Genomic DNA, 56310 nt, shown 5'->3' on the forward strand with positions numbered 1-56310 from the left:
CGGCGGAGCGCGCGGCGGTCAGTAACGCCGCAGCACCCGCTTGTCCGCGTCCAGGTCGTGGTCCAACTTGATCACGATGAACTCGTTGTTGTCGGACTGCCCCGGGGTCCGGCCGGCCGACGACGGGAAGTTGTTGTCGTTGAGCACGGCCAGGGTGCGGTCGTCGAGGATGACAACGTCCTCGATCGTCTGGAACGGGAAGGTGAACCGGGGACCGAAGCCGCCCACCCGCTTCGGGTTGGCGATGTCCATCAGGTCGGCGACCAGCGTCTTGTCGAGCTGGCCGTCCCGGTTCCGGTCCCGCCGGTCGGCGAGGTAGATCTTCTTCGTCTTCGCCGTCGCGCCCTCGCCGTTGTCCCGCTCGATGACCAGGAAACGGTCCTTGTCGACCGCGATCGCGTCGCCGATCGCGTTCGCCGGGGCGTCGAGCAGGTACGTCCAGCGCCGACCGGTGTACGCGTTCGCGGCGATGTCGAACTCGTTGAACCGCAGCGCGCCGGCCGGGTCACCGGCGACCGTCCCCTCCAGCAGCGGGTAGAGCGTGCGGCCGTCGGGGGACTGCGCCATGCCCTCGAAACCCTTGCTGCTGTTCAGGTTGGCCGGGGTGTCGCCCCGCCCCGGGTTCTCCGGTGCGAAGACCCCGGGCAGCGGTACCGGTGCCTGCAACAGCCGACCGGCCCGGTCGAAGTGCAGCAGGAACGGGCCGAACTCGTCACCGATCCAGTAGGTCCCGTCGGCGGTCCGGGTGATCGACTCGACGTCGAAGTCGGCGCCGGTCAGCACCCGGTCCGGGCGGGTGAGCGGGAACGGCACCTTGCCGTCCGGGTCGGTGAGGTTGATCCCGCCGAGCAGGTCCACGGTGCCGGGGCCGAAGTTCGGTCCGACCCGCTGGATCCGGAGCAGGAAGTCGGCGCTGTTGGCCTTGTTACCGAAACCGTTGTCGGACAGCACGTCGAAGGTGCCGTCGCTGTTGCGCAGCACGCCGCTGAAGCCCTGGACGGGCTGGTCGGCGAAGGGCGGAGTGATCCCGTTGACCGGCGCCGTACCCAGCAGGGAACCGGCCGGCTCGCTGCCCGGGACGTACGTCCGCGCGGGCAGCGCGGCGAACTTCAGCAACTCGGCGCGGTCCCAGGTGCCCCGGTCGGCGGCGGACGCCACCCCCGGCATGGTCATCGCCAGGGCCGCCACCGCGACCCCCACGCCGACCCGCTTGATTACTCCCATCGGTCCTCATTTCTTAGCCGTGACTCGGTGGGAGGCTAGGGGCGGCCGGTGAACTGGGTCTGTCCACGAGGCAGTGATCGTCGGAACCTTCCGGCCGGCCCGCCAGGTCGGCGCGCGGGGCCAGGGGCGAATCAGCGGAGAATCTCCCACAGGAACAGCGAGTTGCCGACCGCGCCGGCCAGGATCGTGCCGTCCGGGTTGAACGCCACGCCGGCGACCTCCGAGGTCCCGTCGGTGAGCGGCGTACCGATCATCTCGCGGCTGGCCATGTCCCACAGCCGGACGTGCCGTCCACCGGTGGCCAGGACCGAGCCGTCCGGGCTGAACGCGACGGATTCGGCCGGAAGCAGCAGGTCGATCGGCTCGCCGACCTGTTGCCGGCTCGCCAGGTCCCACACCCGCACGGTGGCGTCCCTGCCGTTGCTGGCCAGAAAGCGTCCGTCCGGGCTGAACTTCACGTCGTTGACGGTCTCGTCGTGGGCGCTCAGCGACGCGCCGAGCTGTCGGCGGGTGCGCAGGTCCCACAGCCGCACCGTCCGGTCGGCACTTCCCGAGGCCACGACATTCCCGTCGTGGGGGTGGAACGCCATCGCGTACACGTTGTCGGTGTGGCCGAGAAGCGGGGCACCGAGCGCCTGCCGCCGGAGCACGTCCCACAGCCGGATGGTGTGGTCACCGCTGGAACTGGCCAGGGTCCGCCCGTCCGGACTGAAGTCCACGACGTAGTTCACCGAGGTGTGCCCGATCATCGGATAACCGAGTCGACCCCGGGTGACCACGTCCCACAGCCCGATCCCGAAGTTGTTGCCGCAGGCGGCGAGGACGCTGCCGTCCGGGCTGAACCGGACCCCCCGGACGTAGTCGGGGACGGCGTCGTCGGCCTCGAACGGGATCGGCTTGTCGATCGGTCCGCGACTCGTGGTGCTCCACAGTCGGATGGTGCCGTCGCCCCCACCGGTGGCGATCAGATCGCCACCGTGCACGTCGAAGGCCACATCGAAACCGTGTTGGTGTGCCCGGTCAGTTCGGCGGCGAAGCGGGCGCCGGTGACGGGGCTGGGAGTGGGACTCGGTGAACCCTTGGGCGGATCGCGGCGAAGCACCGCGGCGGCACTGGCCGTGGTGCCCAGGGCGGTGACGGTCGCGGCGCCGACGATCACCGTACGCCGGCTGAGACGCCGCCGCCACGCGCTGCCGGAGGCGCCGGTCGCGATGGTCGGTACGGGCACCGGCCCGACGCCCGGCCCCGACGAGGGCGCCGGTTGGATCGTACGACGGATCAGCAGGCTCCCCTCGGCCACCACGAGTTCGGGCTGCTCGATCGCGACCGGTGCGATTCCCAGCGCCCGGTGCAGCAACGTGGCGGCCAGCGGGATCCGGGACGAGCCGCCGACGAGGAACACGCCGCCGATCGACTCACGGGGGATGGCGGCATCGCGCAACAGTTCGAGTGTGGTGTTGGTGGTGCGGTCCAGGTGCGGCCGTGCCGCCTTCTCGAACTCGCCCCGGGTGAGGTGTATGTCGGTGCCGACCACCGGCAGCCGCAGGTCGGACGTCGGGTGCCGGGACAACTGCTCCTTGGCCGACCGGGCGCCCCACCACAACGTGTGCCTGGCAAACCCGTCATCGACCGTCTGCGGCCAGTCCAGCCGCTTCCAGGCGTCGCTCGCGGTCGCGGTCAGCGCCCGTACGTGCGCGACGACGGCGGCGTCGAACTCCAGACCGCCGACGTCGTCCAGCCCGGCGGAGGCGACCACCTCGAATCCCGTCGCCGACACGCGCACCGCGCTCACGTCGAACGTGCCCGCACCCAGGTCGTAGACGATGACACAGCGTCCCGGTGCGATCCGCCGGCCCAGGGCGGTGCAGAAGTACGCCGCCGCGGCGACCGGTTCGGCGACGAACTCGACGTTCGCGAACCCGACCTGGGCGGCGGCCTCGGCGAGAATGCCGAGTCGAACCCGACTCCAGTTCGCCGGATGGGTCAGCACCACCACCGCCGGTCGCTGACCGGCGACCCGGTACGCCTCGGCCGCGACCCGGGCCAGTACCGCCGCGATCAGGTCGACGACCCGGAGTTCCCGATCGCCCAACCACACGGTCCCGTCGTCGACGCGCCGTTTCGGGTTCGCCTCGAAACCGGCGGGATGACCCAGCGCGGCACGTTCGGCGTCGGCGCCGGTGAGCATCCCGGGCGATCCCGGTCCGACGAACACCGCCGAGGCCAGGAGGGGAGAGGCGTCGAACAGCAGCGGCTTGATCCGACCGTCCGGCCAGGCCAGGGCGGCGACGGTGGTGGACGTGCCGAAGTCGATGCCCAACCAGTACTCGCCCATGGCCACCCGTCAACTCTATGAGCCTGGCCGACCCTCCCGCTCGTCACGTTTCGGCGGCGGGGGTCGGTACCCTTCTACGCAGCTCAACCACCAGGAGACCGATCACTTGTCCGGGAATTCCAACACCGTGGCACCGCCGACCGGCGGGCCGGCCAGCCTACGCGCGAATTGTGAACGCTGCTTCGGGCTGTGCTGCGTGGTGCCGGCCTTCTCCGCCTCGTCGGACTTCGCGCTCGACAAGCCCGCCGGGCAGGCCTGCCGGAACCTGCAACCGGACTTCCGCTGCGGCATCCACCGCAACCTCCGGGAACGGGGCTTTCCGGGTTGTACGGTCTTCGACTGCTTCGGCGCCGGGCAGCAGGTGTCCCAGGTCACCTTCGGCGGGCGCGACTGGCGGACCAGCCCGGAGATCGCGGCCCGGATGTTCGAGGTGTTCCCGGTCATGCGGCAGCTGCACGAGCTGCTCTGGTATCTGACCGAGGCGCTGGCGCTGCGACCGGGGGACCCGCTGCGGGCCGAACTCGGCGCCGCCCGCGACGAGACCGAACGGCTCGGCGGCAGCGATCCGGAGACCCTCGTCGGGCTGGACGTCGCGGCACACCGGCAGAACGTCAACGCCCTCCTGCTGCGTACCAGCGAACTGGTGCGCGGCCGGGCCGGCCGGAGCGGACGCGATCACCGGGGTGCGGACCTCGTCGGCGCCGATCTGCGCGGGGCCGACCTGACCGGCGCCAACCTCCGGGGGGCGTACCTGATCGGGGCCGACCTGCGTGGCGCCGACCTGACGATGGCGGACCTCACCGGGGCCGACCTGCGGGGTGCGAACCTGCGCGGGGCCGACCTGCGCGCCAGCCTCTTCCTCACCCAGGCCCAGGTCGACGCGGCCAAGGGGGACGTCACCACCGGCCTGGCGCCGGCGCTGCGACACCCCGCGCACTGGCAGCTCTCGATCACCCCGAACCGGCCCCCGGCGGGCAAGCCCCACCGCAGGCCCCGGCGCCGGTGACGCCGCGCCACCGACGCCCCTCGTGCGATCAGTGCGCGGCGACCGGTGCCGCCTCCGGGGTGATCCCGGATAGCCGGGCGGGCCGGACGACCAGGAACAGGACGACCAGCGCCGCCACCATCCCGCCGAAGACCACAGTGCCCATCGCCACGCTGCCGTTGCCCAGCACTCCGACCATCGGCGCCGTTACGGCACCGATGCCGAACTGGATCGCACCGAGCAACGCGGCGGCGGTACCGGCCGCCTCCCCGTGCCGGCTCAGCGCCAGGGCGGGGGCGTTCGGCATGGCGAGGCCGGACGCCGCGAGGACCACCCAGAGCGACACGAGGATGGTCGGCAGTCCGCCGAGACCGGTGGCGGCGAAGCCGAGCAGCGCGAACCCGGCTACGGCGCCGATTGCCAGCGCGGTGACCAGGATCCGCTGCGGCGAATACCGGCGGAGCAGTCGGACGTTCAGTTGGGAGGCCGCGATCAGGCCGATCGCGCCCGTGCCGAAGACGATCCCGAACTGCTGCTCGTCGAGGCCGTACTGCTCCTGGAAGACGAAGGAGGAGCCGGAGACGTACGCGAACAGTGCGGCCATCGGCAGCCCGGCGACCAGGACCAGGCCCATGAAGGTACGGTCCCGCAGCAACGAGCGGTAGATCCGGCCGGTGCCGAGGATGCCTCCACTGCGGCGCCGGTGCACCGGCAGCGTCTCGGGAAGCTTGACCGCCGCGAGGACGACCAGCACGATCCCGAACGCGCCCAGCGCGATGAAGACGCCACGCCAGTCCGTCCAGCCCAGCACCGCGCTGCCCAGCGTCGGGGCCAGCACCGGTGCCGCGCCCATCACGAGCATCAGCCGGGAGAAGATCCGGGCGAAGGCGGTGCCGCTGAACAGGTCGCGTACCACCGCCATCGCCACCACCGAGGCGGCGGCGGCCCCCAGCCCCTGGAGCACCCGCAGCACACCGAGGGTCGCGATGTTGGGCGCGACGACGCACAGCGCCGACGCGGCCACGTGCAGCACGAGGCCGGCCAGGAGCGGCGTGCGCCGGCCGACCGCGTCGGAGAACGGCCCGATCAGCAGTTGGCCGAGGGCGAGTCCGGCGAGGGTTCCGGTCAGGGTCAACTGGACCGCCGCCGACCCGGTCTGGAAGTCGGCCGCGATGGCGGGAAGCGCCGGCAGGTACATGTCGATCGTCAAGGGCCCGATCGCGATCAGCGAGCCGAGCACGAGGACGAGCCGTAGCCGCTGCCGGCCATCCATCAGATCGCCCGGCGTCTGTGCTGGCGCGAGCGTCTCGACGGGCTCAGCCGTGACGGTCATGGGGTCCTTCCGGAGGGTCGGTCGTGCGTCTGGGCGGGAACAGCGAAGATCACACCTGCCAGCAACCACTGGCGCCCCGGCACATTCCCTGTGGATCAAGAGGTAACCGACCTCACATCCGCTGAGCCCGTACCGGCCGGGTCGGTTCGGACATCGCGCCCCGTGACCTCAGCCGGCGACCCGGGGCTAGCGGCGGCGGGCCGTGGCGCGGTGCCGGCGGACCGCGTCGCGATTGGCGCAGCGGGGCGAGCAGTAGCGCTGTCTGCCGCCGCGCGAGGTGTCGACATAGACGATCTCGCAGTCGTTTCCGGCGCAGCGGCCGAGCCGGTCCATTCCGCGTCCCGCGAGGTGCAGGGCGGTGCCGACACTCACCAGGGCCCGCAGCACCGAGCCCAGCGGGACGCCCTCGTCGCGGTAGTGCAGGTGCCAGCCGGTGCCGCCATGATCGGTGAGCCGGGGGTACGCGGAGGCCGCCGCCAACAGTCGGTTGACCAGGGCGGCCCGCCGTGCCGGCTCGGTGGCGTCGGCGACCTCGCACCACTGGTCGACGAGTTCGAGCGCCACGGCCAGGTCCTGGTCCCCGACCGGCATGTCGATGACCAGCCCGGCGGCGGCGCAGCGGCGTACCAGTTCGGGCAGGGACCGGGGGCGGTCGTTGGCCAGATCCGCGATCAGCCGGACCGCGTCCTGGCCGTAAGGGTTGAGATGCACAATGCCATTACAGCAGGCTTGGGCCATGACCTACGAGAACGGGCACGACTGGCAGACCCGATCGCGCCACTGGACCAGTGACGGAATCGTGAGCTACCAGTCGTGCCACTGCGGGGGGTGGCGCCTGCTGACCGGTCCGGGACCGCTGGCGCCGTTGGCAACCGCGTCTACTCGTGATGCAGCACCCCGGCGATCGGAAGACGCGCGGCGGAACGGGCCGGAACCAACGCGCCGAGGACGGCTATGACGACGCCGGCCACGGCCAGAAAGGCCAACTGCGGCGGGTGCCAGACGTCCTTCATGGACTTCGGAAACGCGATCACCGTGACGTTGTCGACGATCAGGCGGTGCGCGACGATCCCGAGCGGGATTCCCAGCAGCCCGCCGACCGCGCCCAGCGCCGCCACCGACGTCACCGTCATCCCCACGACCTGTCGCGGCGTCATCCCGATCGACTTCAACATGCCGAGGTCACGGCGGCGCTCCCGGACGGTCAGCAGCACCGTGTTGAACACGCCGAGCGCGGCGACGATGGTCAGCAGCACCGTGAACACCGACGCGAAACCGACGACCGTCGTGGTGACGGTGTTTCCCGAGCCCAGCAGCGTCGGGTAGAGGCCCGGGGCGGCCGCCCTGACCGCGTCGACGTACGCCGGACCGTCGGCCCCGGGAGCGAGCGTGACCGTGTAGTCGACGGCCTCCGTGTCCGGGGCGAGCAGTCGCAGCGTCGGCCAGTTGGAGTCGACCGCCCGGGGATTGCCGGTCATCGTCTCGCCGACGACCGTCGCGGGCAACTGCCGGCCGTTGCGGTCCAGCGTGATCCGGTCGCCGACCGCCAGCCCGTGCTGACGCAGGAACGACGGCCCCGCCACGACCTCGCCAGGTCCCTCCGGCAGGCGCCCCGCGACGAGCTGCGCGGCGGCGACCGACGTGTCCCCACGGTAGAAGTTGACGAACCGGGCCTGCGGGTGACCGACGAGACGTACCTGGAGCAGCGCGCGGGCCGTCACCCGGTTCCCGCCCGGAAGGCTCCGCAGCAGCTCGTCGATCTGGCGGTCGGTCAGCTCCGGCGCGATGCGGTGGTTGGCCGGACTTCCCACCTCCACCTGGACCCGAGCGGCCCCGTCGCTCCGACCGGCCGCGCCGAGAGCGACCATGGTGCTGCTCAGCCCGGTCGTCAGGGTCACCGTCGTCACCCCCAGGACGATCGCCGCCGTGGTCAGGACGGCGCGACCGGGCCGGGTGAACGGTTGGGCCAGGCCGAGGCTGACGGGGCGGGGTAGCCGGGTAGCACTGAGCCGGCGCTGCACCCGCAGCCCGCGTCCGGCCCGTGGCGCGCTGCCCGCGCTGATCGCCCGCGCCGCGGAGACCCGGTGCGCGCGCAGCGCGGGAATCAGCGCGGTGACCACGACGAGGACGGGCATACCCAGCAGACAGGCGACCGGCACCCAGGGGCGCAGGCCGATCGCCGCGCTGCCGGTCTCGACCCCGGAGAACGCGATCTGGAGTACGGGCGACGCCAGCAGGAAGCCGAGCAGGGTGCCGAGGAGACAGCCGACGATCCCGGGTACGGAGACCATCGCGAGATAGACCGCGACCACCTGGTTCGGGGTGAAGCCGATGGCCTTGAGCACGCCGATGTGCCGGTACCCGGAGACGACCGCCCCGCTGACCACGTTCCCGACGATCAGGACCGATACCACGAGGCCGAGGACGCCGAACACCATCATCAGTGGAAGATAGGAATCCGCCTGTGCCGAGAACGCCTGCCTGAGGGTGAGGTACGACTGCGTGTTGGTCAGTGCGCCCTCGGGCAGTCCGGCGGTGGCCTCGGCCAGCCCGGCGTTCACCTGCGCGTCGGTGCCGGACGCCGTGAAGCGGTAGAGCATCTGGACGGCCGTCGGACGTAGCGCGGCCATCTGCTCCGGTGCGACCCAGGCGTCGGCGGATCTGCTCATGCTCGACGCGAAGCCGACGAGGCGCAGCGGTGGGCCGCCGTCCACCTCGACCCCCGAGCCCAGCAGCTTCGGGTCGGGTGTGCCGGCGTGACCCAGGTTGACGACGATCTCACCGGGGGCGGTGGCCCATCGCCCCAGCCGGAGTTCGAGCCGGTCCACCGGCCCGGCGGGGTCGGACCGGCCCACCACGGTACGGGCACCGGCCGGCTGCCCGTACCAGTCCTTGGAGATCTCGACGATGGCCTGGTCGAAGGGCCCGGCGACGGCCTCGACCCCCGGCCGCCGGCCGGTCTGCGCCAGCGCCGCGTCGGAGGTCTTCGTCGGGTCGAAGCTCGCCACCGCATGTGCGCCGTGCTGGGCGGCGAAGGCCCGGTCGAAGGGCGCCGCCGCGGAGCCGAGCAGGGCCAGCGCGAGCAGGGCCGTCGTGCTGGAACAGAGGACGACGAGCCCGATGACGACCGTCTGGAGCCGACGGCGTTTCACCGCCGCCCGCGAGGCCCGCCACACCGCACCCGGGCCCGCCGATCGCCCCTCCCGCCCGGTCACGCGACCGGCTCCGGCGTGCGCTCCCGAACCACCCGGCCGTCGGCCATCTCGACCAGGCGGCTGGCGCAGCGGGTGGCCAGTCGCGGATCGTGGGTGACGATCAGCAGGGTCTGGCCGGTGCGGTTGAGCCCGACCAGCAGGTCCATCACCTGCTCGCCGGAGCGGCTGTCCAGCGCGCCCGTCGGCTCGTCGGCCAGCAGCAGCGCCGGACGGTTCATCAGGGCCCGGGCCACCGCGACCCGCTGGCGCTCGCCACCACTGAGCTCACCCGGATAGCTGTCCTTCCGGTGGGCGACGCCGAGTTCGTCGAGGAGTTCGAGCGCGCGGGTACGGGCCCGCCGGGACGGAACGCCGGTCAACTGCGCGGCCAGCGCGACGTTGTCCAACGCCGGAAGGTCGTCGAGCAGGTTGAAGAACTGGAAGATCATGCCGATCCGCCGACGCCGGAACAGCGCCAGACCGGTCTCGCCCAGCCTCCCCAGATCCTCGTCGTGTACGGCGACCGTTCCGCCCGTGGGCCGGTCGAGGCCGGCGATCATGTTGAGCAGAGTGGACTTGCCGCAGCCGGACGGCCCCATCACCGCGACCGCCTCCCCGGCGTGGATCCGCATCGACACCCCGGCCAACGCCCTGGTGTCGCCGTACTCCCTGCGCACGTCGTCGAGCCGCACGACGACCTGCCCTCTGCTGTTGTCGCTGGTCATGGCACGAAGTTAGGCGCGGCACCCGGACGGGGCATCGTGCCGGAGAGCCAACCCACGGCGTAGCTCCCGGGAGCTACCCGGTTGAGGTGCGCACGTACCCGACCACCGGCGCCGCCAGGGAGCCGGCCGCTGCGGACACACCCGGACCGACCGCGGTCGACTCCTGGCCGGGGTGAGTGGGTCTCCCGGTTGCCGCTGGGGCGTCACGGATCTGGATCACGGTCGCCCGGTCGATCATTGCTGCGCGTCCGGCTGAGGCGGGGGTGCGGCGGCGGGTCGCAGGGCGGTGTACAGGGCGCCGGCCGCGAGGGCGGCGGCGGTCACCTCGAGCAGGAAGTGCCCGACCGATGTGGTTGGGCGGGCGCTTCCGCCGATCGGCACCCGCAACAGCAGCATGGCGAGAAGCGACAGTCGAGCCGCGGCGAGCAGGAGCGGTCGGTCGTCGCCGACGAGCGCGACGACCAGCACGACGACGACCAGCAGCGAAGCGTACGGGATGCGGTGGGACTCGTCCGAGTACGTGACGAGCGTCCAACAGATGTCGGCGACGACGAGAGCCGTCGACAGCACACCGAGGCTGGCCGTCGACCGCGACGGTGCGGTCCGCCACCGCAGTGCGGTCGCGGTCACCGCCACGAGCGCCAGCAGTGTCCACGCGACGAACAGGAGAACGGCCCAGAGGCTGTGGTCGCCGTTGTCGAGGAACACGGTGACGGCATCCGGGACGACGACGGTGACGGCGAGCGCGACAATGGCGAGCGCCGCGCTGACGACGGTCGCGGTCGGCAGGCGCCCGCCGGGCCGCGGGAGAACCTCCAGCACCACGGCGGCGAGGACCAGTACCGCGCCGGCGGCCGCTATGTAGAACCCATCTTCGATGATGATCTGGAGCGAGCGGTTGGTGGTGGCGCCGGAGAGGAGGCCGAGGATCCCGGCCGCGAGGCCGAAGGCGGCCCCCTGGGCGATGCCGCGTTCTCGGCCCTCCCGCGCGAACGCGAAGACCAGTGCGCCGCAGACGAGGGCCCACAGCCAGGGAGTAGCCGAGCCGAGCAGGTCGGACCAGGGAGTGAGCACTTCCGGCTCGCCCAACCGCATGCCGAAGCCGACCACGAGCAGGGCGGCCCCCAGCGTCGCGAGGCCCCGGGCGGGCGCCTGTCGAATGATGCGGCGGTGAGCGCCGGTCGCGGCGGGCCGCTCGGGCGGTTCGGGCGGTTCGGCCGCCGCCCGTGGCTGCGGGACCCGCGGCCGAGCCTGCTGAGCCGGCTGTGTGGCGGGACCTTCCGGACCGCTCGAGATCTCCGCACCGCCCGAGATCTCCGCCGGGGCCGTCGGCGGGGTGGGCGCCGCGATCTCGGCGGCGGGAATGGACGGCGAAGCGTCGCCGAGGATGGTGGCCGCCGCGGCGGACACCGAGCGGCTGTCGTCGTCGGTCAGGCGCTCCAGCGCCAGCCGCGCGGCCAACGCCATCCCCGCGTGCCGGCCACGCACGAGCCGCTCCAACTCGGTGACCGCGCCCAGGCGTACGCCGCTCAACGGATGCTCGATCGCCTCCTGTAGCTCGGACGGCAGCCGCGCGGGCGTGGTCACCGGCCGGCTGCGGCGGGCGAGGTGGAGGTCGCCCTGCACGTCGAAGGTCCACTTGCCGGGTGTCTGGTGGGGAGTCGAACGGCGGACCTGGTCGTACACGTAGTCGTACAGCTCGTCGAGGCCGACATAGCCGTCCTGGTCGCGGTCGGCATCGCCGGTTTCGAGCCCGGCCACCAGCGCACTGGTGAACACCGAGGGACCGCCGACGTTCGTCTCGGCCAGCTGCTGCCCCTCGAACGCGTACTCCATCGCGCTCGATGCGGTGATGACCGCGCGGCCGCGCCCGCCGAACTGGTCCTCGATCGCGATCCCGCCGCCGGCGCGGGCGACCATCCCACGCCCGAAGGCCCCGGCATAGCAGCAGTCCAGCAGCAGGACGATCCGACGGGACTGGCTGCGGCTCATCCGCCGGTTGACGAAGTCCGCGGCGACCGCGGTCGCCCCGAGCCGGTGCAGTTTGGTCGACGCGGCGGCAAGGAACAGCTCACCGTCCGGGTCTTTGACGCCGTGGCCGGAGAAGTAGAACAGCAGCAGGTCGTCGGAGGCGCGGTCGGCGAAGAAGTCCTCGACCGCCTCGTTGACCACCGGCCCGGTCTCGTTGATCACCGTCCGCACGTCGAATCCGCCGATCGCCGGGTCACTCAGCACCCGGGCGAGCCGTTCGGCATCGTGTGCCGGCGCGCGCAGCCGGCGCAGCCCCGGATCCTGGTAGTCGTAGTTGGCGACGATCAGCGCGTACCGGCCGCCGACGAGCCCTGAGTCGCGAAGTTCGTGACGGCGCAACCACGCGTCGGTCAGCCGCCGCTGCTCAGGCGACGGCAGGCCGGACAGTTCCAGGGTCTCCCCGTCAAGCTCGAGTCTGACCGTGCCCTGCCGACGTTGCGTCAACCAGGCCGAGATCGCGTTGATGACGGCCGCGAGAACCGGCGACTGAGACAGCGTCACGACGAGGGTGCCGATGGCGGCCAGCTCTACTGCCCTGGTGCCGGGCGGTGCCGACCCGGCCGGTGCGCCCCCGATCGTCACGTCGAGGTCGAGCAACTCCGTCCGAAGCCGGCGGGCCAGGTCGTCGAGCTGTTGGTCGTCGGCGCCGTCATCGCTGACGACGATCGTCACCCGGGCCGGCTGACCCATTTTCGACACCTTCTTCCGGCAGCGCCTCGGTGCGAGATCAGCGTAGAAGGGTGGCCGTAACGCCGGGCAGCAACATTCCGATAGTTGACAGAATCAGGCGGTGCGGTCGGCTCCCCGTCCACCGACCGGGGCCGACGGCCCGACCGGTCAGTACGCGGCGGGGCGTACCAGGCCGGTCTCGTAGGCGAAGACGGCGGCCTGGGTACGGTCGCGCAGGCCGAGCTTGGTCAGGATCCGGCCCACGTGGGTTTTCACGGTCTGTTCGGCGACGACCAGGTGCGCGGCGATCTCCGCATTGGACAGACCCTGGGCGATCAGGGACAGCACCTCGGTTTCGCGTTCGGTCAGGTCGCCCACCCGATCCTTCAGCGGGATCCGGGGTGCACCGGCCGTTCGGGAGAACTCGGCGATCAGCCGCTTGGTGATGTTCGGCGACAACAGCGCGTCGCCGGCCGCGATCACCCGTACCGCGTGGGCGAGTTCGGCCGCCGAGGCGTCCTTGAGCAGGAACCCGGACGCGCCCGCGCGCAGCGCCTCGTAGACGTACTCGTCGAGGTCGAAGGTCGTCAGCACCAGGACCTTGACGGTCGCGCCGGCGGGCTCGGTGAGCCGGCGGGTCGCCTCGATGCCGCCGAGTACGGGCATCCGGATGTCCATCAGCACGACGTCGGGAGCCAGTTCGGTGACCTTGCTGACGGCGTCGGCGCCGTCCACGGCCTGACCGACCACCTCGATGTCGGGTTCGGCGTTCAGTAGCACCGTGAAGCCCTGCCGGACCAGCATCTGGTCGTCGGCGATCAGGACGCGGATGCTCGTCATACGGTGTCCTCGGCATGGTCGGCGGACTGTCGCAGGGTCGGGGCCGGCAGGGTCGCGATCACGTCGTAGCCGCCGTCCGGGGTCGGGCCGCTGGCCAGTATCCCGCCGAGCATGGCGACCCGCTCCCGCATGCCGAGCAGGCCGTGGCCGGCGCCCGGCGAGGGCGCGGCGGGACGGGCCGGCGCGGTGTTGCTGATCCGGATGGTGAGGCTCGTCGGGTCGTACCCGATCAGCACCCGCGCGGTCGCTCCCGGCGCGTGCCGGATCGCGTTGCTGAGCGCCTCCTGCACGAGCCGGAACGCCGAGAGCTCGACGCCCGGCGCCAGCGGGCGCGGCTCGCCGGTGGTCTCGGTGGTGACCGTGACGCCAGCGGCGCGTACGTTGCCGACCAGTTCGTCCAGCCGGTCGAGGGTGGGCTGCGGCGCGTGCCGGGCCTCCTCGGACCGGGTGTCCTCCAGACGGAGCACCCCGAGCACCCGGCGTAGCTCGGTGAGCGCCTCCCTCGCGTTCTGCCGGATGCCCGCGAGGTTCTCCTTCAGCTCCTCCGGCGGGTCGTCGACCAGGTGCGGAGCGACCTGTGCCTGAATGGAGATCACCGACAGGTGGTGGGCGACGACGTCGTGCAGCTCGCGGGCGATCCGACCACGCTCCTCCAGCGCGGTGCGCCGGCTCCGCTCCTCGGCCGTGACCTCCTCCTGCGCGAGCAGCTGACTCCGGGCCACCCGCCGAGCGCGCACCATGGCGCCGAATCCCGCCGCGACGGCGAATATCAGGATTGCCCGCCCGAGACCCGTACCGATCCACTGGAGGAGCCCGACCTGCCCGAGCCTGTGCAGATCGAACCCGGTGCAGACCAGGCCCGCCAACACGGTGATCACCAGTGCCTCGACCACGGCCCGGGGGCGTACCCGCAGCGCCAGCAGGAACAGCACGCCGGCCTGCGCGACGATCGCGGAGTAGCCCCAGGGGAACGGCGCACCCATGACCAGCGTTCCGACGACCATGGCTGTCGTCCCTGCCCACCAGGCTGGCACGGGTCGGAACATCGCCAGGACCAGCGCCGCCGCCTGGATGCCGGCGATGATCGATCCGAAGCCGACCGGCCCGTGGAAGTACCTGGCGGTGAGGTCGAACGTGACCGCCGCGGACACCACCACCAGCAGATGCGGCAGCCGGGCCAGCCAGCGTGGCCACGCGCGCGGAAGCGGGTTCGCGGCGGCCGTCCACAGGTCCTCGCGTAGGTCCCGCAGCACCGTCAGTACGGTGGTGACCGGTCTTCCCGCGCCGCCCATGCTCATCAGCCCCATCCTAGGTACGCCCGGCCCTGACCTGGGCGGTTGGCTCCCTGGCCGAAGCTATGGGCCGGACAGCATCGTCCGCGTCCCGCCAGAGAGTGCACTTCCCGGGTAGTCCTCGAGGACTACGGACCGGGCGAGTTGGTGGGCGGGCCCGACCCGGCCCGCGCCCCCGGGGCCAGGGGCGCGGACCGTTCGTCGACCCGACTCCGGTGGCCGTCGCAGCGCCCTCCCCGGATATCCCGGCTACGGACGCAGGTCCGTCTCCGCCCGTCCGCTGGCCGGGTCGTACGGGACGGAGAGATGCTGATGGATCATCAACCACTCGCCGTTCCGCCGCGCGAACACCCGCGTTCCACGCGACCAGCTCTCGAACTGCCGGCCTCCGGCCTGATCGACCCGGACGTGATTGAGTCCCCACGCCACGGCGAGGTCATCCCGAACCATGATCGTCAGGTCCGGCACCTCGAAGCCGATCTCGGCGTCCCCACCGGCGTCGAGACCACGCCGACAGACTTCCCGTACGGCGTCGACGCCGACGCACCGCAGGGGCCCCTCGTGCTCGTACGAGACGATGTCGTCGGCGATCGTGGCCATCATGCCGTCCAGGTCCTTCGAGGCGGTCTGCTCGAACCACCGCTGGTGCACCTCACGGATCTCCTGCTCGGCATCGGGATTCCCGCCGTCGTTCCCATCCGGCCCGGTGAGCGGGAACGAGTGGTGTTCGTGGGCGACGACCCACCGACCGTCCTCCCTGCGTAGGCCGAAGGTCAGCCGCAGGCGGTTGTCGGGGTTCGCCGCGACATCCCGCGGTGTGCCGCAGCGCAGCAGGGCGTACGCGAAGGCGACGTCGGAGCCGGCGGTGATGTCCAACGACTCGATCTCGAACGAGGCACCCCCGGCCTGCCACTCGAAGAAGGGCGGCCAGGTCGCCCGGTAGGCGTCGAGATCGCGTACGCCCTCGTAGGGTGGCGGTACGTCGAACATGACGATGTCCTCCGCGTGGTCCGCGACGACCACCTCCAGGTCACCGCCGTGTACCGCCTCGGCCCAGCGCTCGATCAGGGCGCGGATCTGCTCTTCGTCGGTAGCCATCGGTCAGCTCGGTCCTTCCGGTTCGGTGCTTCCGTCAGCACTACAACCCGGGCGGATCCGGAAACTCATCGCGGGGCGCCGGATTATCTTCGGTCGAGCGCCACCGGCAGGCCGAACGTCGCGAAGTCGGCGTCCAGGAACGAGACCACCTCGGCGATCCGGGTACCACGCAGGGCGAGCAGGTCCAGGCCCGCCGCGACGTAACTGGCCCGATCCTCGTCCCACAGGTACGTGCCGAACGCGAGCTGCCCGTTGGCCCGGGCCGGCAGGAAGCGCCAGCGTCGGTGCAGGGTCGCCTCGGTTAGGAAGCCGCGGATGCCGTCGTGCCCCTCGTACCACGCCGTCAGCGGCGGCATCGAGTACTTCGCGTCCTCGGTCAGCATCGCCACGATCGACTCGACGTCCCCGGCCTCCCAGGCGGCGGCGTACCGCCGGACCAGGTCACGCTGCTCCGCCGTGTCCAGCGCGTTCAACGTCTGCCGCTGGGTGGTCTCCGGCAGCAGGTCGACCAGGACCTTCCGGGACCGTTGCAGCGCGCTGTTGACCGCCGGAACCGTGGTCTCCAACAGGTCGGCGACCTCCCGGGCGGCGTACCCGAGGACGTCGCGCAGCAGCAGGACGGCCCGCTGCGACGCCGACAGGTGCTGGAGGGCGGCGACGAACGCCAGCTCCACGCTCTCCCGCGCCACCACCTGAGCCTCCGGGCTCAGCTCCGCGGTCCAGCCCATCAGCCGGTCCGGGTACGGTTCGAGCCATGCCGCCTCGGCCAACGGCGCGCCTTCCGGGCTCAGATCGGTCGGCAGCTCGCGCCGTCCCCGCTGCTCGATGAGCGTCAGCGACCTGTTCGTCGCGATCCTGTAGAGCCAGGGCCGTACGGTGCCACGGTCCTCGAACCGCTCCAGGCTGCGCCAGGCCCGGTCCAGGGTGTCCTGGACAGCGTCCTCCGCGTCGTGGACCGAGCCCAGCATCCGGTAGCAGTGCGCGCGCAGTTCGTCCCGCAACGGCCCGACCAGGCGGCCGAAGGCATCGTCGTCACCGGCGCGGGCCGCGACCAGCAGTTCCGCCGAACTGGGCTCCTCCGCCGAACTGGGCTCCTCCGCCCGGCCCGACCCGGTCACCCGTCCGGCATTCGTCTCCGGCCTCACCGGAGCCAGGCTACGTCAGGTCCGCGCTGCTCCTGTCGCCTCCGGCTTCCGCCAGCCGTAGCGGGACTCCGCCTCCCTGGTCCGAGCCTGACAACAGGTGGATGCCGGTTGAGATGGGCGGATGGACCCGCAACTATTCCGGCGCCGGGACGTCCGCTGGGCACGCCTGGACGTAGTACAGCCAGGGACGCCGGTGGCCGCTGCCGGTGATCTGGAAGCCGGCCCCGGTGACGAGTCCGGCGAGTTGATCGATGGGGTTGTGCTGCATCGCGTGCCCGCCGGCCACGCCGATGAGGTGGTTCGCCAGTCGGTTGCGAGGTGGCCGGAAGTCGGCGACGAACAGGCGTCCACCGGGGCGGAGCACCCGGTGCATCTCGCGTAGCGCTGTGGCTCGAAGCGCGACGGGTATGTGGTGGATGGCGAGACTGGAGATCACGACATCGAAGGACGCGTCGGGCTGGGGGAGGGCCTCGGCGCCGGCCACCAGGAAGGTGCAGTGCGACGGGGCGGCCCGGGTCGCGTACTCGACGACCGGCGGCGACGGGTCGACGCCGACCACCAGACCGTCGGGCGTCACCGCCCGGCCGGCCCGTCGGGAGAGGTAGCCCGTGCCTCACCCGACGTCGAGGACCCGGTCGCCGGGTTTCGCGCCGCTGAGTGCGACGAGACCGTCGTAGATCCGGGGCCGTAGCCCGACGAAGGCGATCGCGGCCGAGAACTCGTACAGCCGGGCCCGGCGGATCAGCCCGCCGTGCTCGTGCCCGCCGTGCTCGTGCCCGCCGTCGCTGTGTGGACCGTCCCTGTGTGGACCGTCGTTGTGAGGGCCGTCGTTGTGCGGGCCGCCTAGGAACCTCTTGCCCAGCTCCACTCTGCTCTCCCGTGCGTGCGGTTGGCCGGCGCTGACGGCGGCTGGTGCCGGCGCAGGTGGTGATCCAGTGCCGCGTGCGAGTCGATGTCCGCGGGGTCGGTGTGGATCATTACGGCAACCACCCGGGGTACTGCGTGCCGCAGTCGGTGCTCCGCCTCGACGGCGATGGTGTGGGCGTCGACGACCGACAGGCTGGCGTCGACACCGAGGTTGGTTTCGGCGTGTAGTTGGTGCCCGACCCACCGCACCCGTAGCCCGGTCACGGACCGAACTCCGGGTGCGGTCGCCAGCGCATGCTCGGCGGTGGTGACCAGTTCGGGGTCGACGGCGTCCATCAGCCTCCGGCAGACCTCCTGAGCGGCGGTCCTGAGCACCACCAGCACCGCCACGGTGATCAGCAACCCGACGACCGGGTCCGCCCAGCCCCAGCCGATCGCCACCCCACCGGCACCCAGCAGTACGGCGAGCGAGGTGAACCCGTCCGTACGGGCGTGCAGCCCGTCGGCGACCAGAGCGGCGGAACCGATCCGTCGCCCGACGGTGATGCGGTAGCGGGCCACCAATTCGTTGCCGACGAAGCCGACCAGCCCGGCCCCGGCGACCGCCCAGAGGTTGTGCACCGGTGCGGGATCCAGCAGCCGGTTCACCGCCTGGTAGCCGGCCAGTGCCGCCGAGATCGCGATGAACGCCACGATCACGATTCCGGCCAGGTCTTCGGCCCGACCGTAGCCGTAGGTGTAGCGGCGGGTCGCGGGTCGGCGCCCGAGCAGGAAAGCCAGGCCGAGCGGGACCGCCGTGAACGCGTCGGCGAGGTTGTGCATGGTGTCGCCGAGCAGGGCCACCGACCCGGTGAACACCACCACGACCGCTTGGAGCAGAGCCGTGGCACCCAGCGCGGCGAGGGAGATCCACAACGCCCGGATGCCCGCCCGGCTGCTCTCCATCGGGGCGTCGACCCGGTCCGCGCTGTCGTGGGAGTGCGGGGTGCAGAGATGTCGTACCCGCCCCCACCACCGAGCCGCGCCCCGCCCGGCCCCGTCCGCATGCCCGTGCCCGTCCTCGTCCCCGTGCCCGTGCCCGTCCTCGTGCCTGTCCCCGTGCCTGTCCTCGTGCTCGTGCTCGTGCCTGTGGTCGGATGCCGAGGATGCCATGCGTGTGCTCCGGGGGTGCTCGTCGGCGGCCCAGGGTGTTAATAGGGGGCCCTTCATCTACAAAAAGCGATAAGAAGGGGCCCTTCCTTGCACCCGGGCGGAACACTGCCACAATAGGTGCTCATGTACGCACGCGACAACGCGGCAACTGCGGGTAATGGGCAACTACTACCGGGCAGCACCCAGATCGAGACGGCGGTGACGGCGCTGCGGATGCTGGCCGATCCGACCAGGCTGCGGCTGCTCTGGCTCCTGCGCGACGGCGAGTACGACGTCGGCAGCCTCGCCGCCGAGGTCGGTGCCGCCCGGCCGGCGGTCTCGCAACACCTGGCCAAACTGCTGCTCGCGGGCCTGGTGAAGGTGCGGCGCGACGGGCGGCGGGCGCTCTACCGGGCCCGGGGCGGGCACGTGTGCAGGCTGGTCACCGAGGCACTGCACGCCGCCGAGCACCACCTCACCGGCGCACCCGACCACGACTGACTCCGGTCCTACGGCTGCCCTGCCGGGCCGAGTTGCCGGGCCATCTCGTGATTGAACGAGATCAACTGTGGGAGCGGAACGGCCTTCCGGGAGACCGTGGCCAGGTCCTTTCCCTCGGCGGTCCACGGCGGCGGCAAGGTGCTGAGGCCCTGGTCGGGCGAGAGGGCGGCCACCTCCGCCTCCCAGCCCGGCCAGCGCAGCGTGTCGTAGAACCGGGTGAGCGAGCCGGCGAGCATCGCATGGAGCCAGTCGGCGTACCCCTGCTCCAGGTCCTGCCAGTCGAGATCGTCGGGCGCGAAGTAGTGCACGGTCGGGGGCGTACCGGGACGGGCCCGGGCCCAGACGAACTGGCCGCCCAGCACGTCATGCCCGACCACCAGTTCGCCGCTGGCCGGATCCGCGCCGGCCAGTACGTCCGGCAGCCCGGTGCTGCCGCAGCCGAGTACCCGCAGCCACCCGTGGTCCACGAGCAGTCCGCCCGAGTACGCCACGACGGCACCCAGCCACGACCTTGTGGTGATCTCCAGTCGGGCCAGGCAGGTTTCCGCCGGGACGGGATCCGCCGGCAACACCCGCACCGGGTACGGCGACGCCGCGACGGCCGCCGACACCTCTGCCCACGCAGATGTCTCCATCCGAGGCAGCCTGCCAGATCCGGGGGCACCGTGTGCGGCGGCCGCCTGCCCGAGCACCGTGGGTGGCGACTGCCTGCCCGAGCGTGGCAATCGCCACTTAACGGCCGTCGGCCGGGTCGAGATGTCGCGCCGCGAGGACCACTGATCTAGGGTTGTGCCCCCGGTCAGGTGATGCACATATTGAGCAGCGGTTGCAATATTTGCAACAGATGGGAGTGCCGTGACATCGGTGGCGACGGCCGGTGGGCAGCCTTCGACGCCGTTCGACGCGATCTGCGTCGGCGAGACGATGGTGATGGTGACACCGACCCCCGGCGGGCGGCTGGACGCGGCGTCGACCTTCGTACTGCGGGCCGGCGGTGCCGAGTCCAACGTCGCGATGTTCCTGGCGGCGCTGGGCCACCGGGTCGCCTGGGCCAGCCGGGTCGGCGCCGATCCACTGGGTGACCTCGTCGTCGAGCAGGTCGCCACGACGGGCGTGGACACCTCGCTGGTCGAGGTCGACCCCACCCGCCCCACCGGCGTCTACCTGAAGGACCCCGGGCCCGCCGGCACCAGGGTCTACTACTACCGTCGCGGATCTGCGGCGGCCAGCATGGAGCCGGCGTACGCGACGCGGATCAGCGCACTGCCGTCGGCCGTACTGCACCTGAGCGGCATCACCGCCGCACTGTCGGAAAGCTGCCGGCAGCTCGTGGACCAGCTGCTCCTCGCCAGTCGGGACGCCCGGCGGCTGATCTCGTTCGACGTCAACTACCGATCCGCGCTCTGGGACGGGCGGGCCGCCACCGACCTGCTCAGGCTGGCCCGCGCCGCCGACGTGGTCTTCGTCGGTCTGGACGAGGCGGCCCAACTGTGGGACGTCCGGACTCCGCAGGAGGTCCGGAAGTTGATCGACCTGCCCGGCACTCTGGTGGTGAAGAACGGCTCCGTGGACGCCGTCGCGTTCCACGGCGACGGCGTCACCGTCGAGCCGGCCCGACGGGTCGACGTGGTGGAACCGGTCGGTGCCGGTGACGCCTTCGCCGCGGGATGGCTCTCCGCCGCGCTACGCGGCCTCGACCATCCCGCCCGGCTGAAGCTGGGTCACCTCGTCGCCGGTGCCGCACTCGGCTCCGTCGGGGACTTCGCCGCCCTCCCGCCCGTCGACAGCATCTGCGCGACACTCGGTATCGAGCCGGACAACTGGCGCAGCCCCTCTGAAGCGGCCTGATCGGGAGCCCCGAGGCGATGTCACAGACCGTTCAACGCGCACTGAGCATCATCGAGTTCTTCGCCGAGCGGCCCCGCTCACTCGGCGAGATCGCCGAGCATCTCGGCGTACACAAGTCCACCGCGCTGCGGCTGTTGCAGACGTTGGAACGCAGCGGCTTCGCCCGGTCGGTCGATGGCCGGTACACCGTCGGCTTCCGGATGGTGGCGATCGCCCACCAGGCCGTGGAACACCTCGAGCTGCATCCGGTCGCCCATCCGCACCTCGTCCGGTTGGGCGACCGGTACGGCCACACCGTCCACCTCGCCCAGTTGGTCGAGGACGAGATCATCTACGTGGCCAAGGTCGACGGTCGGGGGGCCTTGAAGATGCGGTCCCGGGTCGGCCGAGCGGTGAACCCGCACACCTCGGGAGTTGGCAAGGCCATTCTGGCGTACCTCGACGAACCGTCCCGGGACCGGTTCCTGTCGAGGCTCACGTACCAGCGGCACACCGCGACCTCCATCACCACCCCGGCGGCGTTCCGGCAGGAGCTGGCGCGGATCGCCGAACGTGGCTGGGCCGAGGACGACGGCGAGTACGAGGACTTCGTCAACTGCGTCGCCGCTCCGGTCCGCGACGCCCGGGGCCGCGTCGTCGCGGCGGTGTCGATCACCGCGCTGCGCGCCCTCGCCTCGCTGGACCAGCTCCGCGAACACCTGCCGCAACTGACCGAGACCTGTGCCGCGATCTCCCGGGACCTCGGCTGGACCGGAGATCATCGACCATGAACGGAGTGACGGTGGACAGCCACGCGACGACCTTCTTCGACAACCTCTTCGTCGACCAACCGGTGATGGCGATCCTGCGCGGCCTGCCGCCCGCGCAGACCGTCGCACTGTGCGAGCGGGCCTGGGACGCCGGCATCGACGTGGTGGAGGTGCCGGTGCAGAGCGCGGACGCGCTGCCGTCCCTGCACGCCGCCATCGCGGCCGGCCGGGACCGCGCCCGGCCGGTCGGCGCCGGCACGATCGTCACCCCCGAGCAGGCGAGGACGGTGTACGAGGCCGGCGCGGTCTTCACCGTCGCGCCCGGGTACGACCCGGAGGTCGCCGCCGAGTGCGTCGCGCTCGGCCTGGCCCACCTGCCCGGCGTCGCCACCTCGTCGGAGATCGGCCAGGCGCTCCGGTCCGGCCACACCTGGCTGAAGGCGTTTCCCGCCAGCGAACTGGGCACCGGCTGGATCCGTGCCCAGCTCGCCCCCTTCCCGACGGTGAAGTTCGTCGCGACCGGTGGAATCGACGCCGACAACGCGGCCGGCTTCCTCGCCGCCGGCTGCCGGGTGGTGGCCGTCGGCTCCGCGTTGCAGGACCCCCGCCAACTCGGCCTGCTCGCCAAGATGGGGTGTTAATAGGGGGCCCTTCTTCTACAGAAAACGATAAGCGGGGGCCCTTCCTTACATCTTGATGCGTACGCTCTGCCGGATGGGCGGCGGGGTGGTACGGGTGTGGCGGGCGGTGCTCGCGGGCGGTGTGGGCGGGGCCCTGTTGTTCGGGTGTTCCGCAGAGCCGGCGGTCGGTCCGGCGGGGCCGACGGTCGTACCGAGCGTGCCGACCGGTGCGTCGGCCAGCCCGGCCAGCCCGGCCGGCACGGGGTCGCCGAGCCCGGCGGCATCGGTCGAGCTGCGGTTGGCGTTCGCCGGCGACGTGCACTTCACCGGCCGTACCCTGCGGCTGCTGGACGAGCCGGAGACCGCGTTCGGCCGGATCGCGCCGGTGTTGCGGGACGCCGATCTCACCCTGCTCAACCTGGAGACGGCGGTGACGGGGCGGGGTACGCCGCAGCCGAAGCGGTTCCACTTCCGGGCGCCGAAGAGCGCGTACGCGGCACTGCGCGCCGCCGGGGTCGACGCCGCGTCGGTTGCCAACAACCACGTCCTCGACTACGGGCCGGTCGGACTGCGTGACACCCTCGACTCGGCGGCGGAGGCGAAGTTCCCGGTGTTCGGCGCGGGGCGGAACGCCGACGCGGCGTACGCGCCGTGGCTGACGACCGTGCGCGGGGTCCGGATCGCCGTACTGGGCATGTCGCAGGTGCACGAGTTGTCCGCGCAGTGGAAGCCGACCGCGACCCGGCCCGGGGTGGCGATGGCGTTCGACGCCGCGCGGGCCACCGCCGCCGTCCGGGCGGCCCGGGGCCAGGCCGATCTGGTGATCGTGTTCATGCACTGGGGGATCGAGGGCAGTTCCTGCCCGAGTGGCGAGATGAAGACGTTCGCCTCGCGGATATCCCGGGCCGGTGCCGACATCGTCCTCGGTACGCACGCGCACACGCTGCTCGCCGACGGTTGGCTGGGCCGGACGTACGTGCACTACGGGCTCGGCAACTTCCTCTGGTACGGCGACTCGAAGAGCACCGACTCCGGGGTGCTCCGGCTGACCGTGCGGGGCCGTACGGTGGTCCGCAACGAGTTCCTGCCCGGCACGGTTTCCCGTACCGGGCAGCCGGTGCTCGTCAGCGGTGGAGCCAGAGAGCGGATCCAGGACAGGATCGCCGCGGCGAGGCGCTGTACCGGCCTCGCCGCGAAGCGACCGTGACGACGACCCGAGGCGCTGCTCAGGACACCCGGGTCTCGCGCTCCCGCCAGGCGGCGACCAGCGAGGTCTTTCCGTTGGTGCGCAGCAGCGACCCTTCGTAGAGCCGGGCGGCGAACATCAGGAACAGTCCGGCGGCGACGAGCAGGATCAGCAGCGCCAGGATGGGCTCCCAGGGGGCGGCGTCACCGAAGAACAGCCGCAGCGGCATCGCCGTCGGGGCCGAGAACGGTATGTAGGACAGCACCGTCATGGCCACCGGGTTGTCGTTGAGGAACAACACCCCGAAGAACGGCAGCATGATGACGATCTGGGCCGGGCCGGACGCCCCGCTGATGTCCTCCTGGCGGCTGACCAGCGCGCCGGTAACCGCCCACATCGAGGCCAGCAGCACGAAGCCGACGACGAAGAACGGGATGAACCAGGCGATCGCCGGCCCGAGTTGGCCGAGCAGCCCGTCACCGCTGTCCACCACCGTCATGGAGACCACCGACACCAGCGCGATCAGGGCCACCTGGCCGAGCGCGAGCGCGCCGTTGCCGAGTACCTTTCCGGCCAGCAGCGCCCGGACCGGTACGGCGGCAACCAGGATCTCCACGATCCGGGTCTGCTTCTCCTCGGTGACGCTCTGGGCGATCTGGATGCCGAAGGTCAACGAGGCGAAGAAGAAGATCATCCCGAACGCCATCGGCACCATGAAGGCCAGAATCGGGCTGACCGCGTCCGGGTCGAGCAGTTGGACCGTGGGTGGGTTGCTCAGCGCCCCGACGATGGAGTCCGGCGTACGGTCCATCGCGAGCACGGTGAGCCCGCCGGGCTCGTCTCCCGGGACCACCGCGGCGTCGACCTCACCGTCTCGGACGAGTTGTTCCGCGCGCTGTGCGTCGGGGACCGACACCACCTCCATCCCGGCCTGGTCCAGCCGGGTGGCGGCGTCGGCCTGCACGACGGCGACGGTGGAACTGCTGCCCGCGAAGATTGCCGGCAGTACCGCACCGGCCACGGCGACCAGCAGGAAGAAGACGGTGCTGATCAGGAACGTCTTGTCCCGGAGCCGTACCGCGATCTCCCGGCCGGCGACCAGCTTGGTCGCCGCCCAGAGCGAGGGAGCGGTCGCCGCGCCGTCGTGGGTCGGCCGGGTGGTGGGTGGGGCGAGCGTCGTCACTGGGTGACCTCCCGGAAGATCTCGGAGAGCGTGGGGACGATCGGACCGAAGGTGCGTACGGGACCTCGGGCCAGGGCCTCCCGGAGCACCGTCTGGTCGTCGTCCGGGTTGGCGAGTTCGATCACGACCCGGGTGTCGTCGAGATCCACGATGGTCACCCCCGGCAGGTCACGGACCCAGCCGGCGTCGCCGTCGAGGACGAGTTCGAAGCGCGGCGTCGCGAACTTGGTCCGCAGTTCGGTACGGCTGCCGGCGGCGCGTACCGCACCGGCGGCGATGATGACCAGGTCGTCGCAGAGCCGTTCGACCACGTCGAGCTGGTGGCTGGAGAACAGCACGGGTACGCCGTTCGCGGCGCGCTCCCGCAGCACCCCGGCGATCACCTCCACGGCGATCGGGTCCAGCCCGGAGAACGGCTCGTCGAGGATCAGCAGTTCCGGGTCGTGCACCAGGGCCGCGGCGATCTGTGCCCGCTGCTGGTTGCCGAGCGACAGCTTCTCCAGCGGGTCGTTCGCCCGCTCGGCCAGTCCGATCCGTTCGAGCAGGTCGTCGACGTTGCGCTGGGCGGCCGACGTGGTCATCCCGTGCAACCGGCCGAGGTAGGTCAACTGCTCCCGGACCTTCATCTTCGGGTAGAGGCCGCGCTCCTCCGGCATGTACCCGAAGCGTTGCCGTACGGGCCGGGTGACCGGCTCACCGTTCCAGGTCACCTCACCGGAGTCCGCCGAGAGCAGCCCGAGGATGATTCGCATCGAGGTGGTCTTGCCGGCACCGTTGGCCCCGACGAACCCGGTCATCCGGCCGGCGCTCACCTCGAAGGAAATGTCATCGAGCACCTTGCGGTCGCCGAATGTCCGATTCACGGACGAGACGCGCAGCATCCAGCCTCCCCAGCCAGCCCTGCGCTGGGGCACGCTGCTCCAGCGCCGTTGACGCTAGTGCTGGCGTATCGTCCTGACGTCCGTCGCGAGGTGGAACCGCGAGAATGATCCACTGGTTGCCCGGCAACGGATAGCCGCCTCGATGCGGACGATCCCGGGTCCGTCCGGGGCTGTGCCGGGGCTCAGCCGCCCGCTCCGCGTGGGGTGACCACGCCGTGCTCGTACGCGAAGACCACCGCCTGGGTCCGGTCCCGCAGCCCCAGCTTCATCAGCACCCGGGAGACGTGGGTCTTCACGGTCGCCTCGCCGAGCAGCAGCCGTTCGGCGATCTCCGCGTTGGAGGCGCCCCCGGCGAGCTGCACCAGGACCTCGCGCTCCCGCTCGGTGAGTTCCGCCAACCGGCGCCGGTCATGGTCCGGCGGTCCGGCTCCGGCGCCCGACTGCCCGGCCGGGCGGGCCGACCCCGGTACGGCGGCGAAGGTCGCGATCACCCGTCGGGTGATCTGCGGGGCCAGCAGCGCGTCGCCTCGGGCGAGCACCCGCACCGCGTCGATGAGGTCCTCGGGGGAGCCGTTCTTCAGCAGGAATCCACTCGCCCCGGCCTGTAGGGCGGCGAACAGGTAGTCGTCGCGGTCGAACGTGGTCAGGATGAGGACGGCGGGGCCGCCCGTCGCGGAGGCCGCCACGATCCGGCGGGTCGCCTCCAGCCCGTCCACGTGCGGCATCTCGACGTCCAGCAGTACGACGTCGGGCCGGTGGGCCAGGGTCAGCTCGACGGCCTGTCGCCCGTCCGCTGCCTCGCCGACCACCTCGATGTCGTCCTCCGTCTCGAGGATGATCCGCAGGCCGGCCCGGACGAGTTGCTGGTCGTCGGCGAGGACGACCCGGATACAGCTCCGCTCGGTCATGGCACCTCCTCGCTGCGCTCCTCGGCGTCATGACCTGATCTACTGGGCTGGCCGATGCCCTCGCTCCGCTCGGTCATGCCGACGCCGCGGCGGGGGAGGTGTCGGCGGTGCCGAGTTCCGCGGGGCCGATCGGGAATCGGGCGCGTACCCGGAAACCGCCGCCGGTCCGGGCACCCACCTCCAGGCTGCCGTCGTGGGCGGCGACCCGTTCCCGCATGCCGATCAGGCCGAGCCCGCCCGCGCCGGGGCGCGGGGCCGGTACGGCGACGTACCCGGTCCGGCCGTCGTCGGTGACCTCCACCTCGACCTCGCGTCTCAGGTACCGGACCCGGACGTCGACGACGCTGGCCCGGGCGTGCTTGATGGTGTTCGTCACGGCCTCCTGGACGACCCGGTACCCGGCGAGGGACACCGACTCCGGCACCGGCAGCGGCTCGCCCAAGATCTTGTATTCGACGGTGAGTCCGGCGTCCCGGGCGCCCTGAAGCAGGCTGTCGACCTGATCCAGGCCGTATCCGAGGGCCTGGTCGGGCGCGCCCGCGTCGCGGAGCACCCCGAGCATCCGGCGTAGCTCGTCGACGGCGGTCCGGGCGCTCTGCTCCACGGCGGCGAGCGCGGTCTTGGCCTTGGCCGGATCCTTGTCCATGACCCGCCGGGACGCGCTCGCCTGGACACCCATCACCGAGACGTGGTGGGCGACGACGTCGTGCAGTTCGCGGGCGATCCGCACCCGCTCCTGCGTCACGGCCCGTTCGGCGTTCTCGGCCCGGGACCGCCGCAGCGCCTCGGCCTGGACCTCCAGGAGGTGCTGGCGGCGGGCCGAGGTCCAGGTGCTGTTGCCGAGCAGGTACGCGAGCAGGAAGAAGGCGAGGTTGAACAGGATGCTGGTGATGGCGACCGCCAGGAACGGCGGCAGTGGACCGGCCGCGCCCACGAATTCCGGCTCGCTCGACAGCACGGAGAGCGTGGCCGCGAGGGCGAGCCAGCCGAACATCGCGGCGATGACGCCGATCCGGATCCGGGCCGCCAAGGTGCGGTGCCGCCCCCACGCCCCGAGGCTGTAGATGGCGACGAAGAGCGCGGCCGAGGAGGCCAGCGTCTCCGGACTCGACCGCGCCTGGGCGGCGATGAAGGCCACGGCGGTCACGATGGTGCACAGTTCCGGTCGGCTGCGCCGCCAGACCAGCGGCAATCCGACCGCGACCGCCCAGCCGAGCTGTTCGGGCCAGGACGGTGGTGGCCCGAGCGGGAAGCTTCCCATGCTGTTCGACAGGACGACGCTGAGCAGGGCGCCGGCGGCCATCGCGAGGCCCAGGTAGAGGTCCCGGCGGCGCTGCTGTGGGGTCGGCTCGGGCCGGACCCACGGACCCGGGCTGTCGTCGCCGGGCGCGGGCGTGTGCGGTACGTCGTCGTACGGTGCTCGGCCTGCCTTCACCCGACATGAATAACGTATCCGGGTCCCGGTGCACATCCTCGACGCGCAGGCATGGCGGAGATCACGGACGGTAGTTGGTGCCCCGGCCCCATCGGGTGCCCGTGGACGTGGCATCGTTCTGCGGCGGAATAGTTGACTCGGCAAATATGTTGTGCGGGACGTTCCGGTATCGGGCGTGAACCCGGTTTGACGTGAGGAGCTGTCATGCAGTTCGGGGTCTTCACCGTCGGTGATGTGACCACGGATCCGACCAACGGGCGTGAGCCGTCCGAGGCCGAGCGGATCAAGGCGATGGTCGCCATCGCCGTAAAGGCGGAGGAGGTCGGTCTCGACGTCTTCGCCACCGGGGAGCACCACAACCCGCCCTTCGTGCCCTCCTCGCCCACCACCATGCTGGGCTTCATCGCGGCGCGGACGAGCAGGCTGCTGCTGTCGACCGCGACGACGTTGATCACCACCAACGACCCGGTGAAGATCGCCGAGGACTACGCCATGCTGCAACATCTGGCGGACGGTCGGGTCGATCTGATGATGGGCCGGGGCAACACCGGCCCGGTGTACCCGTGGTTCGGGCAGGACATCCGGAACGGCATCCCGCTGGCGATCAACAACTACGATCTGCTGCGCCGGCTCTGGCGGGAGGACGTCGTCGACTGGCAGGGCAAGTTCCGGACCCCGTTGCAGTCCTTCACCTCGACGCCCCGACCGCTGGACGGAATACCGCCGTTCGTCTGGCACGGCTCGATCCGGAGCCCGGAGATCGCCGAGCAGGCCGCGTACTACGGCGACGGGTTCTTCGCCAACCACATCTTCTGGCCCAAGGAGCACACCCAGCGGATGGTCGGGCTGTACCGCCAGCGGTTCGCGCACTACGGCCACGGCTCCGCCGACCAGGCCATCGTGGGTCTCGGCGGGCAGGTGTTCATGCGGAAGAACTCCCAGGAGGCGGTACGGGAGTTCCGGCCGTACTTCGACAACGCCCCGGTCTACGGGCACGGGCCGTCGCTGGAGGAGTTCACCGAGCAGACGCCGCTGACCGTGGGCAGTCCGCAGCAGGTGATCGACCGGACCCTGACCTTCCGGGAGTACGTCGGCGACTACCAGCGGCAGCTGTTCCTGCTGGACCACGCCGGGCTGCCGTTGAAGACCGTCCTGGAGCAGCTGGACATTCTCGGCGAGGAGGTCATACCGGTGCTGCGCAAGGAGTTCGACGCGCTCCGCCCCGCGCACGTCCCGGAGGCGCCGACGCACGCGTCGCTGATCGCCGAACGGGACACGGCCCCGGCGCCCGCCGATGGGGCCGCGACCAGCGGTGCGGGTGCGATCAGCGAGGCGGGGTCGGACCGATGAGGCAGCGCACCCTTGCCGTGGTCTCGGCCGGGCTCCGGCAGCCCTCGTCGACCCGGTTGCTGGCCGACCAGCTCGCCGCGACGACCGGCGACGAACTGGACCGGCGGGGCGTACGGGCCCGGACCGAGGTGGTGGAGTTGCGTGACCACGGGCACGACGTGGTCAACCACCTGCTGGCCGGTTTTCCGTCGCCGTCGCTGAAGCAGGCCATCGAGACGGTGTCCGGCGCGGACGGACTGATCGTCGTATCGCCGATCTTCAACGCCTCGTACAGCGGACTCTTCAAGTCGTTCTTCGACGTGCTCGGGGACGACGCCCTGGTCGACCGGCCGGTCCTGATCGGCGCCACCGGCGGCACCGCCCGACACTCGCTGGCGCTCGAACACGCGCTGCGGCCGATGTTCAGCTACCTGCGGGCGGTCGTGGTGCCCACCTCGGTCTTCGCCGCTCCGGAGGACTGGGCCGGGGGCAACGCCCAGGGCACGCTACGTGGCCGGATCGACCGGGCGGCCCGGGAACTCGCCGAGCAGGTCAGCGGGCGCGAGACGACGGCCGTCGCGGACCCGTTCACCCTGACCACGAGCTTCGACCAGCTCCTGACCGGCGACTGACCGCTCGGCGTCGAGCGGCTTCGGCGCGCGGGTCCGCCGGATCCCGGCGCCCGGCGTCGAGGCCGCCGGTCCGGGGGCGGACCGCCCCGACCCGGGTGCCAGAGCATCCGGGTCCGGGTCGTCGGGTTGAATGTGCCGATGAGTTCCGCACGGGTGGCCCGGGCCATCAGCCAGGCCACGACCGACGCCGTCGAGGCGGCCAGTGCCCAGGATCTGGCCGCCCTCGACCGGGCGGCCGCAGAACTGACCGGGAACAGCCCGGAACAGGTCGGGCTGGTGATCGGCGCGGTACTGCGGATGCTGCTGGAGGAGACACATCCGGACGGGCTGGCCGGCGAGGACGTGCAGGCCGTGCTGGAGCGGTGCGCCCGGACCAACATCGGCTGGGTTCCCGACCTGGACGTCTCGGTGCTGGCCCTGCTGCTGACCGGTGCGCTCGGCGTACACCAGATGGCGGAGGAGATGCCGCCGGCCGATCCGGCGGCGGTGGCCCGGCACGCCCCGCTGCTCGTCGCCGACCTGCTCGCCGTCACCGGTCGATCGGTCGGTGACTACCTGGACGCCGCGCTGACCGAGATCGCCATCTCGGAGACCATGGAACTGCCGTGAAGGCTGCCCCATAGCAGCCCACCGATGTCCATAAAATGCGGCAATGATAAATTTTCGCTATCACATGGTGTCGCTGGCCGCGGTGTTTCTCGCTCTCGCGGTCGGCGCGGTATTCGGCACCACGGCGGCGAACGGCGTCGCCTCGGACGTGCTCAGCGAATCGGTCAACGCGGCGCACAAGGCCAACAAACAGCTCCGTGAGACGGCCAACGAGTTCCAGGAAGAGGCGAGTCGCAAGGACGACTACATCAACGAGACCGCGCCTGCCCTGCTGAGCGGGACGTTGACCGGCCGCCGGATCGTGGTGCTGACGACGCCGTCCGGCCGCGAGCACGCCGAAGGCGTGATCGAAAAACTCGGACTGGCCGGGGCCGCCGTAACAGGGCCCGTCGACGTACGGGAAGCCTTCTTCAACCCGAAGAACAACCTGGACCTTCTCGCCCTGACACGTACCGTTTCGACCGGCACGCTGCCGGCCAACGGCGACGGGGTCGAAACCGCCTGCGCGCTCCTGGCCACGGTCCTCCTCACCCCCGATCCGTCCGGAGCCCTGGCCGGCGACCGCCGTTCGGTGGTGTTGTCCGCGTACGCCAAGGCCCAATATCTCACCGCACCCGAGCGACTCGACGGTCCCGGGGACGCCGCGGTGCTGGTGACCGGGCCGGCCTACGTGGACGAGGGCTCGGCCGAGCGCAATGCCGCGATCGTGACCATGGCCGCGCAGTTCGGCGCGACGGGACGGACCGTCGTAGCGGGCACCGGCGCCGGCGAGGGCAGCATCATCGGGGCGGTACGCGGCGACGACGCCCTCGCCGCGCGAATCTCAACGGTGGACGGGGTGGCCGGGGTGCAGGGCGAGGTCGTCACGGCGCTCGCGTTGGCCGAGCGGATCGTCGCCGACCGGGTGGGCCGCTACGGTACGGCCGCCGGCGCGGACGCTCTCACGCCGCGACGGCGGTGAGCTGGTCCCCGGCAGCGGCGGCCGGCCCGTGGCGGTACGTCAGCGGCGCCGGCCCGTGGCGGTACGTCAGCGGATCAGTGCCCGGTCGTGTCGGAGTCGGTGGCGGCGTCCTCACCCCGGTCGAGCGCGGAGAGCGCGGCGACCTCCGCCGGGGCGAGGGTGAAGTCGAAGACGTCGATGTTGCTCTTCATCCGCTCCGGCGAGGAGGTCTTCGGGATCGGGATGAGCCCGAGTTCGAGGTGCCAGCGGAGGACGATCTGCGCCGGGGTCCGGCCGTGCCGGTCCGCGATCTCCGTCACGACCGGCTGGGCGAGCAGTTCACCGCCGTGGCCGATCGGTCCCCACGACTGGGTCACGATGCCGTGCGCCTGGTGGTAGGCGCGGGCCGCCTCCCGGGTCAGCGTGGGGTCGAGCTGGATCTGGTTGACGTCCGGCGTCACGTCGGTCGCGGCGAGGATCCGGTCGATGTGCGCCGGCTTGAAGTTGGACAGCCCGATGGCCCGGACCCGTCCCTCCCGCAGCAGGTCGGTGAGGCCGAGGAAGGCGTCGACGTACCGGTCCTGCCAGGGCATCGGCCAGTGGATGAGGTAGAGGTCGAGGTAGTCCAGACCGAGCCGCTCGATGCTGTCCTGGAACGCCTCCCGCACCGCCTCGCGACCGTGCCACTCGCCGTTCAGCTTGCTGGTGACGAAGAGGTCCTCCCGGGCGACCCCGGAGGCGCGTAGTCCGCGACCGACGCCCTTCTCGTTGCCGTACTTGTAGGCGGTGTCGACGAGCCGGTAACCGATGGTGACCGCCTCGGCGACGGCCCGCTCGGCTTCGGCGTCCGACATCGGCCAGGTGCCGAGACCCAGTCGCGGGATCTGGGCCCCGTTGGCCAGCGGTTGGGTCGGTACGGTCGGCTGCTCGCTCATTCGGCTGATCTCCTGGGTCCGGGACGGCCTGACGTCGGGTCACCTGGTGGCTCGGCAGCGCGCCAGGTTCGCCGAGGTCAAACCCTATCCGGACGCTCAGGTGCGCCCCGAACGGCCCGGGTCGCCCGGAGGAGCCGGACCCGCGGCAGGAGCCTGTCGAGGGTGATCGGCAGGTCGCCCGGACCCGGACGCGGTTGCGCGTGCCGGACCGCGCCGGCGATCACCGGCGCGGCGCCGACGAGGCCGATTCGGCCAGGTCCAGCAGCGTACGGGTCAGGGTGTTGCTGGCCAGCGGGACCTTGAAGGCGTTGCCCGGCAACGGCCGGGCCTCGGCGAGTTCCGCCTCGGCCGCCGCCCGGAACCGGTCGGACTGGGCCGGGCCGCCGCGCAGCAGCTCCTCGGCCCGGGTCGCCCGCCACGGCTTGTGCGCCACCCCGCCGAGCGCGATCCGGACGTCGCGGACCACACCGTCCGTCACGTCGATCGCCGCCGCCACGGAGACCAGCGCGAACGCGTACGAGGCGCGGTCGCGTACCTTCCGGTAGTACGAGCGGGTGGCGAACGGGAGCGGCGGCAGCTCGATGGCGGTGATCAGCTCTCCGTGCTGGAGGATGGTGTCCCGCTGCGGCTCGTTGCCCGGCAGCCGGTGCAGCTCGCCCATCGGGATGCTCCGGCCGCCGTCCGGCCCCTCGGTGTGCACCACGGCGTCCAGCGCGGTCAGCGCCACCGCGAAGTCCGACGGATGGGTCGCGATGCAGTCCTGCGACGTGCCCAGGATGGCGAGTTCCCGGTGATGCCCGCCGATCGCCGAGCAGCCGGTGCCGGGCTCCCGCTTGTTGCACGGCGTGGTGACGTTCTGGAAGTACACGCACCGGGTGCGTTGCAGCAGGTTTCCGCCCGCCGTCGCGAGATTGCGCAGCTGGCCGGAGGCGCCGGAGAGCAGCGCCTGGGACAGCACCGGATAGCGGCGGCGGACCAGTGGATCCGCCGCGAGATCGCTGTTCGGCGTGGCCGCGCCGATCCGGATCCCGCCGCCGGGCAGTTCCTCGACCCGGTCGGAGGTCAGCCGCCGGACGTCGACCAGCAGGTCCGGGGTGGCGACGTCTAGCTTCATCAGGTCGACGAGGTTGGTGCCGCCGCCGAGGAAGGCGCCGCCCGGCGCCTTGGCGAGCAGCGCGACGGCCCCGGTGACGTCGTCGGCGCGGGCGTACCGGAACGGCCTCATCGCCGGGCCAGCTCCTGGATCGCCGGCACGATGTTGGCGTAGGCGGCGCAGCGGCACAGGTTCCCGCTCATCCGCTCCCGGATCTCGTCCGCGTCGAGGGTCATTCGGCTCCGGCCACCGGCACCGGCACCACCGGCACCGCCGCCTCCACCGTCGGCTCTGTCGCCACCGCCGTCGGCTCCGTCGCCGTCCGTCGTCACCGCGCTCGGCCAGCCCGCCTCGGCCTCGCGGAGCATCGCGACCGCCGAGACGATATGTCCCGGAGTGCAGTAGCCACACTGGAACGCGTCGTACTCGATGAAGCAGCGCTGCATCGGATGGAGTTCACCATCGGTGGCGAGCCCGGCGGCGGTGACGATCTCGGCCCCGTCGTGCGCCACGGCGAGGGCCAGGCAACTGTTCACCCGCCGACCGTCCAGCAGGATCGTGCAGGCTCCGCACTGCCCGTGGTCGCAGCCCTTCTTCGGGCTGGTGTTGCCGAGCCGCTCCCGGAGGGCGTCGAGCAGGGTGGTCCGGGTGTCGACGGTGACCCGGTGCGCGCTGCCGTCCACTCGGATGTCGACCTCGACCTCCATGGTCTCGACCTCCATGGTCTCGGCCTCCTGTGGGATCGAGTCGCTACGAATACCCACAAAGCTAGCCATACCATTCTGACAAGGGGCCGAAATGGGCAAAGCCCGCATCGCTGCCGTACGGCACGCCGGTGCCGGCTCCGGCGAGCCCGCTCCGGGCTCAGCGCGACTCCCGGTTGCCGGCGACCGAGCCGTACAGGGTGAGCGCGGCGAGGAGGGTGGTGATCAGACCCAGCGCGGCCAACGGCGGCAGCACCCGGGCGACCGGCAACAGCAGCAGGGCCAGGCCGGCACCGCCGAGCTGGACGACGGAGCCGGCCCGAACCGTCCGCCAGCCGACCGCGACCTGACCACCGAGGTAGCAGGCGACACCGCCGTAGAGGGCCACCAGCGCAACCCAGCCCAGCGGCGCGGAGGGGCTCCCGCCTTCCGGGTCGGAGAGCCGGGCGAGCACCTGCTCGATGCCGAGAGCGACGTAGATGACACCGGCGATCAGCGGGAAGTGCAGCAGCGAGTGGGCGTCCCGGGCCAGCCGGGCCCGGGGCGCCCCGTGCAGCAGCTCCAGTTGGCGGCGGGTGACCGGCGCGACGGACTCGAAGTAGAGCAGCCAGAGGCAGACGGTCATCGCGAACCCGAGCAGCGTGGCGGCCAGGGTGGGCGCGTCGACGGGTGCCGTGCCGATACCGATCTCGACCGACACGATGGACTCGCCGAGGGCGATGATGAAGACCAGGCCGTGCCGTTCCGCGAAATAGCCGGGGCTGCGCAGCCGCCATCCGCCGTACCGCGACGCGACCTGGCCGCCGCCCCAGTCGATGACCAGCACGGCGATCCAGAGCAGCAGTTGCGGGGTCCCGCCGAGGAGCGCGCCGACCAGCAGCGGTACCGAGGCGACGGTCTGGGTGATGCTGTCCAGCAGGAGCTGCCGCCGGAGCGCGGGTTCGCCGGCCGCCGCGAACAGGTAGGTGCAGACGTACAGCACCCGTACGACGAGGTAGGCGAGGGCGAGCGTCAGTGGGCCGTCCAACCGGCCGGGAGCGTGCGCGAACGAGTCCGGAACGACCAGGGCGACCACGAAGATCGCCGCCATCGCCGCGATGGCGCCGGCCCGTACCACCCCGACGTCGGCCCGGGCCTGGTTGCCGAGCCAGGTGTAGGCCGACCAGGACCACCAGAGCAGCGCCAGGAGCAGCAGGCCCCGGCCCAGCGCGAGCGTGGTCGGCTCGTCGGCCATGAACGAGATGACCCGGGTGAACGCGAAGACGAAGACCAGGTCGAAGAAGATCTCGAACGGGGTGACCCGGTGCGTCTCGTCGGCGAGCGCGATCGTTGGCCGGTGAATCCTCCGCACGTCCGGTCACTCCCGATTTCGGGGTCGGCCGCGCCGGCCGACTACCCGTACAACGGATCACGCGGCCGGCCGGCAACCCGGGCTGGCCGCTGCCGGTGCGTGCCGTCGGGTGCCGGTGGCGGGTGGCCGAGCCCGGCTGGGCGACAATCAACGCCATGCGGTTCGGCATCCTGGGCGCGACGGAGGTGTACGCGACCGACGGCCGCCGACTCGTCGTCGGTGGGCCGCGGCTGCGCGCCCTGCTGGTGCTGCTGCTCCTCGACGCGGGTCGGCTGGTCTCCGCCGATCGGCTGATCCACGGCCTGTACGGCGACAAGCCGCCGAACCGGGCCGCGAACGCGTTGCAGTCCCAGGTCTCCCGGCTGCGCCAGGCGCTGTCGGCCGGGAACGGGCCGGAGCCGCTGGTGGAGTTCCATCCGGCGGGGTACCGCCTGGCGGTCGATCCGGAGGACGTCGACTGGCACCGGTTCACCCGGCTGGTCGGGGCCGGGCACCGGGCGCTGGCCGCCGACGACCGGCGGCGTGCCGCAGACCTGCTGGGCGAGGCGCTGGCCCTGTGGCGCGGCGAGCCGTTGGCGGACGTCCGCGACGCACCGTTCGCGCCGACCCAGGCGGTACGCCTCGACGAGCTGCGGCTGGCCGCGGTCGAGGACTGGATCGAGGCGGAGCTGCGGCTCGGTGCGGCCGGGACGCTCGTGGCCGAGCTGCGCGAGCTGGTGACGGCGTACCCGCTGCGGGAGCGACCGCGCGGTCAGCTCATGCGCGCGCTGCACGCCGATGGCCGGCGGGCCGAGGCGCTTGCCACCTTCGCCGACGTCCGGCGCCTCCTCGCCGACGAACTCGGCACCGACCCGTCCCCGGAGCTGACCGCGCTGCACGTGGCCGTGCTGCGGGACGATCCGGCGCTGGCCCCGGTCCGAACCGCCCCACCCGCCCCACCCGCCCCACCCGGGCCGCCGGACCGGCCGGCGGCGGATCCGTCCGGCCCCGCCGCCGTGCCGCATCCCGGTCGGGGGATGTCCGGTGCGGCCGTCGCCGGCCCGGCCGGGTCGGTCGGGTCGGTCGGGTTGGGCTCCTCCGGCCAGGTGACCGGATTGCCGGGACAACTCAGCAGCTTCGTGGGACGGGAGGAGGAGCTGCGCCGGGTCGGCAAGCTGCTCGGCGAGGCCCGGCTGGTCACCCTGCACGGCCCGGGGGGCGCCGGCAAGACCCGGCTGGCGATCGAGGCGGCCAGCCGACAGGACGGCGAGGTCTGCCTGGTCGAGCTGGCGTCGGTGACCGCCGGGGCGGACGTGACCCAGACGGTGCTCGCCGCACTCCATCTGCGTGAGGCCGTGCTGCGTGCCCCTGGTGCTCCCCGGGACGCCGCCGACCGGCTGGTCGCGGCGCTCGCGGACCGGCGCCTGCTGCTGGTGCTCGACAACTGTGAACACCTGGTGGCCGATGCCGCCCGGCTCACCGCCCGACTGCTCGGCGCCTGTCCGAAGGTCCGCGTCCTCGCCACCAGCCGGGAGCCGCTCGGGCTCACCGGCGAGGCGTTGTGCCCGGTGTCCGGACTGACCCTGCCGCCGGTCGACGCGAGCCCGGAGACGGCCCAGGGGTACGCCTCGGTGCGGCTCTTCACCGAGCGGGCCGTCGACGCGTCGCCGGACTTCGATCTCGACGCCGGCAACGTGGCCGAGGTACTGCGGATCTGCCGTACCCTCGACGGTCTGCCGCTCGCCATCGAGCTGGCCGCGGCCCGGCTCCGGGCCCTGCCGGTCGCGCAGATCGCGGCCCGGCTGGACGACCGGTTCCGGCTGTTGACCCGGGGGAGCCGGGTGGCCCAGCCCCGGCACCAGACGCTGCGCGCGGTGGTGCAGTGGAGCTGGGACCTGCTGGACGGGGTCGAACAGCGGTTGGCCCGCCGGCTCACGGTGTTCGCCGGCGGTGCCGACCTGGACGCCGTCGAGCGGGTCTGTGGCCCGCTCGGGGCCGACGTGCTGGACGTGTTGTCGAGTCTGGTCGACAAGTCCCTGGTCGAGGCCGGCGGCGGGCGGTTCCGGATGTTGGAGACCGTGCGCGCGTTCGGCGCCGAGCGGCTGATCGAGGCCGGCGAGGCCGACCTGCTGCGCGAGGCGCACGCGGCGTACTTCCTCGACCTGGCCCGGACCGGCGACGAGCGGCTGCGCGGTGCGGAGCAGTTGGAGTGGCTACGCCGGTTGGACGCCGACCGCGACGACCTGCACGCCGCGCTGCGTCGGGCGGTGGCCGGCACCGACACCGCAACGGCGCTGCGGCTGGTCGCGGCCCTGTCGTTCTACTGGTGGCTGCGCGGGTTGCGGGGCGAGGGCGCCGCGCTGGCCAGCCAGCTCATCGCGCGGCTCGGCGCCGGGCCGCCACCCGGTCTGGAGGAGGAGTACGCACTGTGCCTCCTGCACGCCTCCCTCGGCGGGTACGGCCAGACAGTCCCGGACATCGGCGCCGCCGGCTCGATCCTGTGGAACCTGCACCGGCCGCCCCGGCAGCCGTTCCTGCTCTACATGTCGGGGATCGCCAACGGTCCACCGCCGGACATGTCGCAGTCGCTGGTGACGTCCGAGGACTGGGGCGAGGTCCTCGGTACCAATCCGTGGAGTCGGTCCCTCGGGGCGCTCGGCGTCGGCATGATGTGGATGCTCGAACGCCGGTACGTCCAGGCCCGGTCCCAGTTCGAGATCGCGCTGGCCGGTTTTCGTGCCCTCGGTGAGCGCTGGGGCACCATCCTGAGTCTGACAAGCGTCATAGATCTCGCCTACCGCGATGGTGACCACACCGCGACCGAGGGGGTGGACGAGGCGCTGCGGCTGGCCGGTGAACTCGACTCGACGCTGGACACGGCGGAGCTGCTGCGGACCCGGGCGGAGGGGCGGATCAGCGTCGGCGACCTGGTCGGGGCGAGTGTCGACTATCAACGGGTGGTGGAACTCGCCCTGCCGGCCGGAGCGCCGGAACTGCTCGCCGCGGCCCACTTCGGGCTCGGCGAGATCGCCCGGATCCGGGGCGACCTCGACCGGGCCCGCGAGCTGTGCGAGCTGGCGTTGGCGGAGTGCCCGACCGGCTGGTTCGGTGCCGAGGGGGTCCGGCTCGGCGTACTCGGCACCCTCGGGAGCATCGCCGAGGCGAACGGCGACATCACGACGGCCCGCCGCCACTACCGCGAGGTGCTCGTCTCCACGCAGGGGATCTGGGAGCCGGAGACCATCTCCACCGCCGTCGAGGGGCTGGTCGGGCCGGTGCTGCGGGACGGCGACGCCGAGCGGGCCGCCCTGCTGCTGGGTGCGATAGCGGCCGTGCAGCCCGGCGCCGCGTCAGCCGCCGGGGCCGCCCCCGCGGCGGGCGCCACCCGGGCCCGGCTCGGCGACGCGGCGTACGAGCGGATCCTCGCCCGGGGCGCGGGCATGAGCCGTGAGCAGGCGCTCGCGGTGCTCGACCGGCCGTGAGCGAGCGCTGACCGGGGCCGTCAGCGGGCGGTGCGTGCTTCGTCAGGGCCGTCGGCGACCGTCGGGGCATGACAACCGAAACACCAGCCGTCGTCGCCGAGGGACTGCACAAGCGGTACGGCACGAGCAGAGCCCTCGACGGGTTCGACCTCACCGTGCCGACCGGCACGGTATGCGGACTGCTGGGACCGAACGGCGCCGGCAAGACCACGGCGGTCCGGATTCTCTCCACCCTGCTCCGGTTCGACGCCGGCCGGGCCCGGGTGGCCGGGTACGACGTGGTCCGGCAACCGGAGCAGGTCCGTGGCGTGATCGGGTTGACCGGGCAGTACGCCGCCGTCGACGAGGTACTCAGCGGCCGGCAGAACCTGATCCTCTTCGGTCGCCTGCACCACCTTCCGGTACGGGCGGCCCGGCGACGCGCGGACGAACTGCTGGATCAGTTCGGGCTCACCGATGCGGCGGGCAAGTCGGCGGGGGAGTACTCGGGAGGGATGCGCCGCCGGCTGGACCTGGCCGCGAGCCTGATCATGACGCCCCGGGTGCTCTTCCTCGACGAGCCGACCACCGGCCTCGACCCGCGCAGCCGCAACCAGCTCTGGACGGCCGTACGCCGGCTGGTCGCCGACGGCACCACGGTGCTGCTCACCACCCAGTACCTGGAGGAGGCGGACCAGCTCGCCGACCGGATCCTGGTGGTCGACGCGGGGCGGGTGGTCGCCGAGGGCACCTCGGCCGAGCTGAAGTCGCGGATCGGCGCCGACCGGATCGAGGTGGTGGTCCGGAACGCGGCGGAGCTGTCCGCCGCCGCCGCGATCGTCGAACGGCTCTCCGCCGGGCCGGTCGCGGTGGACGTCGAGATCCGGCAGCTCGGCGCGCCGGTCGTGGACCGGGTCGCCGCGCTCGCCGACGTCATGCGGGCGCTGAGCGACGCCGCCATCGCGGTCGAGGACGTCGGACTGCGTCGGCCGACCCTCGACGAGGCGTTCCTGCACCTGACCGGGCACCAGCCCACCGGTGGACAGCCGGTGGGCCGGCCGACCGGAGCGGGGGTGGCGGCGTGACCAGCACCCTCCGGTCGCAGCCCCGGACGTCCGGTGCCGGCCCCGTGGTACGACCCGGCCCGGTGCCGGCCGGAGTGCCGGGCCGGTTCCGCCGGGCGCTGGCCGACGGTTGGGTGATGACCGGCCGCAACATGTCACACGTGATCCGGTCGCCCGAGGAGATCGTGATCTATTTCAGTCTGCCGATCATGTTCGTGCTGGTCTTCGGCTACGTCTTCGGCAGCGGGATGGCGGTGCCGGGTTCGGGCTACCGGGAGTACCTCCTGCCCGGCGTTTTCGTGATGACGATGCTGTACGGCCTCGGCGCCACCGCCAGCGGTATCGCCATGGACGTGAGCCGGGGTGTCGTCGACCGGTTCCGTTCGATGCCGATGGCCCGGTCCGCGCTGGTGGTCGGCCGGACCGGCGCCGACCTGCTCCGCGCCCTGCTGGAGATGGCCACGCTGGTCGTCTGCGGCCTGCTGGTCGGTTGGCAGTGGCGGAACGGGCTGGCGTCCGCGCTCGCCGCGGTGGGGCTGATCCTGCTGCTGCGGATCGCGCTCACCTGGGTGGGCATCTTCCTCGGACTGGTGGTACCGAACCCGGACACCGTCGGCGTGATCGTGTTCCCGCTCGCGTTCCCGCTCACCGCGCTCTCCAACGTGTTCGTCTCGCCCGACCTGATGCCGCAGTGGCTCGGCACGATCGCGGCGTGGAACCCGCTCTCCGCGACGGTGGCGGTGGCCCGGGAACTGTTCGGCAATCCCGGGACGGGTGGCGACTCGTGGCCGGCCCAGCATCCGCTGGTGTTGGCGATCGGCTGGCCGGTGATCCTCATCGCGGTCTTCGCGCCGCTGGCCGTCCGTCGCTACCAGCGGCTGAGTCGCTGAGGCTGGCGGTAACCGCCGGCTGGGTCACGGCAACGTGGCTCAGCCGGCGGCGTGGTGGGCGTCGAGCAGCGCGGTGGCGGTCAGCAGGCTCAGTCCGTCGAGGCCGGTGCCGTGCATCACCGATCGGGCGGCCGAGCCGTCGAACACGACGGTGAGCTGCTTCGCCAGCGTCTCGGGGTCGTCGACGCCGGCCAGGGTCGCCTGCCGGGCGAAGTAGTCGGTCAGCAGTTGTTTGTGGTGCCGGGCGACCACGCTGGCCGGATGGCTCGGGTCGCGCAGTTCGGTCGCCGTGTTGACGAACGGGCAGCCGTGGAATTCCGGCTCGTCGGCGAGTTCCTCCAGGCGTTCGAAGACGCGGAGGATTCGCTCCCGGGGAGCCATTTCAGACGTGTCGTCCGGAATGTGGGTGGCGATCGTCGCCGGACCGTACTCGGCGAGGCTCTCCGCCACGAGTGCGTCCTTGGTCTCGAAGAGCTGGTACATGGTCCGCTTCGAGACGCCGGCCGTCTGGCAGAGCTTCTCGACGCCGGTCGTCGCGATGCCCTCCCGACCGAACAGCTCGGCTGCGGCACGCAGCAGGCGTTCGCGCGGTAGGGCCTTGGCGGTCGAGGTCATACCGGCAGCGTACCCGCTGGTCTTGCGGTTGGAAACCGATCGGTTTACGGTTGGCAAAACCGATCGGTTTCCTAGCTTCCTGGAGATCCCAAAATGCAGATCGAAGATGCTGTCGTGCTGGTGACCGGTGGCAACCGTGGCCTGGGTCGGGCCATCGCCGCCGAGGCGGTCGCCCGGGGTGCCCGGAAGGTCTACGCCGCCGCCCGCGATCCCCGTACGGTCACGAATCCGGACGTCGTGCCGCTGGCACTCGACGTGACCGACCCGGAATCGGTGGCGGAGGCGGCCCGGGTGGCCTCCGATGTCACGGTTCTGGTCAACAACGCCGCGGGCCTGGTCAACGCGAACTTCCTCGACTCGGACGTCGAGGAGGTCCGTCGGGAGTTCGAAACCAACTTCTACGGGCCGCTCCGCCTCACCCGGGCGTTCGTGCCGGCCATCGTCGACAACGGCGGCGGTCACGTCCTCAACATCAACTCCGTGCTCTCCTGGCTCGGAATCAGCGATTCCTACAGCGCGTCCAAGGCGGCGCTGTGGTCGATGACGAACTCGCTGCGCCTGCAACTGCTGCCCCGGGGTGTCGGTGTGACGGGGCTGCACGTCGGCTACATCGACACGGACATGTCGGCGCACGTCGACGCGCCGAAGATCTCTCCCGAGGACGTGGCCCGGCAGGCGATCGACGGCATCGAGGCGGGAGCCTTTGAGGTGTTGGCGGACGAGACCACCAGGCGGGTGCGCGATGGCCTCTCCGGAACGGTGACCGCGATGTATCCGCAGCTCAGCGCCGCCTGACCGATGCGGGAGGGGTGGGCCGGCGGAATGGGTGGGCGCCGTCGCCGGCGCCCGTCCGGAGAGTCGGCCACCCCTCCGGTCTTCATCGGCCACCCTTCGGCCACCCCTCGGTCTTCATCGGCACCCTTCCGGCCTTCGTCATCACCTCGGCCTTTATCGGCGGCTTGACGCGAAACCGCTTCGACCTTTATCGTCATCGCGACGAAAACAGGGGAGGTGGCGCGTCGTGACCGACGTGACCAGACGGCTGTTCCTGCGACACCTGCGCGGGGCGCCGACGACATGGGTGCGGCACCACGCACGGGGCCGGGTGCGACACGAGGGGATCGGGCAGTCGTTCTGGTACCGCCCGCTGGTCGCCGTACTGAGCGAGGTGCCGGTCGACGACCGCGAGCTGCCACTGCTCTTCCACGCCCGGACCAGCGACTTCGCCGACGTCACGGTGCAGGCCACCGTGACGTACCGGATCGCCGACCCGGCGCTCGCCGCGAGCCGGTTGGACTTCTCGATCGACCCGCACCGGGGCGTCGCCCGGGCCCGGCCGCTCGACCAGGTCGCCACGCTCCTGGCCGAGCTGGCCCAGCAGCCGGCGCTCGACCTGCTCGCCCGGGTGCCGCTGGCCGAGGCGCTGACCGACATCGCCGCGGTCCGGGAGGCGGTGTCGGCCGCGCTGCGGGACGAGGCCCGGCTGGCCGACATCGGAGTCTCGGTGGGCAGCGCCCGGGTGGTGGCGGTCCGCCCCGAGCCGGAACTCGAACGCGCGCTACAGACCCCCACCCGGGAGGCGGTGCAGGTCGAGGCCGACCGGGCCACCTATGCCCGGCGGGCCCAGGCCGTGGAGCAGGAGCGGGGGATCGCCGAGAACGAGTTGCAGAACAAGATCGAGCTGGCCCGCCGGGAGCAGCAACTCGTCGAGCAGCGCGGCGCCAACGCCCGGCGCAAGGTCGAGCTGGAGGCCGACGCGGAACTCGCCGTGGCACAGGGCAAGGCAGAGCGGGAGAAGGTGGCCAACGCGGCGGCGGCCGACCGGGCCCGGGTGCTGGCCGCCGCCGAGGCGGAGAAGGAACGCGTCCTCGCCGGGGCGAAGGCGGACGGCGTACGCGTGATCGGCCTCGCCGAGGCCGAGGCGGAGACCGCCAAACTCGCGGCGTACCGGGACCTGCCGCCGGCCGTGCTCCAGGCGTTGGCGTTGCGGGAGGTGGCCGGACAGCTTCCCGAGATCGGCCAGCTCACCGTCACCCCGGACGTGTTGACCGGCCTGCTCGGCCGGCTCGGGCGATGAGCACCACGCGAGTGGGGCGGCCACGGTGAGTGCCACCCTCGCGCCCCGGGTCGTCCTGGTGAGTCGGCGCAGCGAGCTGGACGAGCTGCTGGCCCACCACGGCACCCGGGGCGCCGCCGGCTACTACCTGAGCCAACGGGGCCGGGACCTGGCCGAGGTCGTGGCCCGGCACGACGCGCTCCAGGCGGCGCTGACCGTCGTCGGGGCGGCCATCCCGGCCGACTGGCGGCGTGGGCAGGCGGACCGGGACGACCTGGCCCGTTTCCCGTTCGCACCGGAGGACATCGTGGTGGCGGTCGGTCAGGACGGCCTGGTCGCCAACGCGGCGAAGTATCTCGACGGGCAGCCGGTGATCGGCATCGACCCTGAGCCGGACCGCAACGCCGGGGTGCTGGTGCCCTTCGCGCCCTTCGAGATCGCCCGGCTGCTGCCCGCGGTGGTCGCCGGGCGCGCGCCGATCCGCGAACGGACCATGGTCCGGGCCTGGCTGGACGACGGGCAGGAACTCCTCGGGCTCAACGAGATCTACGCCGGCCATCCCGGCCACCAGTCGGCCCGGTACGTGCTCTCCACCGTCGACGGCCGCCGGGAGCGGCAGTCGTCCTCCGGGCTGGTGGTGGGCACCGGTACCGGCGCCACGGGCTGGTGCGCCTCGATCGCCCGGGAACGGTCCGGCGCGCCACCGTTGCCGAAGCCGGGGGAGCGGGCGCTGTGCTGGTTTGTCCGGGAGGCGTGGCCGTCCCCGTCGACCGGCGCGTCGTTGACGGCCGGTCGGCTCGGCGCGGACGAGACCCTGGAGATCGTGGCGGAACGGGAGCGGCTGGTGGTCTTCGCCGACGGTCTGGAGACGGACCACCTGGCGATGGCCTGGGGGCAGCGGTTGACGATCGGACCGGCCACCCGGCGCCTGCGCCTGGTCGAGCCGCCGGGTGCCGACTGACGGTCGAGCCGACGGGTGTCGACTGGCGATTCGTTTCGACATCGAGCGGTACGTTTCGCAGGCTGCAACACGTACGCCGCCTCCAGCGCACGGCCCGAGCTGATCTTCCGAGATCTGCACGCTTCCCGACACGGCAGCTCGTGGCTCTTTCGGAAAGCGAACGCAGCCCTGAGTGCGGGGTCTGGGCTCCGTACAGAGGATTGTCGGAATTCTTCCACTGCCGGCTCCGTCACGTTGTGAGAAGGTGTCGTCAGCGCATAGCAGCTTCCAACGAGGGATTGAAGAGGGCGTGGTGGAGGTACGGATTTCCGTCGATGGCCGTGATGCCGATTTCGAGGCGTTGTGGGAATGGCTGCGCAGCGAGCCGGACATACGTGGGCGGCTCCGGTTGGGTAGCTTGCCGACACCGGAGGGGACGATGGGCTCCTCCACTGAGGTTGTGGTTCAAGCCGCCGCTGCGATGGCTGGGGCCGGAGCGCTCTGGGCAGCCCTGTCCCGATCGCTAGCCGTGTGGCTGACGCAACGCCGTTCCGACATCACGGTCACTGTGACCGGGCCGGACGGCCGAAAGGTATCACTGAACGCCAAACGAGTGACCGATCCCGAGAACCTACTGCGCGAGGTCTTGAACGTTCCGGTACAGGCGGCAACCGAGCCCGTGGAACAGTAGGAACAAAAGTGCGTCTACCCGATCCTCAACGGTCTTACGCGGTGTTGATCGGCACCAGCACCTATCAGTCCGCCGACCTGACCGACCTGCCCGCGGTCCGCAACAACCTCGACGGCCTGGCCGCCGTACTCACCGCTCCCGCAATCGGCGCGATCTCACCCGACCATTGCGTGGTGATACCCGACCCCACCGACGCGCGTACCGTCTACCGTGCCCTGCGCAAGTACGCTGCCGCCGCCGAAGACACCCTGCTGGTCTACTTCGCGGGCCACGGCCGAACCGGACCGCGGAACGAGTTGTACCTGGGCTTGGCCGACACCGATCCCGACGAACTTCGCGTCAGCGCCCTCGCGTTCGACCTGATCCGTGACGTACTTGCCGAATGCCCAGCCGCTAACCGGGTGGTCATCCTCGACTGTTGCTTCAGCGGCCGCGCCATTCAGGACATGAGCGGCGCCGACGAGCGGATCTTCGGCCAGATCGGCGTCGAAGGCACCTACGTCCTCGCATCCGCACCCGCCAACGCAGTAGCCCTCGCACCCGTCGGTGCAACCTATACCGCCTTCACTGGTGAACTCCTCAACCTGCTCAACACTGGCGTACCCGGCGGACCGGACCTGCTGACCTTCGGCACCATCTACCGACGACTCCTGCACACCACATCCACCCGTGGACTGCCTATCCCGGGACAACGCGGCACAGGCACCGTCGACCTGCTCGCCCTCGCCCGAAACGTGGCAGCAGGAACGCCAGAAAAGTCCAGGCAGCCACTCGAACACTCCGGCGAACCCGGGCGACAGGACGTTGGACCGCCGACGACATCGACGCCCCTTGCTGATGGGGCGGCCACCACAAGCGCCAGAACGCGCGGCAACCCGCCTGGGCGGGCGGAGGCAGAGCAGGATGGCTCACACTCGTTCGACGTAACCCCGGTCGAGATCATTTTCCCGCACGAGGCCGGTCTCACACTGCGCACCTACACACCCATGCTCGACGAGGCCGGCACCTGGAACGAGGTTCCGGTGTTTCTCGCCGTGCGGGGGCGAATTCAACTCTTCGATGACCATGCCACGCTCGTCCACTATGTACGGGCCAACGTTTCCCACGACCTCGCGGCCCTGCCGGGCTGGACGAGCGTGGCCGGCTCCGTGAAGGCCGCCAATCTTGAACCCGACGACGCGGACCGCTACAACCTCGACCTTGTTCCGCAGAATCTCGCCGCCGGCCACGACCTCTGGGATCCGGATTTGCTGATCTCAGCGGGCGAGATCGCCCGCGATCTTGCCTGCGCTCTCAGCCTCAACGATGTACTTGCCGCTTTGGCCCCAGGGTCCCTACTTGACGATCTAGACGAAATACTGCGTACTGGCGGCGTCTTCGCACGCCGCAGGCTACGACGGTTCGATGCCGCTGAAGTCGCAAACGGATGGCGCTCCATCATCCACAGGCTGTCTACAGTTGTCGACCACCATCAACACAGCTAAGACTGCCGTCCGGATCGTCACGGCCGACATCTCCGGCGTGCTGGTGGTTGTTCTCCTGGCGTGGCTGCTGGTGGAACAAGTTAGAAGGTCGACTTCGGTGCGCTCGCGCCCGGCTTGATCCTGCTCGGTCCGGCGGCCGAGGGGCGTACGTCGGCGTCGAAGATCGCGGTCGGCAGGTAGACGGTGGCGCAGGAGTTCGGGATGTCCACCACCCCGGAGAACCGCCCCTCGATCGGGGCCGCGCCGAGGATCAGATACGCCTGCTCGGGGCTGTACCCGAACTTGGTCAGGTAGTCGATCGCGTGCAGGCAGGCGCGCTGGAACGCCAACTGCGAGTCCAGGTAGCGCTGTTCCCCGTCCGTGGTGACGGAGATTCCGGAGAAGGCCAGCCACTGGCTGTACTGCGGCGCCACGTTCCCGGGCAGGAAGATCGCGTTCTCCGACACCCCGTACGTGGTCATGCCGCCCTTGATCACGTCCACGTGCAGGTCGACGAAGCCGCCCATCTCGATCGCGCCGCAGAAGGTGATCTCGCCGTCGCCCTGGGAGAAGTGCAGGTCGCCCAGGGACAGATTCGCGCCGGGGACGTACACCGGATAGAAGACCCGGGTCCCCTTGGTCATGTTCTTGATGTCCTGGTTTCCGCCGTTCTCCCGCGGTGGGGCCGTCCGGGCCGCCTCGGCCGCGACCCGGTCGAAGTCGGCGCCGGTCAACGACCCGAGGATCGCCCCGTCCGGCAGCGGCGGCAGCGACAGCGGTGGCACCCGGTCCGGATCGGTGGCCCGCAGTGCCCCCTCCCGCTGGTTCCACTTCGCCAACAGCGCCGCCGACGGGGCGGTGCCCATCAGGCCGGGATGGATCATCCCGGTGAAGGTCACCCCGGGAACGTGCCGCGAGGTCGCCTGCTGCCCGCTGAAGTCCCAGATCGCCTTGTAGGCGTCCGGGAAGTAGTCGGTCAGGAAGCCCCCGCCGTTCTGCTTCGGGAAGATTCCGGTGTATCCCCAGCCCTGCCCGGCCAGCGGGCCGGCGTCCTCCTGCGGAATCGGCCCGACGTCCAGGATGTCGACGACCAGCAGGTCGCCGGGCTCGGCGCCGCTCACCGAGAACGGCCCGCTGAGCGCGTGCACGATCGGCAGCGGCGCGTCCCGGACGTCGTCGGCCGAGTCGTCGTTGTGGATGGCGCCGTCGAACCACTCCCGGCAGTGCACCCGGAACGACTGGCCGGGCCGGACGGTGGCGACCGGCGGGATGTCGGGATGCCACCTGTTGTGGCCCATCAACTCCTGCTCGGTGAACTTCCTCGTCGAGTCGAGCGGAAACAACACCTCGGGCATCGCGGTTTCCCTTCACCGGTCAGGGTCGTGGCAGCCGGGCATGGCCGGGATGGACCGGCCGGGTCGCGGTACTGCGCCGACCGGGAATCCGGGACACCACCTCGGGTGCCTCGGCGCTCCGGCCGGCCCGGTCGAGCGCCGTGACCAGGGCGCGCGGCGTGGCGGACAGCATCGGTGCGGAGAAGACCCGGTCGGCCTCCGCCGCGCAGGTGGCGCAGGGCATCCCCGCCGGGGCCTGCCCGATCGGGTACGCCGCCTCGAACACGCCGTCGCGTGGACACCGGTACTCGTACGTCGCCACGGCTCAAGAATCGGACCGGAAAGGTCGACTCCGCAGGTCAACGCGACAAGTAGGGGCCGGTGTTGCGGCAGTGCCCCGTGTGGTGCCGCCGGAGCGAGCAGCCCGATCGGCGGGTATCGGCCGGAGTTGACCGGCTGCGGCCCCGGTTAACCGGTTGCGGCTCGGGCGGCGGGCTCGGCAGGATCGGCCGGGTGGCGACATCCATCGACATTCTCGACTACTACCGGCGCGGCGGCGAGCACGCCCGGCTGGCCTGGGGAGTCGGGCGGCTGGAGTACCTGCGCACGCTGGACGTACTGACCAGGATGCTGCCGCCGGCCCCGGCCGTCGTACTGGACGTGGGCGGGGCCACCGGCGTGTACGCGGAGCCGTTGGCGGCGGCCGGCTACCGGGTGCACCTGCTGGACCTGCTGCCGGAGCATGCGGCGGCGGCCGCCGGGCGGGCCGGGGTGACGGCCCTGGCCGGGGACGCCCGCGCCCTGCCGGTGCCCGACGGCCGGTTCGACGCGGTGCTGCTGCTCGGACCGCTCTACCACCTGCTCGACCGGGCCGACCGGGTCACCGCCTGGCGGGAGGCGGCCCGGGCGGTCCGCCCCGGCGGGCCGGTGGTGGCGGCGACGATCAGCCGGTACGCCTCACTGTTCGATGGGTTCGCGAAGGGACTGTTCGGCGATCCCGACTTCCGGCCGCTGGTGGAGCGTGCCCTCGCCGACGGGCGGCACCTGAACACCCGGCCCGAGCGGAGCTGGTTCACCAGCGCGTACTTCCACCACCCGACGGAGCCGGCGAGCGAGGCGACCGAGGCGGGTCTCGCGGTGCGTCGGGTGGTCTCGGTGGAGGGACCGCTCGGATTCGCCGGCGGGCGGCTGGACGAGATTCTGGCCGATCCCGGGCAGACCGAACTGCTGTTGGAGCTGTCCCGCCGGGTCGAGGACGAGCCGAGCCTGCTCGGCGCGAGCGGTCACCTGCTCACCGTCGCCGGCCGTCCGAGGACGGCGGCGCGGCCGGCGGACGGGGACGGTGTCGGTTCCGCCGCCGGGTAGTCAGTCGACGACCCGGACGTCCTTCCAGAAGGCGACCCGGTCCCGGACCATCCCGGCGTCCGGCTTCGGCTCCGGGTAGTACCAGACGGCGTCGTCGGTGCGCCGGCCCTCGTGCTCCAGGCTGAAGTACGACGCCGTGCCCTTCCAGGGGCAGAAGGTGTGGGTCGCGGAGTCGCGGATCAGATCGTCCCGCAGCGCGCTACGCGGAAAGTAGTGGTTGCCCTCGACCACAACGGTGTCCGTGCTCTCGGCGACGACCAGGTCGTTCCAGATGGCTTTCGGCATGACCCCACACTATTCCGGCCCGTTCCGGTCGCCGAGGACTCCGAGTGTGATGCCGGATATCCGCACGCCGGGGCCGGGGTGCCCGGAACCCGCTCCCGGGAGGGAGGACACGGACTGGTCGGCATGCGTGAGCGGGTCTCGGCGGTCGGCGGTGCGTTGACCACCGGGCCGAGGCCCGACGGAACCGGTTTCCAGGTCGCGGCGACCCTGCCACTACGGTAGGAGCGGCCGATCCCGAAAGGGCGGGGCACCAGCGGGGGGTGGGAGAGGCAGATGGTCGAGGAGACCGTGCTCCGGGTTCTCATCGCCGACGACCAGGCACTGGTGCGGGACGGATTCGGCATGATCCTGACCGCCCAGCCCGACATCACCGTGGTCGGCGAGGCCGCCGACGGCGGCGAGGCGGTCCGGCTGGCCCGGGAGCTGACCCCGGACATGGTGCTGATGGACATCCGGATGCCGAACGTGGACGGCATCGCGGCGACGGCCCGGATCTGCGCGGAGACCTCCGCCCGGGTGCTGGTGCTGACCACCTTCGACTTCGACGAGTACGTCTACGACGCGTTGCGGGCCGGCGCGAGCGGCTTCCTGCTCAAGGACATGCGCCGGGAGGAACTGGTCAACGCCGTCCGGGTGGTGGCCTCCGGGGAGGCGCTGCTGGCGCCCACCGTCACCCGTCGACTGATCGCCGACGTGGTGTCCCGGGACCGGTCGGCCCGGCCCGGTCCGGTCGGCCCGAGCCGGCTCGCCGGCCTGACCGCCCGGGAGACGGAGACGTTGCGCCAGGTCGCCCGGGGGCTGTCCAACGCCGAGATCGCCGGCGCGTTGTTCGTCAGCGAGCACACCGTGAAGACGCACGTCAGCAACGTCCTGGCCAAGCTCGGCGTGCGGGACCGGGTCCAGGCGGTGGTGCTGGCGTACGAGTCCGGCCTCGTGGCGCCCGGCGACGCCGGTGTGACGGGTGAGGTCGAGCGGTCCACTCAGTCCTGAGAGTGATCTCCGGCGGTCCTGGCGATCGCCCTGGACGCCACGATCGTCCGGATGCTGCTGGTGCCGGCGACCATGACGCTGCTGGGTCGGCACAACTGGTCCGCGCCCGGCCCGCTGCGCCGGTTGCACCACCTGTTCGGTGCGGCGGAGGACCAGTCCGTGCGGACGGCGGGGCGGTTAACGTCGCCCGCCGAGCAGGTGAAGAAAACCGCCGTCCTGTAAAAGGATGCTGGCGAATATTGACAGACGATCGAGAGACGTCCATTCTCGTCGATATTCACCCCCGCTCGGTATGGAGGACCCCTTGTTCAGACGTACCGTCAGATTCGTCGCGGCGCTCACCCTCGCCGCCGCCGCAACGCTCGTCGCGACCGTGACGACCGCCGCTCCCGCACACGCCGACGGCTGCTACACCTGGGGCCGGCAGCTCTCCGAAGGCATGAGCGGCGAGGACGTCCGGCAGTTGCAGATCCGGGTCGCCGGCTACCCCGGCTACAACGCGGTGCTGGTCATCGACGGCGCCTTCGGACCGGCCACCCGGTCGGCTGTCATCCGCTTCCAGCAGGCGTACGGCCTCGGCGCGGACGGCATCGCCGGGCCGCAGACGTTCAACCGGATCTACGCGCTCCAGGACGACGACTGCACGCCGGTCAACTTCAGCTACGCCGAGCTGAACGACTGCAACTCGGACTGGTCCGGCGGCGCGGTCTCGGCCTCGACCGCCCGGTTCAACGCGTTGGTCAACATGTGGAAGCTCCAGGCCATGCGGCACGCCCTCGGCGACCAGCAGCTCCGGGTCACCAGCGCCTTCCGCAGCCACGCCTGCAACAACGCCGTCGGCGGATCGGCCACCAGCCGTCACCTCTACGGCGACGCGGTCGACATCGGCGCCAGCCCGCACAGCCTGTGCACCCTTGCCCAGCAGGCCCGTAACCACGGGTGGCGGGAGATCCTCGGCCCCGGCTACCCCGGACACAGCGATCACACGCACGTCGCGCACAAGTCCAGCCGTACCTGGTCGGCCAGTTCCTGCGGCGTCTCCTGACCGACGCGCCGGTGCCCGTCGGCGGCGGGGCGGGCACCAGCCGCAGGAGTTGGGAGGGGTGTTAAAAGGGGCCCTTCTTCTACAGAAAACGCTAATAGGGGGCCCTTCCTTACCGCTCACCCCTGAGATTTCTCCGGGTCCGACCGACCACCTTCGACAGATGTGGCCGGTCGAGTCGCGGGGACAGGCTTCCGGGTATGCGAACACTTACTCGACGATGGCTACCGGGCGGGCTCGCGGCGCTGGTGGTGGCGGTGTCGGCGACGTCCGCCGCTCCGGCCGCGCTCGCCCGGACCGACGCCTCGGCGTCCGCCCCGAGCGGATCGTCGGCGCCCGGACGGACCCCGCCGCTGCGGCCGAGCCTGCCCGAGCCGACCGGTCGGTATCCGATCGGCACCACCGAACTGCACGTGGTCGACACCGACCGGCCCGATCCCTGGGTCGACGGACGGCCCAGGGAACTGATGCTCAGCGTCTGGTACCCGGCGGCGTCCTCGACGGGCGGGACGCTGGCCCCGTACCTGTCGCCACTTGCGGCGCCTCGGCTCGGGGAGCGGGTCGCCGGGCTTCTCGGGCTGCCCGCGGACCGGGTCGACTGGGCGGGGCTCAGCACGCACGCCCGGTCCGGGGTGCCGGTACGGCCACGGCCGGGTGGTCATCCGGTCGTCCTCTTCTCGCCCGGCGGGGGCGAACCCCGGGCCAACGGCACGATTCTGGTCGAGGAACTGGCCAGCCAGGGGTATGTCGTGGTGACCGTGGACCACACGTACGAGACGCCGGTGGTCGAGTTTCCGGGGGGTCGGGTCGAGACACGGCAACTGCCCGAGATCGATCCCACCGAACTCAATCACCGGATGCTGGCTACCCGGGTGCTGGACACCCGGTTCGTCCTCGACCAACTCGCGGTTCTCGCCGGTGGCGGCAATCCCGACGCCGGAGGGCGGCACCTGCCGCGCGGTCTCGGTGCCGGGCTCGACCTGTCCCGGGTGGGCATGTTCGGCCACTCGGCTGGTGGCTTCACCTCGGCCGAGACGATGCTCGTCGACCGGCGGCTCGACGCCGGAGCCGATCTGGACGGCAGTTTGGCGTACAGCTTCTCGGCGGGCGACTTCGGTGACGTGGTGGAACGCGGGCTCGACCGGCCGTTCCTGCTGATGGGCGCCGGGCTGAGCAGCGGCGTTCCGCACACCCACCAGGATTCCCGGGACTGGGCGGGCTTCTGGTCGAACTCCACCGGTTGGAAGCTGGACCTCTACGTCGCCGACGGCGAGCACTTCAGCTTCACCGACTACCAGAATCTGGTTCCGCAGCTCGGCGCGGTGTTCGACCTGCCGGAGGAGGTCGTGACCGGTGCGATCGGCACGGTCGATCCGGACCGCCTGGTCGGATCGCTGCGGGCGTACCTCACCGCGTTCTTCGACCAGCACCTGCGGGGTCTGCCGCAGCACCTGCTCCGGAACCCTTCGCCGCGACACCCCGACATCACCTTCGTCCGGCCGTAGTCCCGTCCGGGCCGGGTGATCGGGGAAGGGGCGATCGCGCGGCGAGGGTCAGAACGGGGCGCGTCCGGTCGTCGGCGTGGAGTCGTCGGCGACCGGACGCACCCCGGTCGGGCTCGGCAGGCCGGCCTCGTACCCGGCGGCGAACGTCTCCAGCGCCGCGTCGGTGCCGGCCCGGTCACCGGTGGCGAGCAGGTCGAGGAGCAGGCCACGGATCACCGCGAGACCGAGCCGGGCGTGGGTCCGGGCCACCTCGGCGGGTACGTCCCACCGCGCGGCCAGCTCGACGTTGAGGTCCAGCCAGCTGTCCACCACGCCTTCGAGCAGCCCAGCCGTGCCGGGGTAGCCCTGCACCGCCTGGCCGTACATCTCGAAGAACAGTCGCTCGTACGGCCACAGTGCCGGGTCGGCCAGCCGGTGCCACATCGCCCGAATGGTGTCGGCCAGTGAGTTGGCCGGATCGAGGTCCAGGGTGGCCAGGGCGGCTCGTTGCCGGCTCTCCACCTCGCGGACCACCTCGACGAGCAGTCCCTCCTTGGAGCCGAAGTGGTAGATCAGCATCCGGTGGCTGGTGCCGATTCCGGCGGCCAGTCCGCGCAGGGTCAGTGCGCCGACGCCGTGCTCCGCGATGTGATCGACGGCGCGGGACAGCAGATGTCCCCGAAGCTCTCCAGCCATGTACCATACGGTACATGTACCACGTGGTACATGAGCGGAAAGAGGTGCTGAGGTGGCGCGTCAACAGATCGACGTACGGGTGCACACCACGGCCAGCCCGGCCGCGGTCTACGCGTTGCTGTGCGACGGGGCGGGCTGGCCCACCTGGTCACCGATCGGTTCCTTCGAACTGGAGCGGCCGGGGCCGGACGAGCCCGAGGGGGTGGGGGCGATCCGGATCTTCCGGACCGGCCGGACGACCAGCCGGGAACGTGTGGTCGAGCGGGTGCCGGACCGCCGGTTCAGCTACGAACTCCTCTCCGGCCTGCCGATCCGCGACTACCGGGCCGACGTCGACCTCACCCCGGACGACGGCGGCACCCTGATCCGTTGGCACTCCTCGTTTTCCGCCAAGGTGCCCGGATCCGGCTGGATCTACCGGTGGGCGCTGGGACGGTTCATCGCCCGGACCGCCGACGGGCTCGCCACGCACGCCGCCACCCTGCCGGCCCGCCTGCCGGACCAGCCCGACCCGGCCTGACCGGATCCGTCGGCCTGACCGGATCCGTCGGGACCGCCGGCCCGCCCACCCCGGCTCGGGACGCGTCCCGTCGTCAGGTGGCGGCTGGTTGTGCCGGCAGTCTGGGCAGCAGCGCGGCGACCCGGGCCGCGGCGGGATCGTTGTCGATCTGGCGGAACAGCGCGTGGGCGTCGGACCACGCCTTCCCGGCGGCGGCGTTGTCCCCGACGCTGGCGTACGCGTGCCCGAGCACGGTCAGCGCCCGGGCCCGGAGGAAGTGGAACCGTAGCGCCCCGAGCAGTTGGAGAACCCGGCGGAGCAGCGCGACGGCCCGTGCCGGACGGCCGTCGATCAACTCCAGTTCACCGAGCCCGGCCAGGGACAGTGCCTCGCCGAACGCCAGCCCGTCGACCTGACTGCGGGCGAGGGCGGTCTCCAATGTGTGCCGGGCGGACGGATGACCGTCCAGGGCGTAGAGGTGGCCGAGCCGGGCCAGCGCGTACGTCTCCTGGACGTGGTCACCGGTCTCCCGGGCGACGGCGACCGCCTGCCGCAGGTACGTCTGACCCGGCTCGGGCCGCCCCAACTCGGCGTAGGTCAGGCCGAGCAGGGTGAGCGCGGTGCTCTCGTCGCGCCGAGCGCCCATGCCACGGGCCAGGCCGAGATAGCGGTGGGCCAGGTCCCGGGTGACGTCGTCGCGTCCCTGTTCCCGACTGATGATGGCGCGCTGTGCCAGGGCGTGGCACTCACCGAGTTCGTAACCGGCGGCGGCGGAGACGGACAACGCCTCGGCGAGCAGCGGTGCCGCCTCCCGGTGCCGTCCGGTGATCCGGTACACGTCGGCACACAGCCACAACGAGTCGGCCACCCCGCGTGGCTCCCCGACCAGGCGGAAGATCCGCAGGGCCGCCTCGGCGGCGTCGAGCTTCTCCCGCAGCTCCGCACCGCGCCGGGAGGTCCACAGGTCGGCGAGGTTGCGCAGCAGCACCGCCTCGCCCCGGCGCTCCCCGGCACGCCGGCACGCGCGCAGCGCCGCCTCGTGGGCCTGCCGTGCCTCGTCGTGCATTCCCCGCAGTTCGTAGAACACCTGCGCCGACGCGGCGAGGTTCCAGGCCAGGCCGGTCAGCTCCAGATCGGCCGCCTGGTAGATCGAGGCGACCAGCGCGACCCGCTCGCGGTCGAACCAGGAGACCGGTTCGCCGACCGGCCCGACCTCGGGCGTGGGCCGCCAGCGCCGGGCCGGCCCGCGGATCGGTGCCAGCGTCCGGGTCGGCAGCCGGGCGTCGGCCGCCTCCGCCTCGGCCAGCCAGGCGCCGAACGCCCGCTCCAACGCATCGCGCCGGACCTCCTCCGGCTCCTCCTCGGCGGCACGTTCCCGCGCGAAGAGCCGGACGAGGTCGTGCATTCCGTACCGAAGCTCGCCGACGGGCGGGTCGGCCATCCCCGGCAGCTCTGCGGGCGTCCCCGGAAGCAGTTCCAGCAGGGAGGCGTCGACCAGCGACTCCAACAGCCCCTCGGCCCGGGACGGCGGTACGTCGAGCATCGCCGCACCGATCCACGCCGGTACGTCCGGCGCGTCGAGCAGGCTCAACAACCGGAGCATCCGCCGAGCCGGTTCGGCCAGCGAACGGTAGCTGAGGCCGAGGCTGGCACGTACCTCCAGGTCGTCGGTGGCGAGTTCGT

At 71.5% G+C, this 56310-nt stretch carries 53 protein-coding genes and 1 pseudogene (1 of these 54 only partly in view); 24 read left to right on the forward strand and 30 right to left on the reverse strand.

The annotated features are described in order from the left end of the window. Nucleotides 1-18 precede the first annotated feature (18 nt). The 3 genes from ACFP2T_RS10315 to ACFP2T_RS10325 form a co-directional block, all read right to left on the reverse strand. The gene (locus ACFP2T_RS10315) at nucleotides 19-1224 is read right to left on the reverse strand and encodes an esterase-like activity of phytase family protein (protein ID WP_377420142.1); all 1206 of its coding nucleotides are present in this window, start codon (nucleotides 1222-1224) and stop codon (nucleotides 19-21) included. Between the two features lie 131 nt (nucleotides 1225-1355). Further along, nucleotides 1356-2219: a WD40 repeat domain-containing protein gene (locus ACFP2T_RS10320; protein ID WP_377420144.1), complete on the reverse strand. Its 864-nt coding sequence runs from the start codon at nucleotides 2217-2219 to the stop codon at nucleotides 1356-1358. Continuing rightward, nucleotides 2189-3559 (reverse strand): Hsp70 family protein, encoded by a 1371-nt coding sequence (locus ACFP2T_RS10325; RefSeq protein WP_377420901.1) that lies wholly within the window; start codon nucleotides 3557-3559, stop codon nucleotides 2189-2191. The genes ACFP2T_RS10320 and ACFP2T_RS10325 overlap by 31 nt, the downstream gene beginning before the upstream one ends. A 106-nt stretch (nucleotides 3560-3665) precedes the next feature. Here ACFP2T_RS10325 and ACFP2T_RS10330 point away from each other — a divergent pair, with 106 nt between their 5' ends. Then, nucleotides 3666-4565: a pentapeptide repeat-containing protein gene (locus tag ACFP2T_RS10330; protein ID WP_377420146.1), complete on the forward strand. Its 900-nt coding sequence runs from the start codon at nucleotides 3666-3668 to the stop codon at nucleotides 4563-4565. 28 nt (nucleotides 4566-4593) lie between these two features. Here the strand turns inward: ACFP2T_RS10330 and ACFP2T_RS10335 are convergent, their stop codons facing one another. The 12 genes and pseudogenes from ACFP2T_RS10335 to ACFP2T_RS10390 all read right to left on the reverse strand — a co-directional run bounded on the left by ACFP2T_RS10335 (nucleotide 4594) and on the right by ACFP2T_RS10390 (nucleotide 18890). Further along, a complete protein-coding gene (locus tag ACFP2T_RS10335) occupies nucleotides 4594-5877 on the reverse strand; it encodes a multidrug effflux MFS transporter (RefSeq protein WP_377420148.1) in 1284 nt (427 codons plus the stop codon). Nucleotides 5878-6063: 186 nt separating this feature from the next. After that, nucleotides 6064-6588 carry a CGNR zinc finger domain-containing protein gene (locus tag ACFP2T_RS10340; protein ID WP_377420150.1) on the reverse strand — a complete coding sequence of 175 codons (525 nt, stop codon included), beginning with the start codon at nucleotides 6586-6588 and terminating at the stop codon, nucleotides 6064-6066. A 167-nt stretch (nucleotides 6589-6755) separates the two neighbouring features. Next, on the reverse strand, nucleotides 6756-9092 hold the full coding sequence (locus ACFP2T_RS10345; RefSeq protein ID WP_377420152.1) for an ABC transporter permease: 2337 nt from the start codon (nucleotides 9090-9092) through the stop codon (nucleotides 6756-6758). Continuing rightward, a complete protein-coding gene (locus tag ACFP2T_RS10350; RefSeq protein ID WP_377420154.1) occupies nucleotides 9089-9796 on the reverse strand; it encodes an ABC transporter ATP-binding protein in 708 nt (235 codons plus the stop codon). The genes ACFP2T_RS10345 and ACFP2T_RS10350 overlap by 4 nt, the downstream gene beginning before the upstream one ends. A 234-nt stretch (nucleotides 9797-10030) precedes the next feature. Beyond that, nucleotides 10031-12517, reverse strand: coding sequence for an effector-associated constant component EACC1 (locus tag ACFP2T_RS10355; protein ID WP_377420156.1), 2487 nt, complete (start codon nucleotides 12515-12517; stop codon nucleotides 10031-10033). A gap of 147 nt (nucleotides 12518-12664) precedes the next feature. Continuing rightward, a complete protein-coding gene (locus tag ACFP2T_RS10360) occupies nucleotides 12665-13336 on the reverse strand; it encodes a response regulator (protein WP_377420157.1) in 672 nt (223 codons plus the stop codon). Then, on the reverse strand, nucleotides 13333-14634 hold the full coding sequence (locus ACFP2T_RS10365; protein ID WP_377420159.1) for a sensor histidine kinase: 1302 nt from the start codon (nucleotides 14632-14634) through the stop codon (nucleotides 13333-13335). Before ACFP2T_RS10365 ends, ACFP2T_RS10360 begins: the two co-directional genes overlap by 4 nt. Before the next feature lie 243 nt (nucleotides 14635-14877). Continuing rightward, nucleotides 14878-15726: a nuclear transport factor 2 family protein gene (locus ACFP2T_RS10370; RefSeq protein ID WP_377420161.1), complete on the reverse strand. Its 849-nt coding sequence runs from the start codon at nucleotides 15724-15726 to the stop codon at nucleotides 14878-14880. Nucleotides 15727-15809: 83 nt separating this feature from the next. After that, nucleotides 15810-16784 carry a sigma-70 family RNA polymerase sigma factor gene (locus ACFP2T_RS10375; RefSeq protein WP_377420903.1) on the reverse strand — a complete coding sequence of 325 codons (975 nt, stop codon included), beginning with the start codon at nucleotides 16782-16784 and terminating at the stop codon, nucleotides 15810-15812. A 220-nt stretch (nucleotides 16785-17004) separates the two neighbouring features. Then, nucleotides 17005-17472, reverse strand: a pseudogene (locus ACFP2T_RS10380) (class I SAM-dependent methyltransferase); the annotation flags it as partial. A gap of 12 nt (nucleotides 17473-17484) precedes the next feature. Further along, nucleotides 17485-17739 (reverse strand): hypothetical protein, encoded by a 255-nt coding sequence (locus tag ACFP2T_RS10385; RefSeq protein WP_377420163.1) that lies wholly within the window; start codon nucleotides 17737-17739, stop codon nucleotides 17485-17487. After that, on the reverse strand, nucleotides 17715-18890 hold the full coding sequence (locus tag ACFP2T_RS10390) for a cation diffusion facilitator family transporter (protein ID WP_377420165.1): 1176 nt from the start codon (nucleotides 18888-18890) through the stop codon (nucleotides 17715-17717). The genes ACFP2T_RS10385 and ACFP2T_RS10390 overlap by 25 nt, the downstream gene beginning before the upstream one ends. A gap of 123 nt (nucleotides 18891-19013) precedes the next feature. On the opposite strand from ACFP2T_RS10390, the gene ACFP2T_RS10395 reads away from it, so the two are divergent. Beyond that, a complete protein-coding gene (locus ACFP2T_RS10395) occupies nucleotides 19014-19370 on the forward strand; it encodes an ArsR/SmtB family transcription factor (RefSeq protein WP_377420167.1) in 357 nt (118 codons plus the stop codon). Nucleotides 19371-19378: 8 nt separating this feature from the next. On the opposite strand, the gene ACFP2T_RS10400 is transcribed toward ACFP2T_RS10395, so the two are convergent. Beyond that, nucleotides 19379-20005, reverse strand: a complete 627-nt coding sequence (locus ACFP2T_RS10400; protein WP_377420169.1) for a DUF2625 family protein — start codon at nucleotides 20003-20005, stop codon at nucleotides 19379-19381. Between the two features lie 220 nt (nucleotides 20006-20225). On the opposite strand from ACFP2T_RS10400, the gene ACFP2T_RS10405 reads away from it, so the two are divergent. From ACFP2T_RS10405 to ACFP2T_RS10420, 4 genes are all read left to right on the forward strand, one after another. Continuing rightward, nucleotides 20226-21218, forward strand: coding sequence for a sugar kinase (locus ACFP2T_RS10405; RefSeq protein WP_377420171.1), 993 nt, complete (start codon nucleotides 20226-20228; stop codon nucleotides 21216-21218). A gap of 17 nt (nucleotides 21219-21235) precedes the next feature. Then, a complete protein-coding gene (locus tag ACFP2T_RS10410) occupies nucleotides 21236-21988 on the forward strand; it encodes an IclR family transcriptional regulator (RefSeq protein ID WP_377420173.1) in 753 nt (250 codons plus the stop codon). Further along, the gene (locus ACFP2T_RS10415) at nucleotides 21985-22608 is read left to right on the forward strand and encodes a bifunctional 4-hydroxy-2-oxoglutarate aldolase/2-dehydro-3-deoxy-phosphogluconate aldolase (RefSeq protein WP_377420175.1); all 624 of its coding nucleotides are present in this window, start codon (nucleotides 21985-21987) and stop codon (nucleotides 22606-22608) included. The genes ACFP2T_RS10410 and ACFP2T_RS10415 overlap by 4 nt, the downstream gene beginning before the upstream one ends. Before the next feature lie 73 nt (nucleotides 22609-22681). Next, entirely contained in the window at nucleotides 22682-23794 is a 1113-nt protein-coding gene (locus ACFP2T_RS10420) for a CapA family protein (RefSeq protein WP_377420177.1), read from the forward strand. 19 nt (nucleotides 23795-23813) lie between these two features. Here ACFP2T_RS10420 and ACFP2T_RS10425 read toward each other — a convergent pair whose 3' ends face one another. The 4 genes from ACFP2T_RS10425 to ACFP2T_RS10440 all read right to left on the reverse strand — a co-directional run bounded on the left by ACFP2T_RS10425 (nucleotide 23814) and on the right by ACFP2T_RS10440 (nucleotide 28180). Then, nucleotides 23814-24875, reverse strand: coding sequence for an ABC transporter permease (locus ACFP2T_RS10425; RefSeq protein ID WP_377420905.1), 1062 nt, complete (start codon nucleotides 24873-24875; stop codon nucleotides 23814-23816). A gap of 77 nt (nucleotides 24876-24952) precedes the next feature. Next, nucleotides 24953-25837: an ABC transporter ATP-binding protein gene (locus ACFP2T_RS10430; protein ID WP_377420179.1), complete on the reverse strand. Its 885-nt coding sequence runs from the start codon at nucleotides 25835-25837 to the stop codon at nucleotides 24953-24955. 182 nt (nucleotides 25838-26019) lie between these two features. Beyond that, entirely contained in the window at nucleotides 26020-26745 is a 726-nt protein-coding gene (locus tag ACFP2T_RS10435) for a response regulator (RefSeq protein WP_377420181.1), read from the reverse strand. Nucleotides 26746-26818: 73 nt separating this feature from the next. Then, the gene (locus ACFP2T_RS10440) at nucleotides 26819-28180 is read right to left on the reverse strand and encodes a sensor histidine kinase (protein ID WP_417629204.1); all 1362 of its coding nucleotides are present in this window, start codon (nucleotides 28178-28180) and stop codon (nucleotides 26819-26821) included. Nucleotides 28181-28384: 204 nt separating this feature from the next. On the opposite strand from ACFP2T_RS10440, the gene ACFP2T_RS10445 reads away from it, so the two are divergent. The 4 genes from ACFP2T_RS10445 (at nucleotide 28385) to ACFP2T_RS10460 (ending at nucleotide 31711) form a co-directional block, all read left to right on the forward strand. Then, nucleotides 28385-29530 (forward strand): LLM class flavin-dependent oxidoreductase, encoded by a 1146-nt coding sequence (locus ACFP2T_RS10445; protein ID WP_377420183.1) that lies wholly within the window; start codon nucleotides 28385-28387, stop codon nucleotides 29528-29530. Then, the gene (locus tag ACFP2T_RS10450) at nucleotides 29527-30141 is read left to right on the forward strand and encodes an FMN reductase (protein WP_377420185.1); all 615 of its coding nucleotides are present in this window, start codon (nucleotides 29527-29529) and stop codon (nucleotides 30139-30141) included. The genes ACFP2T_RS10445 and ACFP2T_RS10450 overlap by 4 nt, the downstream gene beginning before the upstream one ends. A 138-nt stretch (nucleotides 30142-30279) precedes the next feature. After that, nucleotides 30280-30750, forward strand: coding sequence for a hypothetical protein (locus tag ACFP2T_RS10455; protein WP_377420187.1), 471 nt, complete (start codon nucleotides 30280-30282; stop codon nucleotides 30748-30750). 43 nt (nucleotides 30751-30793) lie between these two features. After that, nucleotides 30794-31711, forward strand: a complete 918-nt coding sequence (locus tag ACFP2T_RS10460; RefSeq protein ID WP_377420189.1) for a copper transporter — start codon at nucleotides 30794-30796, stop codon at nucleotides 31709-31711. A 74-nt stretch (nucleotides 31712-31785) separates the two neighbouring features. On the opposite strand, the gene ACFP2T_RS10465 is transcribed toward ACFP2T_RS10460, so the two are convergent. The 4 genes from ACFP2T_RS10465 to ACFP2T_RS10480 all read right to left on the reverse strand — a co-directional run bounded on the left by ACFP2T_RS10465 (nucleotide 31786) and on the right by ACFP2T_RS10480 (nucleotide 35773). Beyond that, a complete protein-coding gene (locus ACFP2T_RS10465; RefSeq protein WP_377420191.1) occupies nucleotides 31786-32625 on the reverse strand; it encodes an aldo/keto reductase in 840 nt (279 codons plus the stop codon). A 220-nt stretch (nucleotides 32626-32845) separates the two neighbouring features. Then, nucleotides 32846-33850 carry an FAD binding domain-containing protein gene (locus ACFP2T_RS10470; RefSeq protein ID WP_377420193.1) on the reverse strand — a complete coding sequence of 335 codons (1005 nt, stop codon included), beginning with the start codon at nucleotides 33848-33850 and terminating at the stop codon, nucleotides 32846-32848. After that, nucleotides 33847-34440 carry a 2Fe-2S iron-sulfur cluster-binding protein gene (locus ACFP2T_RS10475; protein WP_377420195.1) on the reverse strand — a complete coding sequence of 198 codons (594 nt, stop codon included), beginning with the start codon at nucleotides 34438-34440 and terminating at the stop codon, nucleotides 33847-33849. Before ACFP2T_RS10475 ends, ACFP2T_RS10470 begins: the two co-directional genes overlap by 4 nt. Before the next feature lie 142 nt (nucleotides 34441-34582). Then, complete coding sequence (locus tag ACFP2T_RS10480) at nucleotides 34583-35773, reverse strand: low temperature requirement protein A (RefSeq protein ID WP_377420197.1); 1191 nt, start codon at nucleotides 35771-35773, stop codon at nucleotides 34583-34585. A 155-nt stretch (nucleotides 35774-35928) separates the two neighbouring features. Between ACFP2T_RS10480 and ACFP2T_RS10485 the strand changes: the two genes are divergently transcribed. The 3 genes from ACFP2T_RS10485 (at nucleotide 35929) to ACFP2T_RS10495 (ending at nucleotide 41167) form a co-directional block, all read left to right on the forward strand. Next, entirely contained in the window at nucleotides 35929-39234 is a 3306-nt protein-coding gene (locus ACFP2T_RS10485; RefSeq protein WP_377420199.1) for an AfsR/SARP family transcriptional regulator, read from the forward strand. 68 nt (nucleotides 39235-39302) lie between these two features. Further along, entirely contained in the window at nucleotides 39303-40298 is a 996-nt protein-coding gene (locus ACFP2T_RS10490) for an ATP-binding cassette domain-containing protein (protein ID WP_377420201.1), read from the forward strand. A gap of 116 nt (nucleotides 40299-40414) precedes the next feature. After that, complete coding sequence (locus ACFP2T_RS10495) at nucleotides 40415-41167, forward strand: ABC transporter permease (RefSeq protein WP_377420909.1); 753 nt, start codon at nucleotides 40415-40417, stop codon at nucleotides 41165-41167. A gap of 39 nt (nucleotides 41168-41206) precedes the next feature. On the opposite strand, the gene ACFP2T_RS10500 is transcribed toward ACFP2T_RS10495, so the two are convergent. Further along, complete coding sequence (locus ACFP2T_RS10500; protein WP_377420203.1) at nucleotides 41207-41782, reverse strand: TetR/AcrR family transcriptional regulator; 576 nt, start codon at nucleotides 41780-41782, stop codon at nucleotides 41207-41209. A 93-nt stretch (nucleotides 41783-41875) separates the two neighbouring features. Here ACFP2T_RS10500 and ACFP2T_RS10505 point away from each other — a divergent pair, with 93 nt between their 5' ends. The 5 genes from ACFP2T_RS10505 to ACFP2T_RS10525 all read left to right on the forward strand — a co-directional run bounded on the left by ACFP2T_RS10505 (nucleotide 41876) and on the right by ACFP2T_RS10525 (nucleotide 46953). Next, complete coding sequence (locus tag ACFP2T_RS10505; protein WP_377420205.1) at nucleotides 41876-42577, forward strand: SDR family oxidoreductase; 702 nt, start codon at nucleotides 41876-41878, stop codon at nucleotides 42575-42577. A gap of 226 nt (nucleotides 42578-42803) precedes the next feature. Continuing rightward, entirely contained in the window at nucleotides 42804-43859 is a 1056-nt protein-coding gene (locus tag ACFP2T_RS10510; RefSeq protein ID WP_377420206.1) for an SPFH domain-containing protein, read from the forward strand. A 25-nt stretch (nucleotides 43860-43884) separates the two neighbouring features. Continuing rightward, entirely contained in the window at nucleotides 43885-44799 is a 915-nt protein-coding gene (locus tag ACFP2T_RS10515) for an NAD(+)/NADH kinase (RefSeq protein WP_377420208.1), read from the forward strand. A gap of 292 nt (nucleotides 44800-45091) precedes the next feature. After that, on the forward strand, nucleotides 45092-45469 hold the full coding sequence (locus tag ACFP2T_RS10520; RefSeq protein WP_377420210.1) for an effector-associated constant component EACC1: 378 nt from the start codon (nucleotides 45092-45094) through the stop codon (nucleotides 45467-45469). A 41-nt stretch (nucleotides 45470-45510) separates the two neighbouring features. Then, a complete protein-coding gene (locus ACFP2T_RS10525; protein WP_377420212.1) occupies nucleotides 45511-46953 on the forward strand; it encodes a caspase family protein in 1443 nt (480 codons plus the stop codon). Nucleotides 46954-47033: 80 nt separating this feature from the next. Here ACFP2T_RS10525 and fmdA read toward each other — a convergent pair whose 3' ends face one another. Together fmdA and ACFP2T_RS10535 are read right to left on the reverse strand one after the other, a co-directional pair. Beyond that, the gene (gene fmdA / locus ACFP2T_RS10530) at nucleotides 47034-48287 is read right to left on the reverse strand and encodes a formamidase (protein ID WP_377420214.1); all 1254 of its coding nucleotides are present in this window, start codon (nucleotides 48285-48287) and stop codon (nucleotides 47034-47036) included. A gap of 19 nt (nucleotides 48288-48306) precedes the next feature. Then, nucleotides 48307-48588, reverse strand: a complete 282-nt coding sequence (locus ACFP2T_RS10535) for an FmdB family zinc ribbon protein (protein ID WP_377420216.1) — start codon at nucleotides 48586-48588, stop codon at nucleotides 48307-48309. A gap of 191 nt (nucleotides 48589-48779) precedes the next feature. Here ACFP2T_RS10535 and ACFP2T_RS10540 point away from each other — a divergent pair, with 191 nt between their 5' ends. Continuing rightward, entirely contained in the window at nucleotides 48780-49631 is an 852-nt protein-coding gene (locus ACFP2T_RS10540) for a class I SAM-dependent methyltransferase (protein ID WP_377420218.1), read from the forward strand. On the opposite strand, the gene ACFP2T_RS10545 is transcribed toward ACFP2T_RS10540, so the two are convergent. Next, a complete protein-coding gene (locus ACFP2T_RS10545) occupies nucleotides 49632-49916 on the reverse strand; it encodes a DUF427 domain-containing protein (protein WP_377420220.1) in 285 nt (94 codons plus the stop codon). 288 nt (nucleotides 49917-50204) lie between these two features. Here ACFP2T_RS10545 and ACFP2T_RS10550 point away from each other — a divergent pair, with 288 nt between their 5' ends. From ACFP2T_RS10550 to ACFP2T_RS10565, 4 genes are all read left to right on the forward strand, one after another. Beyond that, on the forward strand, nucleotides 50205-50906 hold the full coding sequence (locus tag ACFP2T_RS10550; protein ID WP_377420911.1) for a response regulator: 702 nt from the start codon (nucleotides 50205-50207) through the stop codon (nucleotides 50904-50906). A gap of 51 nt (nucleotides 50907-50957) precedes the next feature. Then, complete coding sequence (locus ACFP2T_RS10555; protein ID WP_377420222.1) at nucleotides 50958-51128, forward strand: hypothetical protein; 171 nt, start codon at nucleotides 50958-50960, stop codon at nucleotides 51126-51128. A gap of 82 nt (nucleotides 51129-51210) precedes the next feature. Then, nucleotides 51211-51951 carry a D-Ala-D-Ala carboxypeptidase family metallohydrolase gene (locus ACFP2T_RS10560; RefSeq protein WP_377420224.1) on the forward strand — a complete coding sequence of 247 codons (741 nt, stop codon included), beginning with the start codon at nucleotides 51211-51213 and terminating at the stop codon, nucleotides 51949-51951. A gap of 197 nt (nucleotides 51952-52148) precedes the next feature. Continuing rightward, nucleotides 52149-53453, forward strand: coding sequence for an alpha/beta hydrolase family protein (locus ACFP2T_RS10565; protein WP_377420226.1), 1305 nt, complete (start codon nucleotides 52149-52151; stop codon nucleotides 53451-53453). Between the two features lie 48 nt (nucleotides 53454-53501). Here ACFP2T_RS10565 and ACFP2T_RS10570 read toward each other — a convergent pair whose 3' ends face one another. Further along, entirely contained in the window at nucleotides 53502-54128 is a 627-nt protein-coding gene (locus tag ACFP2T_RS10570) for a TetR/AcrR family transcriptional regulator (protein ID WP_377420228.1), read from the reverse strand. Nucleotides 54129-54180: 52 nt separating this feature from the next. Between ACFP2T_RS10570 and ACFP2T_RS10575 the strand changes: the two genes are divergently transcribed. Continuing rightward, the gene (locus ACFP2T_RS10575) at nucleotides 54181-54648 is read left to right on the forward strand and encodes an SRPBCC family protein (protein ID WP_377420229.1); all 468 of its coding nucleotides are present in this window, start codon (nucleotides 54181-54183) and stop codon (nucleotides 54646-54648) included. Nucleotides 54649-54721: 73 nt separating this feature from the next. Here the strand turns inward: ACFP2T_RS10575 and ACFP2T_RS10580 are convergent, their stop codons facing one another. Then, a protein-coding gene (locus tag ACFP2T_RS10580) for an AfsR/SARP family transcriptional regulator (RefSeq protein ID WP_377420231.1) crosses the window boundary here: on the reverse strand, nucleotides 54722-56310 show its 3' portion. 1495 nt of this gene lie beyond the right edge of the window; the window shows 1589 of its 3084 coding nt (coding positions 1496-3084); the start codon falls outside the window, past its right edge — the gene reads right to left on this strand; the stop codon is at nucleotides 54722-54724.

Origin of the sequence: Plantactinospora solaniradicis, from assembly GCF_042658085.1 — a bacterium.
GTDB lineage: Bacteria > Actinomycetota > Actinomycetes > Mycobacteriales > Micromonosporaceae > Plantactinospora > Plantactinospora solaniradicis.

What these genes read in the sequence shown, in the direction of transcription:
- ACFP2T_RS10315 (WP_377420142.1), bottom strand. Translation starts at nt 1,224, where the DNA reads ATGGGAGTAATCAAGCGGGTCGGCGTGGGGGTCGCGGTGGCGGCCCTG.
- ACFP2T_RS10325 (WP_377420901.1), bottom strand. Translation starts at nt 3,559, where the DNA reads ATGGGCGAGTACTGGTTGGGCATCGACTTCGGCACGTCCACCACCGTC.
- ACFP2T_RS10335 (WP_377420148.1), bottom strand. Translation starts at nt 5,877, where the DNA reads ATGACCGTCACGGCTGAGCCCGTCGAGACGCTCGCGCCAGCACAGACG.
- ACFP2T_RS10350 (WP_377420154.1), bottom strand. Translation starts at nt 9,796, where the DNA reads ATGACCAGCGACAACAGCAGAGGGCAGGTCGTCGTGCGGCTCGACGAC.
- ACFP2T_RS10355 (WP_377420156.1), bottom strand. Translation starts at nt 12,517, where the DNA reads ATGGGTCAGCCGGCCCGGGTGACGATCGTCGTCAGCGATGACGGCGCC.
- ACFP2T_RS10360 (WP_377420157.1), bottom strand. Translation starts at nt 13,336, where the DNA reads ATGACGAGCATCCGCGTCCTGATCGCCGACGACCAGATGCTGGTCCGG.
- ACFP2T_RS10365 (WP_377420159.1), bottom strand. Translation starts at nt 14,634, where the DNA reads ATGAGCATGGGCGGCGCGGGAAGACCGGTCACCACCGTACTGACGGTG.
- ACFP2T_RS10370 (WP_377420161.1), bottom strand. Translation starts at nt 15,726, where the DNA reads ATGGCTACCGACGAAGAGCAGATCCGCGCCCTGATCGAGCGCTGGGCC.
- ACFP2T_RS10390 (WP_377420165.1), bottom strand. Translation starts at nt 18,890, where the DNA reads ATGGCATCCTCGGCATCCGACCACAGGCACGAGCACGAGCACGAGGAC.
- ACFP2T_RS10395 (WP_377420167.1), top strand. Translation starts at nt 19,014, where the DNA reads ATGTACGCACGCGACAACGCGGCAACTGCGGGTAATGGGCAACTACTA.
- ACFP2T_RS10400 (WP_377420169.1), bottom strand. Translation starts at nt 20,005, where the DNA reads ATGGAGACATCTGCGTGGGCAGAGGTGTCGGCGGCCGTCGCGGCGTCG.
- ACFP2T_RS10410 (WP_377420173.1), top strand. Translation starts at nt 21,236, where the DNA reads ATGTCACAGACCGTTCAACGCGCACTGAGCATCATCGAGTTCTTCGCC.
- ACFP2T_RS10415 (WP_377420175.1), top strand. Translation starts at nt 21,985, where the DNA reads ATGAACGGAGTGACGGTGGACAGCCACGCGACGACCTTCTTCGACAAC.
- ACFP2T_RS10420 (WP_377420177.1), top strand. Translation starts at nt 22,682, where the DNA reads ATGGGCGGCGGGGTGGTACGGGTGTGGCGGGCGGTGCTCGCGGGCGGT.
- ACFP2T_RS10430 (WP_377420179.1), bottom strand. Translation starts at nt 25,837, where the DNA reads ATGCTGCGCGTCTCGTCCGTGAATCGGACATTCGGCGACCGCAAGGTG.
- ACFP2T_RS10435 (WP_377420181.1), bottom strand. Translation starts at nt 26,745, where the DNA reads ATGACCGAGCGGAGCTGTATCCGGGTCGTCCTCGCCGACGACCAGCAA.
- ACFP2T_RS10445 (WP_377420183.1), top strand. Translation starts at nt 28,385, where the DNA reads ATGCAGTTCGGGGTCTTCACCGTCGGTGATGTGACCACGGATCCGACC.
- ACFP2T_RS10450 (WP_377420185.1), top strand. Translation starts at nt 29,527, where the DNA reads ATGAGGCAGCGCACCCTTGCCGTGGTCTCGGCCGGGCTCCGGCAGCCC.
- ACFP2T_RS10455 (WP_377420187.1), top strand. Translation starts at nt 30,280, where the DNA reads ATGAGTTCCGCACGGGTGGCCCGGGCCATCAGCCAGGCCACGACCGAC.
- ACFP2T_RS10460 (WP_377420189.1), top strand. Translation starts at nt 30,794, where the DNA reads ATGATAAATTTTCGCTATCACATGGTGTCGCTGGCCGCGGTGTTTCTC.
- ACFP2T_RS10465 (WP_377420191.1), bottom strand. Translation starts at nt 32,625, where the DNA reads ATGAGCGAGCAGCCGACCGTACCGACCCAACCGCTGGCCAACGGGGCC.
- ACFP2T_RS10470 (WP_377420193.1), bottom strand. Translation starts at nt 33,850, where the DNA reads ATGAGGCCGTTCCGGTACGCCCGCGCCGACGACGTCACCGGGGCCGTC.
- ACFP2T_RS10475 (WP_377420195.1), bottom strand. Translation starts at nt 34,440, where the DNA reads ATGGAGGTCGAGACCATGGAGGTCGAGGTCGACATCCGAGTGGACGGC.
- ACFP2T_RS10485 (WP_377420199.1), top strand. Translation starts at nt 35,929, where the DNA reads ATGCGGTTCGGCATCCTGGGCGCGACGGAGGTGTACGCGACCGACGGC.
- ACFP2T_RS10490 (WP_377420201.1), top strand. Translation starts at nt 39,303, where the DNA reads ATGACAACCGAAACACCAGCCGTCGTCGCCGAGGGACTGCACAAGCGG.
- ACFP2T_RS10495 (WP_377420909.1), top strand. Translation starts at nt 40,415, where the DNA reads ATGACCGGCCGCAACATGTCACACGTGATCCGGTCGCCCGAGGAGATC.
- ACFP2T_RS10500 (WP_377420203.1), bottom strand. Translation starts at nt 41,782, where the DNA reads ATGACCTCGACCGCCAAGGCCCTACCGCGCGAACGCCTGCTGCGTGCC.
- ACFP2T_RS10505 (WP_377420205.1), top strand. Translation starts at nt 41,876, where the DNA reads ATGCAGATCGAAGATGCTGTCGTGCTGGTGACCGGTGGCAACCGTGGC.
- fmdA (WP_377420214.1), bottom strand. Translation starts at nt 48,287, where the DNA reads ATGCCCGAGGTGTTGTTTCCGCTCGACTCGACGAGGAAGTTCACCGAG.
- ACFP2T_RS10545 (WP_377420220.1), bottom strand. Translation starts at nt 49,916, where the DNA reads ATGCCGAAAGCCATCTGGAACGACCTGGTCGTCGCCGAGAGCACGGAC.
- ACFP2T_RS10555 (WP_377420222.1), top strand. Translation starts at nt 50,958, where the DNA reads ATGCTGCTGGTGCCGGCGACCATGACGCTGCTGGGTCGGCACAACTGG.
- ACFP2T_RS10565 (WP_377420226.1), top strand. Translation starts at nt 52,149, where the DNA reads ATGCGAACACTTACTCGACGATGGCTACCGGGCGGGCTCGCGGCGCTG.
- ACFP2T_RS10570 (WP_377420228.1), bottom strand. Translation starts at nt 54,128, where the DNA reads ATGGCTGGAGAGCTTCGGGGACATCTGCTGTCCCGCGCCGTCGATCAC.